Consider the following 57,671-nt stretch of genomic DNA (forward strand, 5'->3'; position numbering starts at 1 on the left):
CCTGAGATTGCTACCGTTCCTTCGGTTGCTGCCGCCCCCGTAGTTACCACACCCGTGGTTGTTGCCCCTGCAGTTGTTGCTACTCCTGCAATTGTTACTGCCCCTGAGGTTGTTACCGCCGCCGCGATTGCCGCCCCTTCGGTTGCTGCCGCCCCTGTAGTTACCACACCCGTGGTTGTTGCTACTCCTGAGGTTGCTACTCCTGAGGTTGCTACTCCTGAGGTTGCTACTCCTGAGGTTGCTACTCCTGAGGTTGCTACTCCTGAGGTTGCTACTCCTGAGGTTGCTGCCCCTGTGGTTGCTGCCCCTGTGGTTGCCGCCCCTGTGGTTGCCGCCCCTGCGGTTGCTGCCCCTGCGGTTGCTGCTCCTGCGGTTGCTGCTCCTGTGACACCTGCGACCGCTGAGTTTGTTGCAGTGTCAGAGCGCATGGCTATACCAGGGCTTGAGCGTATCTATTTCAAATTCGATTCCCACTCCCTTGATGACGAAGCCAAACGCGTCATTCGACAGAATGTTGTGTGGCTGCAGGCAAATCCCGACATTAAAATTTTCGTCGAAGGGCACTGTGACATGCGCGGTTCCGATACCTATAATTTGATTTTGGGGGAGAAGCGCGCCAAGGCTGCCACTGCCTACCTGCTGACCCTCGGTATTGCCGCCGATCGTATCTCCGTTATCAGTTATGGCGAAGAGAAACCTCTCGATTCGACTTCGGGTAAGGCGGCCGCGGCTAAAAACCGCCGTGCCGAGTTTGTGCAACAGTAGAGGTTGCGAAATCTATTCAGGAGGAAGAAGTCAGAATCAGAATACTGATAAGATTTTAAATCCGCGGGAAGAGTCGGGGCAGACAACAAGGAGCCTTCTTCAGAAATTCCCAAAGGAAGCGTGCGAGGCTGGATAAATATAACTGTTTTTGATGTGGGGGACGCTCAGGCTTGTGACAGCTAGGCGTCCCCCTTTAAATTTTTGTGGGCCCCATGTCCCCCTTTATGGTAATAATTATTCATCGAAAATATTTTAATCCCTTGATTCTACGGTGATTTGCCGTAGATCCCATAAAAATTTTTTTCTCGGATGCTCTGCATTTTGGAAGATAACTTGCATAGAGTTGCTAGTTCGGATCAGTCCCTGTCTCCGGGAAGTAAGTTTCTCCTGGAGATAATAGCGGCCTCGAAAGGATGACAGCTCGATGAAACTCCCCCTCCTTCTTATTCCGGTGCTTGGCCTTTTATTCTTGGCTCCGTTCGAAGTCCAGGCCGATTCCTGTGTGACGGCCCAATGCCATCAGTCCCTTCGCTCCCTCGCTTACCAGCATCAACCCGCCGTCGATGGAGAATGTCTCTCCTGCCACGCCCGGATCGCTGCGGAGCATCCGGGCACGGGTAGTAAAAGTTTTAAACTGGTTGAAAAGGGGGCGGCCCTCTGTTACCAGTGTCATGATGTGCAGAACAAAAAAAAGGTGGTCCACGCTCCGGTTGCGGAGGGTGATTGCACCACTTGTCATAATCCACACGGGGCAGCAAATCGCTTTCTTCTCGATGTCGGCGAAGATCAGTCCGGGCTCTGTTTCGATTGCCATGACAATGAATCCTTCAATCGTCAGTCTACGCACGGTCCGGCCGCCGTCGGGGCCTGCACGGCCTGCCATTCCCCGCACCAAACCGATCATAAATCGCTGCTTAAGCAGCCCCTGCGCGAGCTTTGTCTGGATTGTCATCAGGATTTCTCCCAACAGATGAAAGCCGCGCCGGTTGTCCATCCGCCGGTGCAGAAAGGGCCCTGCACCGACTGCCACGACCCCCACTCCGCCACTGCTCCATTTGTTCTGAAAAAAAAGATGCCGGATCTCTGCTTTGAATGCCACGCCAATGTCGGGGAGCGACTGAGCAAAGCCAAATACAAACATAAGCCCATCGACCAGCAGGGAAGTTGCGGCAGTTGTCACTCCACCCATTTCTCCAAGGCCAAGGGACTTCTTCCGTCCGGGGAAAAGAGCCTGTGCCTCAGTTGTCACGGTGGAGACAATCGCGGAACTCCGCCGCTGAAAAATATCAAGACACAGCTGCAGGACAAGAAGTACCTCCATGGTCCCCTTGCCGACGGCACCTGCACTCCCTGCCATGACCCTCACGGTTCCGATAACTTCCGGATGCTGACCGGCCCTTATCCCCAGGGAGTGTATTTCCCTTATCAAGAAGGCGCCTACGATTTCTGCTTGCAATGCCACGACCCGAAGTTGTTGAAATTTGCGGAGACCTCCATTTACACCAATTTTCGGGACGGCAACCGAAACCTCCATTTCGTTCATGTAGCCGATAACCGCAAAGGGCGGACCTGCCGTCTCTGCCATGACCATCATGCCAGTAATGGGGAGAAGCTGATCAGTCAGGGGGGATTTCCTTTCGGCGGCTGGAATATTCCAACCCGTTTCCAAAAGACCGAGAGCGGCGGCAGTTGCGCTTCCGGTTGCCATCGCCCCCTGCAGTACGACCGGAATGCCCGGTAAAAGCAGCCTGTTGTCAATAAACGGCTGGACATCTTAGTCAGGACACAAACAACAAGGAGTAGATTCCAATGCAAAAAAGAAATGGTTTAACCTCCCTGAAAATTCCCGCCGGCAAATTGTTTTGTTGCGCATTCTTCCTGTTACTGGCGCTCAGTGGTTGTGCCGCCAAAGCTGAAAAGAAAGTCGAGACAGTCTTTTATCCTCCGGCACCCAACGCGCCCAGAGTTCAATTTCTGAAATCGATTAATAACTCCGCCGATGTCGAGGAAAACAAGAAAGATTTTTCTTTGTTTGTTGTGGGCAAGAACAACAACGCCAAGCAAGTTCAGGAGATTCTCAAGCCTTATGGGGTCGCTTATGCAAAGGGCAAGATCTACATTTGCGATATGCAGACACCGACCATTGTCATCATGGATCTTGAGGCGAAAACGTTTGAGACGCTCCAGGGCAATAAGGGCGTCGGGAAATTAAAGAAGCCGATCAACTTGGCGGTTGATGAATCCGGGAATATCTACGTAGTGGATAACATCAGGAAAGAAATTCTGAAGTATGATGCAGCGGGGCAGTTCCTGCAGGTTTTTGGTGCGGGGATCGTCAATAAACCCGCAGATATAGCTCTGGATGCCAACAACATTTACATACTAGATCTGGGCGATAGCGACATCAAAGTGCTGGACCGCAAGAGTGGGCAATTAATTCGTAAGATCGGCAAGACGGAAGGAACGATTCAGGGCCTTTCCATCCCGACCAATATTGCATCGGACGGGAAAGGGGTTTTTTATACGACGAACGTCGGCACCGGTAACATCCTCAAATTGGACAGAGACGGCCACATTCTCGGGAGCTTTGGCAAAGTTGGCGATGCCTTTGGTGAATTTGTCCGCCCCAAAGGGGTGGCGGTCGATTCCAGTGGCCGCATTTTCGTCGTTGACGCCGGCCACCAGAATGTGCAGATTTTCAACGAGGAATTCCGCTTGCTGATGTTCTTCGGCAGCAATCAAGGCAAGCCCGGCGTGATGAATCTGCCCGCGGGAATTACCGTTACATCTGATAATCTCGAGTATTTTCAGACATTGGCGGCCCCGGGATTTGTCCTTGATACAGTGATTATGGTTACGAACCAGATGGGTCCGGACCGGTTGTCTATTTACGGCCTCGGGGCCATGGCAGATAGCGCCACTTTGCCGGCCGAAGCGGAGCAGGGGAGCGATTCCGGGCTCCCGGTCAAAGGGAAATAGTCCTGATGAAAAAACGTGATCTCGCAATCCTTGTGGGATTTTCCCTTTGTGTTTTTTTCGGTGGATGCGATTCCGTCAACCGTCACAAAGTGTTGACGACGATCTTCGATGGCGTCCCCGCTCCCCCCCCGCCTGGGCAGGTCTGCGAGGAATATGCCCAACAACGGCTCGCAGCGGCTCTTGCTGGTGGCGATGGAGAGACAGTGAACCCGGCCACTTTGCAGGCCGGGTCGGAGCATCCTCCTTACCGGGACAAACATTGCGATGATTGTCATGCCCGGACCCAATCGAGCGGCTTTGTCACTGCACAGGTCGAAGACCTCTGCTTTGTTTGTCATAAGGATTTTATCAAGGGGAAATATGTCCATGGGCCGGTGTCGGCCTCTGCCTGTCTCTTTTGTCATGATCCCCATTCCAGCCGCAATCCCGCGCTTTTAAAGGCGGAAAAGAGTGCAATTTGCCAGGAATGCCACAATGAAGCGCGTGTGGCTGCCGGTATGCACAATATGGTTTCGAGCCGAAATATCGAATGTGTTAACTGCCACAATCCCCATTACGGCAATGCTCCCAATTTTCTCAAGTAGTGTCCATCCGGAAACACCGGATGAGACACTACTTGAGCCTGAGAATTCTGAGAATTCATGACGATCCGCTTTCTCTTTTTTATAATGATTCTGATGATTTTCTCTGCCCCGAATGCGTCGGCGGCAAATGAGGGCTTTTTTCTGTTGGCGAACTTTCGCCAGTCAGCTCACTTGAGTTACAAGTTTGATCGCTATCAGCTCGAAACGAGTACTTCAAGCCGACACACAGCTTATGAAGATTATAGTTTTAAAGGAGATTATGCGATTCTGGATCCGGGTCTTCTTAACGGGAACTTCACCCTCGGTTTTCGTTTGAAACAAAATTATTACCCGGACAGTTTATACAATCGCTCCTTCAGCGTCGACCGCGGCATCTTTTATGATATCAGAGGGGTCTTTGCGGAAAAGAGTGCATATCCCCTCGGGTTTTTCCTGAATTCGAAACTGGAGGAGATAGCGGATGGTTTCGGCCGGAATTATCAGCTGGACACCCGGAATTGGGGATTGAATCAGACCCTGAAAAGCAACTTTCTCCCCAGCACTGTCACTTTTATCCGGACGGAAAATGAAACGGAGGGGTTGGCGGTCGACCGACAATCCACCCAGGACAACCTGACCTTCAGCGTCAAGCATAACCTCCGTATCAGTGAGACCAATTTTGAAGTCCTTTTCTCCCGGGAAGACTTCGCCGCCCCCGGCATCAACGAAAAAGGATTCCGCAAGTCCTCCGAATTCAATCTACACAACAAGCTGGACTGGCAGGACGGCGACAAGACCCGTAACCTCAGTTCCATCCTCAAGTATTGGCAGTCGATCGGCCTTAATGACCGCACAAGTTTCACCTGGAGTGAAAACCTGTACTGGGATCTTGGTAAAGCCCTGCGTTCGGGATTGTCCTACGGTTTCAGTGATTCTGAATCCGGTCCGAACCAGAGACAGTCCAATACCGGGCGGGCCTGGCTCCGGCACGAGCTCTACAAAAGCCTGACCACCAACCTGGAAGGATCCGCCCGGGAGGTCCGTTTCTTCCCGGGATCCGAACAGCAGCTGGGCGCTCAGGCCTCGCTCGGGTATCGCAAGATCCTGCCGGCCCAGAGCCTGCTCAGCGCCAATATTCATAGTCAGTATCAGATCTCCGAACGTGACTTTGCCGCCGCCAGGCTGACCTTTTTTGATGAACTTCACACCGTAAGTTTCACGGAGCCGCTCTTTTTGGAGAACCCTGACGTCATTCCGGGGAGCGTGGTCATTTGGAATCAGAATCCCGCAATTCAGGTGACTCCTTATATTGAAGAGGTCGATTTCCGATTGATCCAGAGCGGCGATCAGACCGAGATCGTGGTGTCCGGCTTCGATCTCAGCAATATCATCCCCGAGGGGACAATTCTGAGTATCAGCTATGACGTGGTGGTCGATCCTGATGTCAAATTTGAATCAAAAAGTTGGGGGACCGATGCCCAGTTGCGCTTGTGGGAAAATCGCTTCCGCTTTTATGGCAGCTACGACCAGAGTAAAAATACCATGCTTTCCGGGGAGCGCAGCAAGGTCGGGCTTGAGAACCTCAGGACGATCTTTCGCCTGGGTGCTGAAGCAAAGACGAGAGGTTACACCCTGTCCGGCGAATACGTGAATACCGACTCCGTCACGACCCGCTCCCAGTCCCTGATCGGCCGCCTTCATTACGCCGGTGAGTGGCAGAACGGAAAAACGACCTTTTATCTTGAAAACCGTTTTTGGTGGTATGATGTCGCTGCCGGCCAGCGCGCAATCGAGGACCGCAACACCCTGAAAATTGGGGGGAATTACCGTAAAACCATTTTCGGCAATGTTGTTTTTTCTACCTGGGGCAGCTACCTGACGTCGATGGGATCGGTAGACAGCCAGCTGGTCAACCTTGGCGGCGATGTGCGTTGGCAATACCGCAACCTGGTCTTCGCATTACGGGCATGGTCAGGATACAGACGCTTTAGCGGCGACTGGGCCAGTGAAGAGCATCTCCGATTTGATCTCACCCGTTATTTCTAGAAATGTTCAGCAGTATCCACCCTGCCGGCGCGCTTAAGCGATTGCATCAGGCCCGGCGACGAAAGAGAATGAACCTTCCCATGACCTGGAAATCATGCTGAAAATCACCTGGCCGCGACTGTGGCGCTCTCGCTTTACCCTCCTGCTGGTTGGAGCTGTCTGCACTGTCCTTGCGGCATGTGCCGCACCGGCGGGGCTGCGTTCAAGTGTCGACAGTCCAGTTCTGCAGTGGCCGGCGCCCCCCGCCCCCGCCAGCATCGAATGGGTCCAATCCGTCGAAAACTACATTGATGCCGGCATCAGCAAAGGATTTTGGGGGAAATTAAGGGACGTACTGGCCGGCAGCGCCGATTCCAGCCTGGGCCGGCCTTACGGTGTGCACCTCGACCGCCAGTCCCGCCTGCTTATTGTCGATTCCGGTTCCGCCGTTCTTCATCTTATGGATATGAAACGCAATGAGTACACGATTATCGGCCGCGGACCGGGGCGCACCTTTCAGCAACCCATTGCAGTGGCCGAAGATGCACAGGGAGATCTCTACATCACCGATTCCGCCGCGGGTCTGGTCTATCGTTACAATGCGCCGGAGCAAGGCCTGGTCCCCTTTGTCCGGTTGCAGCGGCCGACCGGCATTGCCTTTAATCCCTTGAATCAGTTACTCTATGTCACCGATACTCTGGCACACCAGATTGTTGCCTTCGATAGCAACGGCAACGAACGCATCCGTCTCGGCGGGCGTGGCGAGAGGGCAGGGGATTTCAACTTCCCGACCGACCTCTTTATCGATCGCCACGGAAAAATCTATGTGACCGACCCGCTGAATTTCCGCATTCAGATATTCTCCCCGACAGGGATATTCCTCACCAGCCTGGGCGGTTCCGACCTCTTTTCCAAACCGAAGGGGGTGGCGACCGATAGTGAAGGGAACATCTATGTTTGTGACGCCATGCTCGATCTCGTCCGGGTTTTCGATGCCGCCGGCAACCCCCTCTTCGATTTCGGCGGACGGGGGATTCACCCCGGAGAATTCTGGATGCCTTCCGGCATTCACATCAATGCTGACGATATGATTCTGGTCACCGATACCTATAACCGCCGGGTCCAGGTTTTTCGCCATTTGCGCAAAGACCAGTCGCCCCCCGGGAAATGAGGTTTTTGAAAAAAGTGCGAACCGGCCGGCTTTATTACCGAATCCGCCGAATCAATAAAAGGTGTTTCATGCGATCTGCGAACATCATAGCGGTAACTTTTCTTCTCCTTCTGGCGATCTTCCCGATGCCTTCCGGTCATTCGGCCAGCGTCCTGGACTCTCCCCATAATCTCTCTGTTGCCAGCACCGCCAGCATAAAATCGACCACCGAAGAGCGCATCTGCATCTTCTGCCATACCCCGCATCACGCCACCCTCATATCTGATCCCAACTATCCGGGTCCGCTATGGAGCCGTGAAGAGAATTTTAACGTCTATACCATTTATGACTCCTCCACTGTCATCAGCCGCTCCGGGCAACCGCAAGGCCCCAGCCGGCTTTGTCTGAGTTGTCATGACGGCACGATTGCCCTCAGTTCCCCGGGAACCGCTACCGCCATGGGCGATCTCGGCAGCTACTCCACCTCTGCGGTCCTCGGTCAGGATCTCAGCGATGATCATCCCATTTCCATGGAATATGCCGCTGATCCCCGGGAATTTCATGACCCGGCCCTGCTGCGACAAAACCGGATCAATCTTTATTACCGCAATGGTGTCATGAATGTTGAGTGCACTTCTTGCCATGACCCGCATGATAACCAGTATGGAAACTTTTCGGTCATGGATACCTCCCTGCAAACAGATGCCCTCTGCACCGCCTGTCACAACAAAGACAACTGGGGCGGCAGCGATCACCAAAGTGGCGGCAGTCGTTACTCTGGCGCAATCCCCGCCGCCGTGGAGAAAAACGGCTGCGTCAACTGCCATGTTTCGCATGGCGCCGAGCAGGGGGAGTCGCTGTTGCAATTGAGTGCTGTCGGCGCCAGCCTTGACAGCAATTGCGTCACGACCTGCCATAACGGCGTCTCCCCCTACAGTGATATTCCCGGCCAGTTTAATCGTACCTACAGTCATCCTCTTGACTACGATGGCGGCGCCACTGCCCATATCGCCAATGAACAGCTGCCCCTGGCCACCGCCAGAAAGCACGTCCATTGCGTCGACTGCCACAATCCCCACCAGGCGCGCTGGCAGGATGCTCCGCTTGATCCGATCAATGCTCCCGCTGTGAACGGTCTCCTCCAGGGGGCTCGCGGGGTCGCCATCAACGGAGAAATGACAACTCCGGCACTTTACGAGTATCAAGTCTGTTTCGGCTGCCATTCGGGAAATGACGCCAAAAACGGCGACTTTAACGATTCCATTCTGCGGGTGCAGCGGGTCTACAACTCTCAGGATCAGTCCGAGCGCTTCGATCCGGCCACCGCCGGCTCTTATCATCCCGTCGCGACCGCCACGACCGGTACCGGCGCCAGCCTGCGTGCAACCGCGAAGACCGATTATATCTATTGCAATAGTTGTCACCAGCCCCACGGCTCAAGCGAGCCGCACCTGCTGCGGGCCGCCAATCCCGACCTTTTTCCCAACCTCCAGGGCACCGACTTCCCCCTTTGTTACGGTTGCCATAATGATGTCTATCTGTTGAACAGTTCTCCTTCGGCGACCTTGCATAACAACCATGTGTCGGGCAGCCACCCTTCAGGGAACAGCGACCAGGTCCCCTGTTCGGCCTGCCACGATCCGCACGGGGTTCCCTTTATTAGCGGTCAAAGCAACGGCGACAGGTCCCAGCTGATTAATTTTGACCGGCGTTACGTTCCGGAGACGGCGGTATATAACGCCTCTCCATCCCCGAGTTGTTCCATCACCGGTCCCGGTACTGATGGCTTGGTCTGTCACCCCGCCTCGGTCACAAACCCGGCGACTTATTAACGTGGGGGTCTATGTATCGTAAAATATCTGCACGGGTTGCCGGATTACTGCTCCTGAGCCTCCTTTTACCTGGAGGGACGACCTTCTCTGCAGAAAAACCGGTGGTCTATTTCGGGGTCAACCTCCGCTTTCAGCCGATCACCATGTATGACCACTACCAGCCGATGTTAGATTATCTGACCCGGAATACTTCCTATAAATTTGAATTAAAGATCAGTCAGGATTACGAAGAGACGACGAAATTTTTGATGGAGGGCAAAATTGACGTTGCTTCCATTGGTGATGGCGGCCAGCTGCGGGCCATGCTGCTCCCCGGAGTTGTTCCGATTGTTTCCCCCCTCAACGAAGAGGGAAAACCATCTTACCGCTCCTGCTTCATCGTCCCCGCCAAAACGACCATTCGCTCTCTACAAGACCTCAAGGGTAAAAATATCGCCTTAGGCTATCACCATTCGACCAGCGGTAATCTTGTTCCACGCAGCATGCTCCTGAAGCAGGGGATACGGATCAGCGACCTCGGCTCCATGACCAATATGAGACATCACAGAGATGTGGCGACGTCTGTACTGAAGGGGAAGTACGATGCCGGTTTTGTCAAGGAGAGTGTGGCTAATAGTATGAAAAAAGATGGTTTGCAGATTCTTTCCTGTTCGGACGAACTCCTCTCGATTCCCCTGCTTGCCCGCCCCGGTCTGTCAGCGCAAGTGATCAAGGAGCTGACCTCCGCTTTGGTGAAACTCGATCACCGCAATCCTCAAGACCGGAAGATGATGGAAAATTGGGACATAGAATACCAGTATGGTTTCGTCCCGGCCGCGACGATTGACTACGCGCCGCTGACCACGATGTACAAACGCATCCCCTACGGGTGCGGGTCAGGTTGTCATAAATGAAGAAGCCCCGGATAGTGAGCATCAAGACGAAATATTTTTTTATATCGGCGTTGATTGTCGCGTTGTTTTCTGTCTTTTGGGGCGGGATGGTCATCAGTAACGAGAAAGCCCGACTGGAGACAGATCTGAAGAGTCGGGGCCTGATCCTGTTAACGTCGCTGCGCAGCCCGATTGTCAATACCCTGATCTTGCAGGAGGTCGGCCTGAAGACCGATCTGCTCGAGAATTATGTTGCGGAACTTATCAAGAATCCGACCCTGCCGGTCGTACACGCTTTTATCACCGATGTGGACGGGAATGCGGTTGCCCATAGTAATCCCGATGCTTACGGCGTGCAGTTTGTCGATCCCCTGACGCGCGGCGTTCTGACCAGTAATACCTTTCTCAGCGCGAAGCTGTCCGATGAACGTGGCAATGTTCTGGATATGGCCTTACCGTTAGCGGTCGAAGGCAAGAGCTGGGGGGCGCTGCGGGTCGGTCTCTCCATGGCGCCGGCGGAGAGAGAGTATCAGTTCTTTAAAATGCGGATTGTCTTCTTCGCCGTCCTTATTTTTCTGGCGTGCGTGGCTATTTTCTTTACGGTTGGTCGTGCCATGGCGCGGCCGTTGGAGCAGTTGACACGGGACATGACCAATATCGATTTTGGAGCATTCGAAATCACCTCATTACCGCCAAGAAACGACGAAATCGGCTTATTGCAGGAAAGTTTTTCGAATATGATGAGCCGCCTCAAGCGGAGTGAAACAGAGCGGGAGAATACCCTCAATTACGTAATCCAGAATGAAAAGATGGTGAGCATCGGCAAGATTGTTGCCGGCGTGGCCCATGAAATCAATAACCCCCTGGCGGCCATCTCCGCCTGTGTTTACAAGATGGAGGACAGGATCCCGCCAGAAGCAAAGAATTGTTTGGAAATTTTCAAGATCGCTGTGCAGCGGATCGAAACAATTGTTTATCAACTTGCGGATTTCAGCCGGGCAGGGAGTCTCGAACTCCAACTGGTCCCGAGTGACCAGTTCTTCCGTGAAGCGGAATTCTTTGCGACCATGGCGCTGAAGAAACAGCCCTCCCACTTTGTCGCCATCGACGAGTGCCGGCCACCGGTGGTTTTGCATATCGACAAGGGGAAGATGCACCAGGTGGTCCTCAACCTGCTGTCCAACGCAGCGGCGGCGTCACCCGTCACCGAACCGGTCGAAATCCGCAGCCGGGTCAGTGATGGCACTTACATCCTGACGGTCAGGGATAAAGGTGCGGGGATCAGCGCCGCAGACCGGGACAGAATCTTCGATATCTTTTTTACGACCAAGCCGACCGGGGAAGGGAGTGGCATCGGCCTCGCTATCTGTAAAAGTATTGTCGACCTGCATCACGGGACGATCGAGGTTGCCAGTCGGCCCGGCGAAACGATTTTTACGGTAGCGATTCCATTGATGAATGAGGTCGGCAATGCATAATGTCAGGCTGTTGCTGGTCGAGGATGACCCGCTTTTCGGAAAAGCGCTCCAGGAGGTCATCACCGGCGCCGGCTATAACTTGCGCCTGGCCGTGAATGGCGCCGAAGCGCTGGCGGTTGCCGCCGAAGAGAGTTTCGATCTGGTCATTCAGGACATCAAACTTCCTGACGCCAATGGTCTCGATATTCTGCGTGAAATCCTTTTCCGCCAGCCGCATTGTGGTGCCCTGGTCATGACCGGCTACGGCACGATCGATGATGCCGTCAAGGCGATGAAGCTCGGAGCCTTCGATTTTCTGACGAAACCTTTTCCGATGGAGGTGCTTTTTCTCAAAATCGAGAGTTTTCTTGAAATGAAGGGTATCGACGACAAGAACGGACCGCAGAAAAAATCCTCAGCCTTTAACAACATCATCACCCGCAGTCCCGCCATGCTGGCGGCGCTGGAGATCGCGGCCAAGGTTGCGAAAATGTCTACCTCGATTCTGTTGCAAGGAGAGAGCGGCACCGGCAAAGAGCTCGTGGCTGCAGCGATCCATCAACTGAGTCCGCGGCAAAAGGGACCCTTTGTTGCGGTGAACTGTGCCGCCATCCCGGCGACCCTCATTGAAAGTGAGCTCTTCGGTGTCGAGAAGGGGGCTTTTACCGGGGCGGACAAGGGGCGAGCGGGTTATATTGAAAAGGCCGTCGACGGCACCCTCTTTCTTGATGAAATCGGTGAGTTGCCCTTGAGCCTGCAGGGGAAGCTGCTGCGGGTGCTGGAGGAAAAGGGGGTCGCCCGGGTCGGGGGCACACAGGTCCGCAGTCTCGATTTTCGTCTGATCTGCGCCACCAACCGCAATCTCCACGGCATGGCGAAACGCCGGGAATTCAGGGAAGACCTTTTATACCGGATCAACGTCGTCCCGGTCCGGCTCCCGCCCTTAAGAGAGCGCAGCGAAGACATTCCCCTGCTTATTGCCCGTTTTCTCGACCAGTTCAGCGCAGACCCGTCCGCCAGGCCGGAGCTGATGCCGGATGCCCTCGAAATATTGAGCTGTTACAGCTACCCCGGCAATATCCGCGAGTTGAAAAATATCATGGAAATGATCTCTCTCCTTTATCCCGGAGAAAAGATCAATGCTTACCGTTTGCCAGGGGAGCTCCAGTCGCCCGGCGTCATCGGCAGCACCTTTGAACAGTTTTCCGTTGGCCGCCCTTTGAAAGAGGCGGTGACCGAGTATGAAAAACGCTATATCGAAAAGGTGGTCGATTATACCGGTGGACACAAAACCCTGGCGGCCAAGATGCTTGGCCTTTCCCGAAAGGTCCTTTGGGAGAAATTGAAAAGCAAGGACAAGTAAGTCTCTTCATCCAGTTATGATGATCACATTGGGCAGACCGCAAGGCCTGCTCTTTTTTTCATTGAACCTCTGGTGATCCCGGTAGGTGAAGAGGTGAAGTCATTGGGTGTAATCGGGCCCAATGGTTTTTCAGTCAAAAGCAGGAGTTGTTACGAAAGTGTAACAATTTTGATAGGGAATAGTTATAAAAAATAAATCAATTTAATAAAGAATTTTTTATAATCCAACTAATTCACTCAAGAATAAGGAGGCCGGCGTTGATCTTCACCCTAAAAGTGAAGATCAACGCCGGCCTCCTTATTTATTTACTAATTTACTTTTGTATTAAGTATCTAAAATCAAATGACTAATTTCCATTTTTAATAAAAAGCAAAAAAATAAAACTAAGTCCTTGGTATGGGGTTTGCTCTCTCCTCTAGTCAGGAGACTTAGGTGCCGGTTTCAAATCACTACATGGTGGTACCGACATCATCTTTTGGATAGGTCAGCACAACGCCTGAGATAAGGGCAGAAAGGAGGCCGAAGTTACGGTTTAAAGTGGAAAGGATGCAAAGGAGGCGTTTTTTTGTATCCGCGAGTGATGCCTTGGAACATCAACAAAAACAAAATGGAGGAACACAAAATGAAGAAATTTGTAGCTGCATTTGCCTTGGTCGCTCTTAGTGCCAGCCTGGTTATGGCGGCAGGGGAGCCGGGAACCGGTGTTCTCGGTTCGGTTCATGACATGAGAGCGTCCGCCGGCGCCGTCGATTTCGGCGGTAACGACCGGGTTTGCGCTTTCTGCCACACCCCTCACCACGCGTATCAGGATGCCGATCCCAACGCTTACTACCCGCTGTGGTCCCGGCAGTTGGACACGGAAAGTTTTGACCCCTACACCAGCCCGACCATCAACGCTTCTGATTACTACTATGCCGACATCGCCGTCGGCCCGACCCGTCTGTGCATGAGCTGCCACGACGGTTCGATCGCTCCGGATCAGCACTACAACTTTGACGGTGTGGTCGCTCCTTTGTCTGGCGACAGCTGGGGCCAGGCCGGCGTCGGCGCCGGCAACAAACTGACCGACGATCATCCCCTCGGTTTCAATTATAATGAAGTGGCTGTTGGTCCCGTTACCGGTTCTCCGGCGAGTATTGTTGTGCAAGCTTACGAGGATACCTGGATTCGTGAAGCCGCCAGCGGTGCGCTTGCGTATGCGGGGAATACCTTTGGCATGAAGGTTGTCGACCGTCTTTATCAGGGGCAGTACATGACCTGCGCCACCTGCCATGACGTCCACAACCGGATGAACATGGACGAAGCGACTGCTACTGCCAACTATCTGGTGCTGTCGCCGCAGGCCGATTCCGCGCTCTGCTTGACCTGCCACATCAAGTAAGGGAAGGAAGAGGAGGCCGCCCTGCGGTCTGACTCGACCGGGTCCGCACCGGGTGCGGGCTCTCCTCTGCGGAGCCACTGAATCATTTAAAAAGGAGCTAAAAATGCGCAAGCACGGACGTTTATTTATAGTCGCGCTTCTGCTGTTGCTGGCACCATCTCTCGCCAGTGCCTGGATTTTGCAGTACCAGGGGCAAGGGAGTAGCAGCGACGGAAGTGCAACAATCTACTTTCAGGATGCCACGACCAATGTCGTCCTTGACACCGCAAACGCGGCCACTTATGTCAAGGCATTGAAAGGGGGACAGTCGGTTGTTTCGCTGTCCGGCCCGGCAAAGGCCACGGTTGTACTGGCCACCAATATCTCCGCCACTGTTACCATTGACGGCACTCCGAGCGTGCAAACTGTCAGCTCGGCGGAGTATCCTCTCCCGGAAACTACGGTCAAGATGATCGCTGCCTGGGGTCAGGCCGCTTCGGCCAAGGGCAATGTCTCTATCGTCAAGACCACTGGTGGCAGCACCCTGGTGCAGTATGGCACTGTCAGCACCATGACCGGCTATAACGGTCTCGCTTTCGGCTCCACCGTTAATGTCAAGGCCTCCCCGCGCAGTGACTATCAAGTCACCGGGATTACCGTCTCCAAACTGGCGGCTGGTGAAACCGTCCCCGTCGTTACTAACCCGGCGTTTTCGACGGTTGGCGCCGGCGTACCGGTAACGGTCACCGGCGTTGTGGTTGACACTGCTTCTGTCAGCGTCTCCGCATCGTATGCTTTGGTCGCCAATGCTAAAGCTTTTCTCTCGGCACCGCTCAAGGCCGTTGTCGGCCAGACGGTGACTCTGAGCGCTGTTGGCAGCACCAGCAATGATCCTTCGGTCACCTATCAATTTAAGGTGGGCGGAGTAGAGGCGCAGAATACAACAGTTAAAACTTACACCTTCACCCCGACAGCGCCCAGCACCGGGCTTGCTATTGAGCTGAATATTTTAGACGGCACGACTCCTCTGGCGACCAAAACCGCCACTGTCCAGGTTGTCACCGCCGGTGAACTTTCCCAGAACCTCTGTCTCGGCTGCCATAGCGGCAGCACCCCGACAGTTGTTGCGCAAGTCAATGCGTCCAGCCATGCTGCAGTTAGCTGCGCTGACTGTCACAGCACGGCACCACACAACACCTTGACCGATCAGCCGCGGATGGTCGATGCCGCTGCCGTCATGACCGGTGGCTGTGCAGAATGTCACACAACGAAGTCTGACGCACAATTGAAGGTGAACCCCTTCAACAGCGAGATCTCCGAGCGCTTTGTTACCAGCCGTCACGCGGTTCAGTCGGCCCGTAACGCCTATTGCTCGGCCTGTCACAGCCATGAAGGTTTTGTGGCTCGCATCGGCAACGATAAAATCACCACCAATGCCGAACTGGCAACCAGTTACACGGCCGCAAATATTGACGTGTATGCTCTCCCCGTTGGCTCCAGCACCATCGCTGGCGTTAACCGCAAGCAGTGCTCCACCTGCCACAGCGAACACGACTTTGGCCTGCGTGGCGCAGGCGACGAAGTAGCCACTGGTCTGCTCCCGTCCAATGGTGCGACGTTTGCCGTCGACACGACCCGGACCGTTTACTCGGCCGAGTTTAACCTCTGTACCGCTTGCCATATGGTCGATCTGACCGCAACCTTCGTGCCTGAGGAAGGTTATGGCGGACGCGGAATGTTCACCTATGAACTCTCCGAAAAGTATTCCAGCGCTAATCTGATGCCTGCAGGTGCTACGACCTTTGACCTGACCAAGGCGCCGTTCTACCATGACGGTGTCAGCGGTTCCGGCCGTACCTTCGTCGATACGCACTTCAGCGGGACCATCATGCAGCATCTGACCAAATTCGACGGGTCCACCACGGACATTGAGCTTGTCGGTTACAACATCAATGCCGGTAGCGCCAATGCCTGTACCATCTGTCACGATCCGCACACCGCCGGCAAGATGCTCGACGTTGGCGCCGGCACCACCGTGGCTGTCGATGACAACAACAACAAAGCTATCTCCTTTGCACAGGGTCTCGGCGACTTCCACACCGACTACCTCGCCGATCCGTTCTCCCGCGTTCAGACTGGTTGCACTCCGTGTCACACCGGTTCGGCCTTCCCGCGCCTAGCCAATGGTGCGACGGTTGCTGAACTCGGAAGCGCGCCCTGGAGTGTTATCGGCTGCCGCAGCTGTCATGATGTGGCCCAGCCGAACGCTGCCCCCGGGGCCAACAACGCCGCTGCTTTTGAGGCGGTCCGTGAGTTCCCCGCAGGGTACGAGTACAAGTTCAACAACACCAACGCCGCCGTTGTCACCGCTGCAGAGCTTGGCAACAGCGCTATCTGCTTCGAGTGCCACAAAGGTCGCACCGCTGGTGTTCTGCCTGCTACCGATCCGGCTGCCGGCACCACCAACTACGCCATCTCTTACTTGCACTATGCGCCGTCCATGGCCATCCTCTTTGGTAACGACTCCAAAATGGCTCTGACCTACCCCAACAAGACCTATGCCGGGCGGATGACGCACTTTGATGGCACCACCAAGTTCAACTGCACCGATTGCCACAATGTCCACACCGGCAAGGACGTCATGTATGACAGCACCTCTTGCAACACTTGCCATAATGCCGGCTCCGCGAATCTGAGCAAAGATGCTCTGGCTCACCGGACCGAGCTCTTCAGTATTCAACTGCTTGACACCATCATGGCGGCAATGGTTGCAGCCGATGGCCAGGTTGGTCTTAATGCTACCTGCCAGACCAAGATCACGGCATTGAAGGGCACTTACCCAAATGTCAACTTCGCCACCGCGAATGAAGAGCTGATGTCTTACATTGCGGAGCGTCAGGCCTACTTCCCGAGTCGCGCCATTGCACACGCTGTCGCTACCTGGAAGATCTTCACCTACGAAGATGGTCCCGAGCATGGCCTGACTCATGGCCATGGCGGCTCCTGGGCGCACAACAGCAAATTCGCCCGTCAGCTCATGTATGACGCTATTGAATCTCTTAATCCTGCCGCTGTGGCCGGGTTAACCCGTCCCTAACAGTGACGGCAGTGTAATGCCCTCGACCGGGCCCTTCGGGGCCCGGTTTTTTTTCAGGCAGGTCCCGGACGACACCTGTTTCGCTGCCGCGTGGCATCACAACAAACGAACCCACCGTGTGATCCTGCCCGACAAATACTTCAACTATAAAAAACACGAGAAGTGTGCTATATTTCAGACTATTTTTGCAGTAAGATCAGGGTGGGTCATGTGCCACCGTTTTTAGGGCCGCTTGATTTTGAATGCCCGGAGAAGGCGGTAAAACGAGGTGAAAAATATGTCCGAATTACAAAAGCACCCCGACGGCCCATGGTGGCGCAGTAATCTTCTGGCGTTGGTCTGTATTCTCGTCTTCGGCGCGATCCTTTATGGTCACACGCTCAATGCCCCCTGGTATCTGGATGACGAGAGGGCCATTCTCGAAAACACGACCATTCACCATTTGGATCAGGCCCTTGTAGACCTCCTTTCCATGCGCGGTCTCGCCAACCTGACCTTCGCCCTCAACTACCGTTTCGGCGGCACCGAGGTCAGCGGCTATCACCTGGTCAACATCGCCATCCACCTGCTGAGCTCCTGTTTGGTCTTTTTTATTCTCAAGCGGGTATTTACCGGTCGTCCCCTCCTCGTCCTCGGCGGTGCCCTGCTCTTTGTCGCCCATCCCTTGCAGACCCAGGCCGTCACTTACATCGTTCAGCGCATGACCAGTCTCGCTGCTCTCTTCTTTTTTCTCGCTCTCTTCCTTTATATCCGCGCACGGGAGACGCAGGAGAGCGCGACCGGAACAGCCCCGACCCGTTCGTGGCTGTTCTATGGAGGGGCTCTCTTTTGCGGCGCGCTGGCGGTGTATACCAAGCAGAACGCTGCGGTGCTGCCGCTCGCACTTATCCTCTTCGACCGCTATTTTCTTCCGCAAGGGGATAAGAAACCGTGGGCGCGACTCCTGCTGTATGTCGTCCCTTTCTTCCTGGTTCCGTTCTGGCTCGGTGTGCAGAGTTTGCTGATGCCGATGCTCTCGCCGGAAGGTCTCGGCAATATCGGCGGCCTCCCGGACCTGATCCATCTCCGTCACAACTCGCCGCTCAACTACCTGGTGACACAGTTCACGGTCATCTGGATCTATCTTCGCCTCCTTATCTTCCCTTACGGCCTGACTCTTGACTATGACCTGCCGATCGTTGCCAATCTCTGGCACTGGCCCGGCATGGTCGGACTGCTGGGGATCGTCGGCCTGCTGACGGCAGCGACTCTGCTCCGCAAGCGGCAACCGGTTCTCTCTGCCGGGATCTTCTGGTTCTTTCTGACCTTGGCGATCGAATCGTCTATCATCCCCCTTGACCCGGTTTTTGAGCATCGCCTTTATCTGCCGATGTTCGGTTTTGTTTTGGTGGTGATGGGGTGTCTGGCACTTCTTCCGCGTCGTTTCACGATTCCTGCCGTTGTCCTGATCACCGGAGTGGTGGCAGTATTGACCTGGCAGCGCAACGCTCTGTGGAATGATCCGGTCGCCTTCCTGGAAGACAATCTTCGCAGTGCCCCGCGCAGCGAGCGGGTGCGCCTCGATTTAGGCAATCTCTACCTTAAAGCTAAACGGGTCGACGAGGCGCAGAGAGTGTACGAAGAGGCCCTGGCTATCAATCCCGGCTATGTGCTGATTCACATCAATCTCGCCCGGGCATATGTGGCGCAGAAGGAATATCAGAAGGCGGCAGCCATCCTCGAGGAAGGAATACGCCGCGATCCATCTCACTTCAAGCTCTACAACAACCTGGGAGTCGTCTACAATATGCTCGGCAACTTCCCTTCTGCCGTCGCTACGTTGCAGCGGGCAACTCACATTGAGTCCGGGAATGCCACGGTCTATTTCAACCTTGGCATCGCCTATGACCGCCTCGGTCGCCTCGACGAAGCGATCGCCAATTTCCGGCGCTCGACCGCGCTTGGAAACAGCGATCCGGCCACCCATTTCAATCTGGGACTGGCGCTCCACAAAAAAGGGGAACGGCAATCGGCTCTGCAGGAGTTTCTGGTCGCGTCCCGACTAAATCCGAGCCACGCCGGCAGCCTTTTTAATGCAGGAATGGTCTACATTGAACTCGGCAACCAGATGGCAGCGCGTGATGTGGCGGCGCAGTTGCAAACGCTCAATCCCGGGATGGCCAGGCAACTGGAAAGTCGCATCAACTAGGGCGACTTATATGGAGCAATTTGTGAAGCGTCACGACAGGAAGTGATGAAACAATTCTGGATCAGATATCTGCCCGCCGCCCTGAGAAAAAAAATTGACGGACGAGCTTATCTGCAAAATGTCGTCAGCAATACCGGCTGGCAGTTCGCAGACAACCTCTTGCGCATGGGCGTCGGTCTGATCGTCGGTATCTGGCTGGCGCGCTACCTTGGGCCGGACCAGTTCGGTCTGCTCAGTTACGCTTTGGCCTTTGTCGCTCTGTTTTCAGCTTTTGGCTCCCTTGGTCTTGACGATATCATTGTCCGCGACATTGTCCGCGACCCGGCCTGCAAGAACGAGATCCTCGGTTCTGCTTTCCTCCTGCGGGTCCTCGGCGGGGCAGTCACCTTCCTGTCGGCGACGGGGTCAATCTTTATTCTTCGTCCGGCTGACGGTTTGAGTTTCTGGCTGGTGGCGATCATTGCCGCCGGGGCAATTTTTCAGGCTTTCAACGTCATCGAGTTCTGGTTTCATTCGCAGGTCCAGGCCCGGTATGTGGTCTTTGCCAGGAATGGCGCATTTCTCTTCTGTTCCCTCGTCAAAATCGTCCTTATCCTGGCCGCTGCGCCCCTGCTCACCTTTGCCTGGGTAGCGTTGCTGGAGGTGGTTGTTGGCGCCGCGGGCTTGATAGTTGCTTACAATTCCGGGACAAGTCCCCTCCGGGACTGGCACGGCAATCTGAAAAAGGCGGGGGAGCTTCTAAAAGACAGCTGGCCGCTGATGCTCTCGGGCATGGTTGTCATGGTCTATTTGCGGATCGATCAGGTCATGCTCGGGGAAATGACGGGGAATAAAGAGGTCGGCATCTATTCCGTGGCAGTACGTTTGGCGGAGGTCTGGTATTTTATTCCGTCGGCAATCTACTGGTCGGTTTTCCCCAGCATTGTCGAAGCAAAGGCAGTCAGCGATGAGCTTTTTTACGCGCGACTGCAGAAACTTTACAATCTGATGGCACTGTCATCCTATGCGATCGCTGTACCGGTGACGTTGTTGGCGCAGTGGCTGGTGCCGACCCTGTTCGGCGAAGCCTACGGCCGGGGCGGACTGATGTTGGCGGTGCTGGTCTGGTCGAACATCTTTACCAGTTTAGAGATGGCCAGAAGCTCTTTTTTGACTGCAATGAACTGGACCAGATTGTATCTCTTGACGGTCGTTCTCGGCTGCCTGTTGAATATCCTCCTTAACTGGTACCTGATTCCCAGATACGGCGGTATGGGAGCGGTGATTGCCTCGGTCATCGCTTACTGGTTCGCAGCACACGGCTCGTGTTTCCTCTTCAAACCGCTGCGAAAAACGGGCGGCATGTTGACCAGAGCGCTGCTTTATCCAAAGATTTGGTAGATTTCGGAAAAGATTAAATTGAGCTAGATGACAAAGGAATCGGTGAGCGAAATGAGTTCAGTGCAGACGGCGTTCAGCCTTTATGCAGGCGGTCTTCTGACCGGGGATGTCGCACGGCCCAGTGAAATCGACGAACAGGATTGGCCGCTTGTCCTCCGACTGGCGAGTAAACTTTTTCTTGAGCCGACCCGGACCAGTCGCGATCTGGCCAAGGAGTTCGCATTGTCACGCCCGGAGCTGGTCCGTCTGTACCGGGTCATCAGAAATATCCGGGAGATTCAGGATGCCTGGACCTTCGACTCGCCGCTGCGCCGACGTGTCAGCTTTCTGCGCAGGGAGCTGCAGCCGGAGAATCTCCCTTCCCTCCAATCGATGTTCAACGGCGAGGTGTGCCTGCCCAATCACATTGAGTTTCATCCGGCGCTGATGTGTAATCTGCGTTGCCGGGCCTGTCCCAATATCCAGTCCGACAGCAAGGGGGACTGGCAGTTTCTGGGATATCCCAAGCTCGGTGTGCCCTTGCAGCCCAACCAACTGAATCTGATTGCTGACCTTTTTCTGGAAATGGGCATCAACGACTACAGCTTCGGCGGTGGTGGCGAGCCGTCGCTCTCTGATCTCACCTTAGAAGGCATCGCCCACTTGCACCGCAGTAGCAAGGCGGAAATATCCCTCTATACCAACGGGATTTTCCCGGCCTCCTGGGGTGAGGCGGAATTCCGGACTCTGGTGTCAGGCCTGCACAAGATGCGCTTCAGCATCGATGCGGCAAACGCCCAGGAATGGTCAAGCTACAAGGGCCGGCCAACAGAATTTTTTGAACTCCTCTGGAAAAACATTCAGGCGGTAGTGCAGGCCAAGCGAAAAGAAGCGAGTTCAACGAGAATCGGTGCCAGCTGCCTGGTGTCTGATTTGACCTGCAATGACGTCGAGGTCTTTCTGTTGCGGGCTATGAATACCGGGCTCGATTTCTGTGATATCAAGGCGGTGGAAACCTGTTTCGGCGAGAAGACCGAATATAAAGCCAAAAGCCGGAAGATCAGGGAAGTGCTCGGCGAACTTATCAGCAAGGTTCGCGCTGGCATCTACGCACCGATGGATGTCGTCGTGGATGACAGTCTGTTACGTGACGAAGGGGATCCGACGACTGCCGACGCTGCCCCCAGCCGCTGCTGGATCGCGGTTCGCGGACGCATGCTGACAGTGGGACCGTACGGTGAGCTGTATCCTTGCTCGGACGCGGCGAATCCGGGGGCGGTGGAACGCTGTAATAACAAGTTGATCGGCCAACTCACGGATTTTTCCAGCCTTGACGCTCTGCGCGCGGAATTCACTGCGATCTGGTCGGACAGCCTGTCGCGACGACAGTTGATGTCACGGAACAACTGTTCCTACTGTGTCCCTTCGCATAACAACTACAATACCGCAGTCGACAAACTCTACCAGGACTGGCAGTTCGGCATCATGCCCGAAGACCAGCCATTTGCCGGTGAACCCGACCATTACCATAGGTCTCACGGATCATGAAGACCCCGTGTCCTACCACTCCATGGTTAGGCACGTTCACTGTTATGACTTGAACCCTGTACGTAAGGCTTTGAACATACAATGAAAATTCTCTTGATTGGAATTTATGATGCCAACACTGTCAGTCTGGCGCCGCAAATCTTGGCCGGACGGGCAAAAGAGTCCCCGGTCGCGGCGGATCATGATATCCAGACGTGCGAGTTCTCCATTTTTTCCGATTCCGTCGAATCAATCACCGCCTGCATACAGGACCAGCAGCCGGACGTTGTCGGTTTCAGCTGCTATATCTGGAACTACAGCCTGATCAAAAAAATCACACCACACCTCGATTGCACGATTCTCCTTGGCGGGCCGCAAGTCACCGGCATCGAAAAACAGATCCTGCAATCCAACCCCGAAGTCGATATCATCGTGACCGGCGAGGGGGAGCAGACCTTCCTGGAGTTGCTTGAATATTTTTCCGGTAAAAAGTCCCTGCAAGAAATCCCCGGGATTACGACGAAAGATCTGCAAAATCCACAACACAAGCCGGCCGACCTAAACGCTATCCCGCCTCTGTTCGCCGGGATCTTCGAGCAATATCCCGATATCACCTGGGTCAGCTTCGAGACCTCTCGCGGCTGCCCCATGGGGTGCGGCTATTGTACCTGGGGCTATAACCGTGAAATGCGCTATTTCCCCCTCGATTACGTTTTATCCGAACTGGAAATCATCCTTCGCAATCCGCAAATACGGGAGATCTATCTGTGCGACTCATCGTTGCTCCTCAACAAGCGACGTGCCATGACAATACTGGATCATATTATTCATTCGGGGTCAGACAAAACCATCCGTTATGAGTTTTCCCCGGAACAACTGGACGACGAAATCATTGAACGGATGTTGCAGCTCCCTGCCAGCGAATTCAACTTCGGTATCCAGACCATCAACCCGCCGGCCCTTGCCAGTATCGGCAGGCCTTTCGACAGAAAGCGCTTTGAAGGGAATTTTCAAAAATTCATTCAGGCTTTCCCTGCCGCGCAGATCACGGTCGATCTCATTTACGGATTGCCGGACGATGATATCGAGGGTTATTTGAATTCGCTGGATTACGTCATGACCCTGCCCAGCGTTACCCGCATTTTGACCAATCCACTGATTGTTCTGCCCGGCTCGCGTTTTTTTCGTGACCGGGAGAAATACGGAATTATTCTCGCCGAGGACGATTCGTTTCTGCTCAGGGAAAATAGCACCTTCACTCAAGCCCGGATGCTAGATGCCCGCCGCTACTCTTTTTATGTCAACCTTCTATTTCTAAACTCCGCTCTGAAAAACGCCCTCCTCAAATTTGCCGAGGAGACGCAAACCAGGCCGGTAGAGCGGATGATCGACTTTTTTGGAACGCTCTCTTTTACGCTGGTACAAGGCGACTATCCCTACACCATTCCTTCCGTGAAGGAAGATTTTGAACATCGTAATCGCGTTTTCGGTACGGTCCTCAACCGTTTTCCCGACATTATCGATGCATTTCAGGCATATTCCCACCACCGTTACGATTTCATGCTGCGTTCTTACCCGCAGTTTTTCACGGGTCAATACCATAAATACATAAAGTACGCGGCGGCAACCGGGGAGAAGTAAACCAGGATCTGTACGCCAAAGCGTTGTCTCAATTCGAATATGAGGTCCACCCATGATTCCCGTTAACGAACCACTTCTCAACGGTAACGAAAAACAGTACCTCGCCGAGTGTATCGACACCGGCTGGATCTCTTCCGAGGGCCCCTTCGTCGGGCGGTTCGAGGAGCAAATGGCGGACGTTGCCGGGCGCCGGCACGGCGTTGCCGTCTGCAACGGCACGGCGGCGCTGGAAGTTGCTGTCGCTGCCCTCGACCTGCAGCCGGGGGACGAGGTCATCATGCCGACCTTCACCATCATCTCCTGTGCGGCGGCAGTGGTGCGCCGGGGATGTGTGCCGGTTTTGGTCGACAGCGACCCGGTCACCTGGAACATGAATGTTGCGCAGATCGAAGAACGCATCACCACCCGCACCAAGGCGATCATGGTGGTTCATATCTACGGGCTGCCGGTCGACATGGACCCGGTCCTTGCGCTTGCCAAAAAATATGAATTGAAGATCATTGAGGATGCGGCACAGATGCATGGCCAGACCTACCGGGGTCGTCCCTGCGGCAGCTTCGGCGATCTCAGCGCCTTCAGCTTTTACCCGAACAAGCACATCACCACCGGCGAGGGGGGGATGGTGCTGACGGACGACGATGCCCTGGCGGAAAGCTGCCGGTCGCTGCGCAACCTCTGCTTCCAACCTAAGAAACGCTTCGTCCATGAGGAACTTGGTTACAACTTCCGCATGACCAACCTGCAGGCCGCTCTCGGCGTCGCCCAACTGGAGCGCCTGAAGGAGATTATTGCCCGCAAGCGGCGCATGGGGCAGTTTTATACGGAAAAACTGTTGAGGGTTGATGGGTTAGAGTTGATGCTGGCCCGGACCCATTATGCCGAGAACATCTACTGGGTCTACGGTGTGGTGCTGAAGGACGAGGTGCCATTTGATGCAGAAGAGGCGATGCGCCGACTGGGGCAGAAAGGGATCGGCACGCGACCTTTCTTCTGGCCGATGCACGAGCAGCCGGTCTTCCGGAAGATGGGACTGTTCGCGGGAGAAGGTTACCCGGTGGCGGAGCGACTGGCCCGAAGAGGGTTTTATATTCCGAGCGGCATGGCCTTGACGGATGCGCAGATGAATGAAGTGGCTGGGGCGATGGCCAGACTGATGAAAGATGAGGTGTAAAGATGAATGTCTTTGGCGCTTACTCGCGTTATTACAACCTGTTCTACAAGGACAAGGACTATGCCGGTGAGGCGGCGTATGTCCATGAACTGATTCAAAAGCACCGCCCTGGCGCCAAAAGCGTGCTCGATCTGGGTTGCGGCACGGGAAAGCATGCCTTCCTGCTGGCGAAGAGGGGCCTTGAGGTGGCGGGGGTTGATCGGTCGGCGGAAATGCTCGCGGTCGCCAACTCTCAACACACAACCCTCAACCCTCAACAGGCCTCTCTCTCTTTTCATCAGGGGGATATAAGATCCATCCGCCTCGATCGCACCTTCGACACGGTGGTCTCTCTTTTCCACGTTATGAGCTATCAGACCAGCAACGACGATTTGAAGGGAGCCTTTGCAACGGCTCGCGAGCATCTCGAACCCGGTGGAGTCTTTATCTTCGACTGCTGGTATGGACCGGCGGTGCTGACCGACCGGCCCGTGGTCAGGGTCAAGCGCGTGGAAGATGAAGAAATTGCCGTAACGCGTATTGTTGAACCGGTCATGTTTGTTAATGACAATCTGGTGGAGACGAATTACCAGGTGCTCGTCAGGGATAAATCGACTGGTGCGGTGGAGGAATTGTACGAAACCCATCGCATGCGCTACTTGTTTCGACCGGAAATCGAGTTGCTCTTGCAGGAGTCAGGAATGACCATAATCGAAACCTCGGAATGGATGTCGGGCCGGCAGCCAGGTTTTGATACGTGGGGTGTCTGTTTTGCGGTGAGAAAATCATAAGTTGAGGTAACCGCCAGTGTTTAGCGCGCAACCAAAAAAACTTTTCAGGGTGATTCGATGAAAAAAATTGGTCTCTTTTTGGAAACAGAGCCTCATTTTGGCGGGACATTCCAGTACAACCAGAGCATGCTCGATGCGGTGGCCGCCTTGCCTCGCGATCAGTTCTCCGTGGTTGTCGGGTTTACGTCGGAAAAGTGGCGGGGCTATCTCACGCACTATGAAAATTTAAAGGCGGTTCAAATCCCGCGTGGATTTTGGGGGCGGATTTTCGGTCTTGCCTGGTTGCTGCTGCGGGTGCCGATGGGACCCTGGCGCAAGCTCTGCCCCTTATTTCATCCCATGGCTAAAGCTCTCTTGCGGGAGAACTGCGATCTCTGGATCTTTCCTTCCCAAGATATTCGTAGTTTTCAATTTCCAGTTCCGGCGCTTGTCAGTATCCTCGACCTGGTGCATCGTTACGACGGCAAGCAGTTTCCGGAGTCCGCGTCTACTTGGCAACTGCTGAACCGTGAACCAGGTTACGCCAACATGTGCAAGTGGGCCAAGGGGGTGCTAGTCGTTTCAGAAATCGACAAGCAGCAGGTCCTGGAATCGTATCACCCGCAAGAAGAGCGGGTTCATGTTCTTCCCATGGTGCCGCCGCGTTACATGTATACGCAGGAGGTTCCCGAGGACTTCAACACCAGGTACCCGCTTCCCCCGAAGTATCTCTTCTATCCGGCCCAGTTCTGGGAACACAAAAACCATAAGAACCTGGTCAGGGCCATTGCCGCCCTGAAAACGGAGCTTCCCGATCTCAGACTGGTGCTGGCCGGTTCAAAGAAAAATGCCTGGGATTCGGTTATGGCTCTGATTGAGGAGCTTGGCGTCACTGAGAACATCGTCATCCTTGGCTACGTTCCCGATGAGTACATGCCCGAGTTGTATCGCCGGGCGCGAGCTCTCATCTATGCTACCTATTTCGGCCCGTGCAATATCCCGCCGCTGGAGGCACTTGTCGTCGGCTGTCCGATGGCTATTTCCGAGGTGTCGTGCATGCCTGACCGGGTGGGCGACGCCACACTCACTTTCGACGCCGATTCCGTGGAGCAAATCATGGAGTGCATGCGACGCCTGTGGACCGATGACGGGTTATGCGCGGAGATGTCCGAGAAAGGGAAGGCGAAAGCGGCAATTTGGGATCAGGAGGCCTTTAATAAGGAGCTTAAACAGATCGTCGAAGAGATAGCATGAAAAAATCCGGGCATGCCTCACAAAGAAATTTTATGATCGATATCTTGTTGGCAACATATAACGGCGGAGCTTGGCTGGATGAGCAGATCGACAGCCTGCTGGCCCAGGATTTTCTTGATTGGCGATTGCTGGTCCGGGATGATGGATCAACTGATAACACGGTTGCCATTCTCAAGGCTTGGCAGTCACGCCTCGGTGACCAGCTCATAATCCTTGCCGATGACGGGAAAAATCTCGGTCCCGGCGGGAATTTCGCCAGACTGCTGGAAGCGAGTACGGCCGACTATATCATGTTCTGCGATCAGGACGATGTCTGGTTGCCGGGGAAAGTAAGTCTGACTCTGGCAAAGATGCATGAGTTGGAAGAAATCCATGGTGCAGAGACATCTTTGCTTGTGCATACCGACGTGCGGGTCGTTGATGAAAGCCTGAATGTTGTGGCGGATTCAGGTGATCGTTATCGGCGAATCGATCCGGAAAAAGGGAATGCTTTTAGCCGCCTGCTGTTACAGAATATCTCTACCGGCTGTACGGTTATGTTGAACAGGACGTTACGCGATCTGGCTCTGCCGATACCCGGTGCCGCCTTCATGCACGATCACTGGCTGAGTTTGGTTGCGTCATGTTTTGGGGACATTGCCTACCTGCCGACGCCAACGCTGTTGTATAGACAGCATGTCAAAAACAAGGTGGGTGCTCAGGTGTGGAACTTGGCTCACGTTGTGCGGTTGTTATTTCGGCTGCCAACCATTCGTCAGATGATGGTGGGCAACAGAATGCAGGCGAGCGCTTTTTACGAGTGCTACCATGCGATCCTGCAGGACAGAGACAGGGAATTGCTGGAAGCGTTCATCCACATGCCGGAGCATGGTTTGCTACAGAAGCGTCGCAACATCTTCAAATATGGCTTTTTCTATGCCGGGGCGATTAGAAATATTGGCTGGCTGGTGCTGTGCTGAACAAGATTTCCATCATCATCGTCAACTGGAATGGCCTCGTTCACCTGCCCGTCTGCCTCGACAGCCTCGCCGCTCAGACATTTCGTGACTTCGAGGTCATCCTGGTGGACAACGGCTCCGCTGACGGCTCGGTCGCCTTGGTGCAGCAAGGCTATCCCTGGGTGCGGTTGGTGCCTCTAAAGGAAAACACCGGTTTTGCCACCGGGAACAATGTTGGATTTGAACACGCTCGCGGCGAATACATCGTCGCTCTGAATAACGACACTCGCGTCGAGCCGGACTGGCTGGAAATTCTGGTCAGGGTTGCCGACTCCCATCCACAGGCCGGCATGGTCGGTTGCCGGATCTGTTCGTTCACTGATCCTGATATCATCGATTCGCTGGGCATTGGCATCTGTCGGGACGGGATGGCACGAGGGCGGTTTCGCAATCGACTATGGTCGTCGCTCCGTATGAATGCAGTCGAGGAAATTCTCCTCCCTAGTGCTTGTGCGGCCCTTTACAGACGCTCTATGATCGCTGAAACCGGCTTTTTCGACGATGATTTCTTTGCCTATGCCGAGGATACCGACCTCGGGTTGCGGGGGAGACTGGCCGGTTGGGACGCCGTGCTTGCCACTCGGGCCGTTGCCTATCACAAATATTCACAGACCGGCGGCGGGTTCTCTCCCTTCAAGGTGCACCTTGTCGAGAGGAACCACTACTGGGTGGCTCTGAAGGCCTTCCCCCTGAGGCACCTCATGACGCTTCCAATCTGCACTGCGGCTCGCTATTATGAACAACTTCGTGGTGTTGTGAGGGGGAAAGGTAGCGGAGGTGAGTTTCTGGCGAGCGGTGCGCGTGGGCAAATCATCAAAGCGCTTTTGCGAGGGATTAGTGACGCCATCTGCGGTGTTCCCCGCATGATGGGGAAACGTCGGCGGATCATGCGCACACGAAAAATTTCCATGCGCGAAATGGCAAAATTATTGCGTCAGCACCGCCTTACTTTTCGGGAGCTAATCGAAAATGACTGAGTTCACCCCTTTCGGGTCGTGGCGGCTATTTTCTCTTCTGTGCCGGGGAGGCTGGAAATAATGTCGAATTTATTCGTTTTTGACCGGATCCAGATCTTTTCTCTTATTTTCAGCTTGTTCATATTTGCCTTCATCTTCAGTTTGGTGAAGAACCGGCGGATCCGTGAGGAGTACTCCATCCTCTGGTTCGCTATGAGTTTCTTTTTCCTTTATCTTTCCCTCGACCGCTTCGGCATCGATCGCCTCGGTTCTCTGTTCGGCATCGCCTATCCCCCCAGCGTCCTTACCCTGATGACCACCGGCTTTACTTTTCTTCTCCTGATCCATCTGACCGTGGTCCTGACGAAACTCTCGGAACAGAACAAGGAGTTGATTCAGGAGATGGGGTTGTGGCGATGTTTGCCGGAAGAAAAGAGGGCCGAAATTCTGGTGATTGTGCCGGCCTATAACGAGGAGGAGAATATTTCCCGGGTGATCGACGACCTGGGAAGGCTGCAGGCTGTTGTTGATATTCTGGTTATCAACGACGGGTCAGTGGATAATACCTCTCGCGCAGCCCGTTCCGGTGGCCGGGCGAAAGTGGTCGATCTGCCGAAGAATCTCGGCATCGGCGGCGCCGTCCAGACGGGCTTCAAGTACGCTGCCCGCAACGACTACCAGATTGCCATCCAGTTCGACGGGGACGGCCAGCACCTGGCGGATGAAATTCCCAAACTGCTTCGAGTCCTTCAGGAGCAGGGCGTCAATATGGTCATCGGTTCCCGGTTTTTGGAAGAGCAGAGCGGCTACCGGTCGACCTTTATGCGGCGGATCGGGATCCGTCTCTTCCAGGCGGTCAATTCATTATTGATCGGCCAAATGGTGACGGATAATACTTCAGGATTCCGGGCTTACGATCGCCGGGCAATTGAGTTTCTCGCGCAAAACTACCCGGTCGATTATCCGGAACCGGAGGCGGTCATTCTCCTTGGTCGTAACGGCTTTTCGATGGCGGAAACCTTTACCCGGATGAATGAGCGGCAGGCCGGAACGTCCTCAATTGCCGGGTTCGGCAGCGCTTACTACATGGTCAAGGTCCTTCTGGCAATTTTGATGACGGCACTGCGCAAGCCGGTTGTCCAGAGAAGTGGAGGCAGGTAGGGATGGGCTTGAGTCGCAAAGGGAGCAAGGCAAAACGTCATAAACAGGAGTTGTTACGAAAACGTAACGATTTGCTGACAAATGATTGAGAAAACCTCCTCGTTTTTCTGGAAACTAAGGGGGGAGTCGGTTCGTTCCACGGAAAAAGTGGAGCAAACTGACTCCCCCCTTAGTTATTTTATTTTAAGCCTTCAGGGACGGGGACGGTTCACGCTTCACCGCTCCCGCGGTACTGCTTGCTGCGAGGCGAGATCGAGCAGGCCGGCATAATCAGGATTCCCCGGGTCGAGGCGCAGGGCAATTCGGAAATGGTCGGCGGCCAGGGCCGGTTTCCCTTGAGCCAGGTAGACGGTGCCGAGATTGACATGGGTCAGGGCATTCTCTGGGTTGCGGCGCAGGCTGGCCTGATACTGCTCAATGGCTTGTTCGAGGCGCCCCTGCTTCTGCAGGATCACCCCGAGGTTATTGTAGATTTGGGCATTGTCGGGATTGAGGAGCAGCGCCTGGTGGTAGGCCGCAACCGCCAACTCGAGCTTGCCGGCCGCGTCGTAGGCAACCGCGAGATTCATCCTCGCTTCGGCGTGGCCGGGATCGAGGCGGACGGCGGTTTGATATTCGCTGATCGCGTCTTCCACCAACCCCTGGCTGAAGAGAGCGGTGCCGAGATTGAAGCGGGCGGGAAAGTAGACGGGATTATCCCGTGCCGCCAGCCGGTACTGTTGTGCCGCTTCCTCGCTTTGACCTAATTTCTCCAGAGCGATGCCGAGGTTGGTGCGGGCAAGGGCGTATTTCGGCTGCAGCTGCAGGGCGATATGGAACTCGGCAATCGCCTGTTCTGTCAAGCCTTTACGATCAAAAGCCGCCCCGAGATTGTTGTGGGCCTCGACGTTGTCAGGATCGAGTTGCAGGGCGCGGTTGATGGAGCTAATGGCCGGCTCCGTCTGTCCTGCGCTCAGCAGCGCTTTGCCGAGGTTGTAATGGGGGCGGGGTTTGTTTGGTGATTTCTCCACGGTATCCTGCCAGAGCGCGACCTCATCTCTCCAGACCTGGTTGCGCTGCCAGCTGGCCGTGGCAAGAAGCAGAATCAGCACCGTCACGATTGACCAGAAGGTCTTTGGCGAAAGTTTCCGACCCAGCAGGGTCGCTGTCGTCGCCAAGGCCAGAAACGCGCCGCAGGAGGGGAGGTAAATGCGATGTTCGAAGATGATATCGCGAATCGGGATAAGACTCGATTCGACGGCCAGGGTGAGGAAGAACCAGAAGATGCCGAAGGCGACAAGTCGTGACTCGTGACGCGTGACGCGTGACTGGCTAAACCGGAAGCCATACAGATAGATGGCCAGCAGAAAAAGGGCTGCCAACAACAGAAACGAAAAAAAGACCGGCGGGGTGAAAAACGTGTGGTAGACGGTATAATCGTAATCAAGGTTCTGCTCGACGGGGAGAAAGAGCAGCCGGAGGTAGGTGGTAATGACTGTAAACTGGGTCAGGAGATAATCGAAGCGGGGGATGTGCGCGGTTTCCCGGGTGATGCGGTCGACATCGGCGAGCAGTTCTGCCAAAGGTTTATTGCTGCCGAGCAGGCTCAGGGGGACAATGGCGAGGGTCAGCAGCACCGGTATGCCGGCCAGCAATTTGGTCTTCAGGCTGGATGTGAAGAAGCTGAACTCGAAGAGAAGAATAGTCAGCGGCAGGGTGAAGGCCATCTCTTTGGTCTTCATCGCCAGAACCGCTGCCAGCAGGGAACCGGTAAAGAGCAGCAATGTCAAGAGCCGGGAAGCGGGAAGCGGGGATCGGGAATCGTCGACGCAGCGCAGGCGGCCGGCAATGTAAAGAACAAAGGACAACAGAAAAAAGAGAGTCGTCAACGATGTGAATCTTTGGACAATATAAGTGACGGCCTGAGTTTGCAGCGGATGGGCGACAAAGAGGAGCGCCGCCAGCAGGGCAATGCCGGTCGCGCGCGCGGCCAGGGTGCTTTGCCGCAGGTGGGGGGTACGAAACATCTGGCGGCAAAGGGTGTAAACCAGCAAGGCATTGACGAGGTGAATAACGAAATTGACGAGATGGTAGCCAAAGACATTGAGTCCGCCCCAGTGGTAGTTCAGGGCAAAGGAGAAGTAGCCGACGACCCGGCGCGGATTGTATCGGTAACCTTTGTTGTCGCCGAGAAAGTTGCCGAGATCCTTGATGATCGCATTGTCGACAATCGATGATTGGTCATCAAAAACAAAGGGGACATTGAAGGTGTTCCAGTAAGCATAAAGACCGACGACCAGGATGAGCAGCGCCGGCAGCAAAGGATGCTGCCAGGGGAGGCCGTGGAGAAAACCTTTGTTTGCCTCCTGCAAGGGAAAGGATGGTGACCCCCCGACGGGATTTCGGCTTTTTTTCCTGGCGTCGGCAGACGGTTTCATCGGCGTTCTCTCTCTGCTCTTGATTTTTCGGTTTGAAGGTTGCATGTGAAGAAACGGACACGTCGCGACCCCGGCCCTTGTTCGCGGCCGGATGATAGCACGAGTCGGTCGCTCCTTGAACAGGATGGTTTATTCTTCCTGGATTTTGTAAATTCAGTGTTGCCCTAAAGTTGACTTTTCTGGTTATTTTCCGTTATATTTATACTTGAGTTTTTTGCTAATTTCAAACGCTAAGAAGGCTATTCCGGCCATCATTCAACACTTTTCAAAGGATGAAAAAATCATGATTGCTTACAAGACATGGTTGTATCCGATTGTGCTTCTGACGGCACTTACTCTCAGCGCCTGCGGTGGTGGTGGCGGCAGCAGTGCCCCTGGCGGCGACGAAACGCCCCCGGTTTTCTCCTCCATTAATCCTGGTTACGAGGAGGAAGGGGTCAGTATCAATGCCAGCGTCACTGTGACTTTCAGTGAAAATCTCGACTGTACGGCACCTTATACGGTTGTTCTCACGCAAAATGGAAATTCGGTCGATGGGGAGCGGTCCTGTGACGGTTCGAGTATCACCTTTAAGCCGACTTCAGTGCTGGATCCGGGCACCCTCTATTCCATCACCGTTGCGGATGTTGCCGATGCCGCCGGTAATACTCTGGTGACACCTGTGGTCAGCAGTTTTACCTGTGCCGCCATCGATTCTGACCCTCCAACAGTAAAATCCACTGTTCCTGCCAATGATGCCAGCTTTGTGAATCCTCAGTTGGCAATCAGCGCCGTCTTCAATGAATCTCTTTCGTCTTCGACCATCAATGCTACCACCTTTAAAATCACCGGCCCTTCCGGGGGGAATGTCGCCGGGACGACCAGTTACGTAGATGCCACAAAAAAGGCCACTTTCACGCCGTCCAATGCCCTAATGGCGGGTAGCTATACGGCTACCCTGTCCACAGGCATCACCGATTTAGACGGGAATGCACTTCCGGCTTACTCCTGGAGCTTTACAGTTTCAACCGCGCCAATCTTGACCGCGCCGCCGTCTTTTTCCGCAAATTTTGTGGAAACAGCTTCTCCGCTTGGCCTGAAATTATATGTAACCCCTAATGCCTCTAAGATAAAAGTTTGTATGCTCCCAGTGCCCGCAGGGGCTACCCCACTAGTTATTAAAAAAGCGGCTGTGACGGTGGAACTGAATGCCTGTAGCGAGGTCACAACAAATAGCACTGGTGCTACAACTATTGATGTGAACGTCAATACGGCCGGTTTCCAAGGTGTTTTTTATCCGACCGTCGAGATGTGGAATTCTGGTTCTGTATCGGAATCTCCGGACACTTTCTATTCCTATCTTCCCCAGACTTCGCCGGTTTTTTATACTATAGGTGTAGGTTCTGGTGCAGTGGCTTCTACAGTACCTGTGCCTGTTGTGGTGGTGGGATCAGCACCTGATCTACAGATCAAGGTTACCAGTGTCACCCTTAATGGTACTGATCTGAGGATCGATTATGAGGTCAAAAATATCGGTACTGCTGTGTCAGGGGCTGCGAATATCGATTTCTTCCGCGATAGTGCTGCCGCACCGGTCGTGGGGCAGAACGGCGTCCGAACCACTGTGCCGGCCTTGGCCGTCAACTTGACTGAAAGTCAGTTTGTTGTCGTCCCGTTCGTGTCAGCCGTGCCCTCTGTTGTCTACGCGCTGGTTGACAGTTCAGGTGTTGTTATTGAGAGTGATGAAAGCAATAACGTCGCGACCTGGGTGAATCCGGAGGATCCGCAGAAAATTCCTTTCGTCAGCAGTAACGTGCCCCTGGCCATCCCCACTTTCGGCCCGGTCTCTTCCTCCCTGCAGGTCACGAGCGCTATCAACTCGCTACGCTATGTTGCCGTCAAGCTCGACATCACTCATCCCGTTGATCAAGAACTGACCCTCACCCTGATTTCGCCGGTCGGTACCGCCGTCATCCTCAGTAACAAGCGGGGTGGCACCGGTGATAATTACAGCGGCACACTATTCCATGACGGGGCTGCTATTGCCATTGCCGCTGGAACTCCCCCCTTCAATGGGGCGTTCTCTCCCGATATTCCTCTGGCTGCTCTGAACGGAGAGAACCCGAACGGTCTTTGGACACTGAAGGTTAATGATGACACAGAAGGTGATGGCGGAGTCCTGAACAGCTGGAGTCTGCGACTCTGGTAAATTCGTCAGGCGGGGCTTGATCAAGCTCCTTGCTTGCACTGCGCAACGGGGCAGGTGGCAACAACTGCCGCCTGCCCCGCTTTTTACTTGTAAAATGACCTTGTTTAACCTAAAAAGCATATCTGCGGCTAACTGCCGTTTCCAGGTTTAAAGGGATAGGAGGCACATGAGGCGTCTATTGCTGCTGGTTCTGATCGCTCTGCTGGCGACCCTGTTTGCCGGGTCGGCCTTTGCCGCCCCCGGAGTTTATGTTGCCGGCCGGGCTGGCGCCGCCACGCTGAAGTCACTGCAGATGGAGACCACCACGGTCGATTTTGATCCGGGATTTTTTACGGCCGGGGTGCTTGGTTTTGGTCTGGAGGAAGGTCGGCTGGAAGTGGAAGTCGCTTACCGGCAAAACACCATCGAGCAGATCGTTCTGGAAAAGGGCAATACCTTCGATCCGGGGGGTGATTTTTCCACCTTGAGCTTTATGCTGAATTCAATTGCCGACTATAACAGCGGCACGATCTTTAAGCCGTATATATTGGTCGGGGCTGGTGCGGCCAGTATTGCCTTTAATGAGGATCTCAGTCTGGGGCTCGGTTTAAAAGATTCCGAAGATCTCTTTTTTGTTTACCAGGCTGGTGCCGGAGTCGGCTATCCCGTGACCAAGAGGCTGACCCTCGATCTTGAATACCGTTACTTTGCGGCGCTGGATCCGAAGTTTGAGACCACGGCCGGGAGCGAGCTCAAGTTTGATTATGCCGTGCATAACGCTTCATTCGGGGTAAGATACGAATTTTGAATGCGAGGGGAGGGGAAAGGCGAGATTGCACAAGTCGGCCCTGATTTTTCTCTCTACCGCAGATAACGATCCCGCTCCGAATAGATACAGCCGCAGTACTGTTGCCGATAAAGCCCCATCGCTTTCGAGACGACAATCCCTTCCTGCCAGCCGCTGCGAAAATCTTCGTAAAGAAAATCGATTCCGTAATGCCGGCCGAGAGCTTCGCCGCTGGCGCGGATAGTCTCGTGTTGTTGATAGCGGGAATAAAGGAGCGAAGTCGAGTAGGCGTCAAAGCCGTGTTCGGCAGCATAGCGGGCGGTCTCATCGAGCCGGGAGTGATAACAGTAAGTGCAGCGCTTTGCCGGATCGGCGGCAACATTGGCGAGAAATTCGTCGAGGGCATAATCGTCGTTGCAGATGAGGGGCAACGCCACCTGTTCGGCGTATTGCCGGGCCGTGTCCAGGCGGCGGCGAAATTCCTGGTAGGGATGAATATTATGGTTATAGAAATAACCGCTGAGTTCCACCCCGCGCTCGCGCAAAGCTTTCACCGGAATAATGGCGCAATTGGCACAGCAGATATGCAGCAGAGTCTTCATTTTTTTCTCCCGGGAAAAAATACCACCCCCGCCCTGTCGGGCACCTCCTCCTGGAATCAGGAGGGGGAATTCAATGCACCCCCTCCTGATTCCAGGAGGGGGCCGGGGGGTGGTGCTTTCAAGTTAAAATGAAAAACCTCTGCCCGTCAAGTAACGTCTCACTAATCGGTGGCGTTACGTCTGGACAACCACCGCCCTTTTCCGTTATCTTGTCCGCTTAAAATACCCTACCGAAACGGAGGCACGCTTTGGGCCAACCGACAGATTACCGATATCTCCCTATTCCTGAAGAACTCCCTCTTCTCCCCTTGCGGGATGTTGTTGTCTTCCCCCACATGATCCTGCCGCTCTTTGTCGGCCGCGAGCGTTCGGTGGCAGCGGTCGAAGCTGCCCTGGCCGGTGATCGTCTCATCTTCCTGTCGTCACAGAAGGACGTCAACCAGGAAGATCCCGCGGTGGAGGATATCTACGACATCGGCGCGGTGGCGATGATCATGCGCATGCTCAAACTCCCCGACGGCCGCATCAAGGTGCTGGTGCAGGGGATCGGCAAGGCGCGCATGGGTGGAGTCGTGCAGCGCGAACCCTGTACAGTGGTACGCATTGAACGCCTCGCCGAAGCGCCCCTTGACGAAACCTCGGAGTTGGAGATTGCGGCGTTGATGCGCACGGTCCATGGTCTCCTCACCCAGCAACTCGACCTCGGCAAGGCCCTGTCGCCGGAGATCCTGGCGGTGGTGGAGAATATGGAGGATCCGAGCACCCTCGCCGATCTGGTGGCGAGCAGTATCGGCCTGAAGATTGCCGAAGCGCAGGAGTTGCTGGAGATCGTTTCGCCGGTCAAGCGCTTGCAGCGGGTCAAGGATCTTCTCGCCAAGGAACTGGAACTCCTCACCGTACAGAACCGTATCCAGAGCCAGGCCAAGGAGGAGATGGGGAAATCGCAGCGTGAATACTTTTTGCGTGAACAGCTGCGCGCCATCCAGACTGAACTCGGCGAGACCGACGTGCGCGCCGAAGATGTTGCCGAACTGCGCAAGAAGCTTGCCGCCGCCAGCCCACCGGAGGAGGCACGGACCGAAGCCGAGAAGCAGATTCGTCGACTCGAGACGATGCACCACGAAGCCGCCGAATATTCGATGCTCCGCACCTATCTCGACTGGCTGGTCGACCTCCCCTGGAGCAAGGGGACCAAGGATAATCTCGATCTCAAGAAGGCGCGCAAGGTCCTCGACGAGGATCACTTCAACCTCGAAAAGATCAAGGAGCGCATCCTCGAATTCCTCGCCGTCCGCAAACTCAAGAAGGATCACAAAGGGCCGGTCCTTTGTTTTGTCGGCCCGCCGGGGGTGGGGAAGACCTCCCTCGGCAAGTCGATCGCCCGGGCTTTGGGGCGCAAATTTGTCCGCATCTCTCTGGGCGGCGTGCGCGATGAAGCGGAAATTCGCGGTCACCGCCGTACCTATATCGGCGCTCTGCCGGGGAGGATTCTCCAGGGGATGAAGCAGGCCGGGACCAATAATCCGGTCTTCATGCTCGACGAGCTCGACAAAATCGGTGCGGATTTCCGCGGTGACCCCTCGGCGGCGCTCCTCGAACTTCTTGATCCCGAGCAGAATCACGCTTTCTCCGATCACTATATCAACCTCCCCTTTGATCTCTCCGGGGTCCTCTTTATCGCCACCGCCAATGTTCTTGACACCATCCCCTCGGCGCTGCGCGATCGTTTGGAAGTCATCCGCCTTTCCGGTTACTCCGCCGAAGAGAAGGTGGCGATTGCCGAACGTTTCCTCGTCCCCCGGCAACGCGAGGCCTGCGGCTTGAAGAAGAAGGATATGAACTTCTCGAAACGGGCGTTGCTGCGGATTATCACCGAATATACGGCGGAAGCCGGGCTGCGTAATCTCGAACGGGAGATCGGCGGCGTCGGTCGCAAGATTGCCCGCCGTTTCGCCGAAGGGAAGAAGGAACCCCTCCTGATCAGTGAAACGATGGTGCCGAAATTTCTCGGCGCCCCGCGTTACCTCCCCGAAGATGAGCGGAGTGTCAGTGAAGTCGGCCTCGCCACCGGTCTCGCCTGGACGGAAGTCGGCGGCGAAATCCTCCTCATCGAGGTCGGAACGATGAAAGGGAAGGGGGAGCTGATCCTCACCGGCCATCTCGGCGACGTGATGAAGGAGAGCGCTCAGGCGGCCCTCACCTACGCGCGGGCGCATGCTGTCGAGCTCGGCATCGCCCCGGAGATCTTCGAAACCCTTGCCCTGCACATTCACGTGCCGGCCGGCGCCATCCCCAAGGATGGCCCCTCGGCCGGAGTAACGATGGCCACCGCCTTGATCTCCTCCCTGTCCGGCCGCAAGGTGCGGGCGGATGTGGCAATGACCGGCGAGATTACTCTGCGTGGCAAGGTGCTGCCGATCGGCGGTCTCAAAGAGAAGATTCTGGCGGCGATTCGCGCTCAGGTGACGACGATCATCATTCCGCGGCAAAACAGCAAGGATCTCGAAGAGGTGCCGGCTCATGTGCGGCGTAAGGTCAAATTTGTCCTGGCAGCGACCATGGCCGATGTCCTGGCCGCTGCCCTGGAAGAGGCGCCGTGAGTCTGGGCGCTTGCGGTGAGTTCGGCCTGATCGAACGGATCCGCGCGCAGGTGGCGGGGCGGGACGATATCCTCATCGGCATCGGCGATGACTGTTGTGCAACGGTGCTGCCACCGGGTGAAGTCCTCCTCACCACCACCGATCTCCTTATCGAAGAGATCCATTTCCGCCGCGCCTGGACTGATCTCTTTGCTCTCGGCTGTAAGGCAGTGGCAGTCAATATCAGCGATATTGCTGCCATGGGGGGGACGCCACGAACTTTGAGTCTGGGGCTGGGCCTCCCTGCCGACCTGAGTCCGGAGGAATTCGATCAGCTCATTGCCGGTATTCTCAGTGCGGCCCGGGAGTACGGGGCGGTCCTCAGCGGTGGCGATACCTGCCGTTCTCCCGGCGGACTACTCCTTTCGGTTACCGTCCAGGGGAGCAGCAAGCCGGAGCAGATCCTGCGGCGTAGCGGTGCACGGGCCGGAGATCTCCTTTATGTCTCCGGTACGCTCGGCGACAGCGCCCTGGTGCTGCGTGAGCTTGTCGCCGGACGCACCCCCCCCGACGATCTCGCCGGCCGCCACCATCAGCCGCCCGCCCGCCTCCGCCTCGGTCAGGAACTGGCGCAGCGGCGGCTGGCGACCGCGTTGATCGATCTCTCCGACGGCCTGCGCGCCGATCTCGGGCATCTCCTGAAAGCTTCGATGGTCGGTGCCCGCGTTCACGCTGCATCACTTCCATTGTCGCCAACTTTTCGCACGGCGCTGGCGATCGAACCGGGCCTGCTTGATCTCGCCCTCGCCGGCGGCGAAGATTATGAACTCCTCTGGAGCGCCCCGCCCGCCGCCGCTCCAGCCCTCGCTGCTCTCGGCACTGAACTGGAGCTGCCCCTGACCTGTATCGGTGAAATTGTCGCCGGCGCGGGGTTGCATGTTGTCGCGGCTGACGGTGAGGAGATTATTTCCGCGAAAGTGGGCTATAATCATTTTTCAGGAGTTCTCGGTTGATGTCGGGAGCGCAATTCATTGCGCCCTGACATCACGCCCCAACATGAAAAATCAGACAGAGAATTTTCATAGATATGACCGCAATGGAAACAGACCACCCCTTTGTCGGCAGTGATTTCACGGACGAAGATTTTACGGCGATCGGCACCATCCTTGAAACCGCCGGCGGAGTGGCTATCGAACATTACAATGCGTCGTGTATCAAGCGTCGCATTGCCGCGCGTATTCGTGACCTGAAACTGTCGGGGGCGCAGCCTTATCTGGTGCTGCTGCGGGCTGACGCAGTTGAAGTGCATCGCCTGAGCGCACTCCTCTCCCTGCATGTCTCCGCCTTTTACCGTGATCCGCCGACCTTCGCGGCCCTGCGGCAGATTCTTTGCGAAGGGGCGCCGGCGCTGCCGCAACGCTGGTGGAGTGCCGGTTGTGCCGGCGGGGAAGAACCCTACACGCTGGCCCTCCTCGCTGCACAAATTCCGCAGCTTTGTGGCAAGGTGGAGATCGTTGCCAGCGATGTCAGCTCCGATATTCTCGAAAAGGCGCGGAGCGGAGCGGTGAAGGCCCCTCGCCTCAGTAATGTTTCGGCCGCGGAGCAGGCGTGCTGTTTTAATGCTGCCGGGCCCGGGTTCCAACTCCGGGAGGAGTTACGGAGGAGCGTGCAATTTTTTCAGCACGATCTCCTCAGCGCGGCGCCCTATCCGGCGGCCGATTTGATCCTGTGCCGTTATGTTCTCATGTACTTTAACGCCATGGATCAGGAGCAGGTTTTGGGTCGGTTTGCCGCGGCACTTCCCGTCGGCGGCCTGTTGGTGTTGGGGCGGACCGAGACTCTGCGGAATAGCGCCGGGTTCTTCGCTCCAATCAATGCACAAGAGCGGATTTATCAGCGGATCTAAACAAGGTAGGGGCACACCTATGTGTGTGCCCGCAGTCATAACCGGGTGGACAGCAGGTCCGCCCCTACCATAAATGAGACTTGTCATGAAGAAACATTTTTTGCTTGTGGTGTTGATCTTGAGTCTGCTCCTTCCGGCCCTTGCCGTTGCGGCCGATGTCGGACTGAAGGATGTCATCAAAGCCCTTGAAGTCCCCTTCCAGAGCGCCGGCAGCGGACAGGTACGTGACGTTCGTGCCGACTTTTTTCAAAAATCTCGGATCGCCGCCCTCGATCGCAGCCAGCGCGGGCGCGGGACGGTCTCTTTCCGTTTTGAGCCGGGCGATGACCGGCGCGCGCCGGTCGCCATGTTCAACTGGCAGTATCAGGAGCCGAGCGCGCAGGAGATCGTCAGTGATGGACGGACCATGTGGGTTTACCTTCCGGAGAGCCGGCAGGTGATCGAATCGGATCTCACTCTTGCCGGCAGTGGCGGGGCGGTCAATCCCGTCAACTTCCTTTCCGGTCTCGGCAACCTCTCCCGCGATTTCTCCATCACCTTTGCAAACCCCGATACCGACAGCGCCGGCCACTATATTCTCGACCTCCGTCCTCAACAGCCGTCACCGCTGATGCGTAATCTCCGGATTGTCGTCAATCGCGATGCCGTGCAGGCGCGGGCGAAGCGTTCGGATCGCTCCTATTTTCCGATCCTGTCGACCACGGTGACTGATCCGGGCGACAATCAAACAACCATCGAATTCAGCAATATCCGGGTGAATAGCGGCCTTTCCCGTGCCGATTTCCGTTTCACGCCGCCGCCGGGGGTCGAAGTGGTGAAGCCAACCCCGGGGATGAATATGGGTTTTTAGTCTCAAACCGTTTCACACGGATAACTTCGGATAGAATCTGATAAAAATCTGATTGAACAGAACAAAGGATTATCCGCTTTTATCCGAAGTTATCTGATTTGATCCGTGTGAAATTGTCTTTCCTGTTTGGTTCCGGCTTTGTCCGGCTTAGAGGTAAAATGATCTGCTAGTTGAAGGAGTGAAAGATGCCGAGTTTTGACGTGGTTTCGAAAGTTGATATGCAGGAGATCGACAACGCGGTGAATCAGGCGCGCAAAGAGATCGAGCAGCGTTATGATTTCAAGGGGACGAAGAATGAGATTGAGTTGGCCAAGGATGCCTTAAATATCCTGGCGGCCGGCGATCAGAAGCTCGACGCTGTCCTCGAAATTCTCCGTGGTAAGCTTGCCCGCCGCAACCTTTCACCCAAATGTCTCGATTACGGCAAGCGCGAGACCGCTTCCCATGATCAGGTACGGATGAAGATCGGCATTGTCCAGGGGATCTCCAAGGAGAAGGGAAAGGAGGTCGTCCAGGCGATCAAGGATTCCAAGCTCAAGGTGCAGGCGCAGATCATGGAGGATCAGGTACGGGTGACCGGGAAGAAGATCGACGACCTGCAAGAGGTGATTCAGCTGCTTAAAGGGAAAGATTTCGATATTGAACTGCAGTTTGTCAATATGCGGGATTGAATAGAGGCCGTGAAGCGTCACGGATCACAAGGAGAAGGATGGAACCGTTGAAATACCGAGTCAGCCTGGTGAGCCTCGGCTGTGCCAAGAACCTGGTCGATGCCGAAGTCATGCTCGGCCATCTGCCGGCGGAGCGTTTTGAGGTGATCACCGACGAAAGTTCGGCCGAGATCATCATCGTCAATACCTGCTCCTTTATCAAGGAGGCAAAGGAAGAGTCGATCGAAACGATCCTCGATCTCGCCGAACATAAAAAGAGCGGCAACTGTCAGCTCCTTGTCGTCTGCGGCTGCATGCCGCAACGCTATCGTGAGGATCTGGCGACCTCGATGCCGGAGGTCGATCTCTGGCTCGGTACCGGCGATGTCCCCCGCGTTGTCGAATTGATCGAAGCTAAACTGGCCGGCTCCCTGGCGGAGGGCGAGACCTTTGCCCCGCCGAACTGGCTCTACGATCACACAACGCAACGGGTGCGCTCTTCGCCGCACTATACGAGCTATGTCAAGATTGCCGAAGGGTGTGACAACCTCTGTTCTTATTGCGTCATCCCCTTTGTGCGGGGGCCCTTGCGCTCGCGGTCGATTCCTTCCGTCGTCGCCGAAGTGCAGGCGATGGTCAGCGACGAGGTGAAAGAGATCAATTTGATTGCCCAGGATATTACCGCTTTTGGCCGTGATCGCCATGACGGCCCGCGCATCGAGGATCTCCTCACTGAACTGGTGAAGATTGACGGTTTGCGCTGGCTGCGTCTCCTTTATGCTTATCCCGACGGCATCAGCGATGAGCTCCTCGACACCATCGCCCGGGAAGAGAAGATCTGCAACTATCTCGATATCCCCCTGCAGCATATCGATGACAACATCCTCGGCCTGATGAATCGCCGTATCGATGAAGCGGGGATTCGCAACCTGCTGGTACGGGTGCGCAGCCGCATCCCGGAGATGACGCTGCGGACGTCGTTTATCGTCGGCTTCCCCGGCGAGAGTGAAGAGCAGTTTGCCAAGCTTCTCGATTTTGTCAACGAAGGGCACTTTGAGCGGGTCGGGGTCTTCTGCTATTCCAGGGAGGAGGGGACGCCGGCGTACCAGCTTCCCGGACAGATTCCCGAGCGCACCAAGAAGTCGCGACGCCAGAAGCTGATGAAGGCGCAGGCGCGGGTCTCTTTCCGCAAGAATCGCGAGCTGATCGGCCGGATTGAACCGGTGCTGGTCGAAGGCTACAGTGAAGAGAGTGAGCTGCTGCTGCGCGGCCGCTCGGTCCGCCAGGCGCCGGATGTCGACGGCCAGGTCTATATTACCGCCGGCGATGCGACCGTCGGCGATATTGTCGAACTGAAGATCACCGATTCTTCGGAATACGACCTGATCGGCGAAATTGTCGAACCCGTCCTTTGCTGAAGCGATAGCACCGTTGACCCCGGTCGGGCGATTTGCTCCGAGTCCGAGCGGCCCCCTCCACTTCGGGTCGCTGCTGGCGGCCCTCGGCAGTTACCTGTCGATCCGTCGTCAGGGGGGGATCTGGCGGCTGCGCATCGAGGATCTCGATCCGTTGCGCACCGTCCCCGGTTCCGAAGATGAACTGCTGCGGACGCTGGAAGGTTTGGGTCTGGAGTGGGATGGGCCGCTGCTACGGCAAAGCGAGCGTTTTGCCGCTTACGAAGCGGCTCTGGAACAACTCGCGGCGCAAGGTCTTCTCTTCACTTGCAGCTGTTCGCGCAAGGAGATCCTTTCCACAGCGCCCCATACCGGTGAAGAGGGGCCGATCTATCCCGGCACCTGTCGTCACGGTCTGCGTGCCGGGCAGGCAGCGCGGGCGCTGCGACTGCGGGTAGACGACAGGGTTATCGCCTTTGTCGATGGGCTTTATGGCCCGTATCAGCAGAATCTCGCTCAAGATGTCGGCGATTTTGTTCTTAAACGGGCGGATGGACTCTTCGGCTATCAGTTGGCAGTGGTGGTCGATGACGGGGCCAGCGGCGTCACCGAGGTGGTACGTGGTGCTGATCTTCTCGCTTCAACGCCGCGGCAGATTTATTTGCAGCGCCTTCTCGGCCTGCCAACCCCGGCGTATCTCCATCTCCCCCTGGCCCTCGACGATGAAGGAGAAAAACTCAGTAAGCGGCATCTGCGCTATGCGCTCCCTGCCGATCCAACCCGTGCCTTGTATAGTGCCTTGATTTTTCTTGGCCAGGTACCACCGCCGGAGTTACAAAAAGCCCCGCCGGCAGAGCTGCTCGCCTGGGCGGTGGGGAATTTTACCGTGGCGGCGATTCCCCGGGAGAACCGCCGGGCTTTGGAAGATAGCGCCGATTAGCCCTACAAAACCACCACTAAAAGGAGAGAAGATGAAAACAACACTACAGATCCTGACGGTTTTATTGTTCCTCTTGATCCTCGGCGGCTGCGCCAGTAAACATTACCAGGTGGCGCCGGAGATTTATCGCGAGCGGGTCAAGGTTCTCGGCGTCCTGCCGCTGATGGTCGATGCCGAATCGACCATCCTCCATCCGCAGCGCCAGGAGATCATCGCTATCCTGCAGCAGTCGGCCAGCGAAAAGTATCTACGGCTTAGCGCCCAGCTCAGCGCCCGTGCCGGCTACAGTGAGGTGCGGCCGGTGATCATCGATACCCCGAGTCAGCTGCAACTCTTTGCCGGCAAGGCTCTGAAGACCGATAACCATGGCACTTATAACAGCTATCAGCCGGTACCGGCGGCGGTCAGTGAACTGGCACGCGCTGCCGGCGTCGATGCTCTCCTCGTTGTCGTCCTCAATGGCGTCGAAAACAAGGGGAAGCGCTGGGAGCGCCTTGGCCCCCGTTACCTCGAAAGCACTTTTAATGAAATTCAGGCTTCGGCCATGGTGCTGGCGGCGAGCGGCGAGATCCTCTGGGAGAAGCCGGGAGCCAGCGGTGTCCCCTTTGTCGATTTGCAGTATGCTGACTTTGATGAGGCGTATCACAATCGCACGGATCAGGTAACCCTGCGTTTTGTTGCCCCGGAAGGGCTTCGCCGGGCGCTGCAGGCCAGCGATAGGGGGCTTTTGGAAAAGGAAGGTTTCTCGACATTGTACCGTACCCTCTTTGATTCCCTCAGCGAGGAATTGGCGATCAGTAAATTCTGGCGGAAATAATAACAGGAGCGAGCCATGACTATTACGGAACAGATTGCAAAATTCCTTTCCTCCCCGGCTTTTGCTGTGGCCGGGGCATCAACAAAGCGGGAAAAGTACGGTAACATGGTTGTCCGTTGCTATCAGCAGCAAGGGAAAGAGGTGATCCCTCTCCATCCTCTCGAGAAGGAGATTGAAGGGCTCGCCTGCGTCACTTCGGTCAAGGATCTCCCCCCCACGGTCAAGAGCCTTTCGATGATTACACCGCCGCAAGTGACGGAGAAGATCGTCGCGGCAGCGATTGCCCATGGCATCGAGAATATCTGGATGCAGCCCGGGGCAGAGAGCGCTGCAGCGGTGGAACTCTGCCGGGAGCAGGGAGTGAACGTTATTGCCGACGGCAGTTGTATTCTGGTGGTTCTCGGTTTCCGCGGCCATTGATGATAAAAACAGCTTTTTCGCAGGAAAAAAGAGAAAAAATGAGCAACTGGAGTTGACAACCGGCAAAAAAGGGTGTTACTTAATCACGGTCAATTCCAGTTGCTTTCTTTGCTTTACTTCCAGGGACTTCCTTTCACTCTAGATCAAACCCCACTTCGTATCAGGATAGTGCAAGTTGACAGAGTTTAACTGCCCCCATGCCGCTACCCTTCGATAAATTCCGTTACCGTTTTATTGCTCTTAGCCAATTCGATTCGACCAGACCTGAACGCTTGCCGCGTGCTTTATCGCGTTGTCGTGCTGTTTTGGACGTCATGCTCAAGGAGAATTCATGAACCTGAAAGAACTGAAAGAAAAGAAGATCATTGACCTCGTCGCCATTGGCCGTGAACTCAAGGTCGAGGGTGCCCCGGGGATGCGCAAGCAGGATCTGATCTTCGGCATCCTCAATGCCACCGCCGAAAAGAATGGTGCAATCTTCGGCGAAGGGGTTCTTGAAATCCTCCCGGACGGCTTTGGCTTTCTCCGTGCTCCCGATGCGAATTACCTCCCCGGCCCTGACGATATTTATGTCTCGCCGTCGCAAATTCGTCGTTTTAACCTGCGCACCGGTGACACCGTCTCCGGACAGATTCGTCCGCCGAAGGAGGGGGAGCGTTACTTTGCTCTCCTCAAGGTCTCCGAGGTCAACTTCGAAGATCCGGCCGTGGCCCGCGAAAAGACCCTTTTTGACAACCTTACCCCCCTTTATCCCGAGGAGCGCCTCAATCTTGAGTGTGCGCCGGACAATCTGCCGATGCGGGTGATGGATATTACCACACCAATCGGTAAGGGACAGCGCGGTCTTATTGTCGCGCCGCCGCGAACCGGCAAGACCATGCTCCTGCAGAATATCGCCAACTCGATCACCACCAACCATCCCGAGGTCTATCTCATCGTCCTGCTCATCGATGAGCGCCCGGAAGAAGTGACCGATATGCAGCGTTCGGTCCACGGCGAAGTGATCTCCTCCACCTTTGACGAGCCGGCGACCCGGCACGTGCAGGTGGCGGAGATGGTCATCGAAAAAGCCAAGCGCCTCGTCGAGCACAAGCGCGACGTCGTCATTCTCCTCGATTCCATCACCCGACTGGCGCGGGCCTACAATACCGTTGTCCCCCCTTCGGGCAAGATTCTTTCCGGCGGTCTCGATTCTAATGCCCTGCACAAACCGAAACGCTTCTTTGGTGCGGCCCGCAATATTGAAGAAGGGGGCTCCTTGACGATCATCGCCACCGCCCTGGTCGATACCGGCAGCAAGATGGACGAAGTCATCTTTGAAGAGTTCAAGGGGACCGGTAACATGGAGGTCCATCTTGATCGGCGTCTCATCGAACGGCGGGTTTTTCCGGCGATCGATGTCAACAAGTCGGGCACCCGCCGTGAGGAGCTCCTCCTCGACAAGGTAAGCCTGCAGCGGATGTGGTTGCTGCGTAAGGTTTTGTCGAGCATGAATGTTGTCGATACCATGGAGTTTCTATTGGAAAAACTGGCTGCAACAAAGAGCAATCAGGAGTTTTTCGATTCGATGAACCAATAGGTTGAAATCGATTGCAAGTGAAAATGAAAGGTGCTATAAACACTTTTCTTAAAAAGCCCAATCCCCTGCACTTACCAGGGATCAAAGGAGTCACAGAGATGAAAGAAGGAATTCACCCTAATTACGACGATGTTCTGGTGAAATGCCATTGCGGCAGCACCGTTGCAACCCGTTCCACCCGCACCAAGGGGGGAGAGATCCACACGGAAATCTGTTCCCAGTGCCACCCTTTCTACACCGGTAAGCAGAAGCTGATGGATACCGAAGGGCGTATCGACCGCTTCCGTAAGAAGTACGGCCAGGTCTAGGCAAGTCCGAATCGGCCCGCAAGGGCCGATTCTTTTTTCTTCGAGGTCCCCCTACCTGTTAGCCTCGTGCACGGGGCGAAGAAAGAGCCATGCGCGTCCAATTATTGAGCTACACTCCCGATCCCGAGCAGGTGGCGGCTGCCGCCGCCCGTCTCTGCTACTCCTCGGCCGACATTTCCCGGCTGATGGAGCGGAGTCGGGACGACCATGCTGTCTTGCTGGCCAAGATCCTTGATCTCGGCCATTTTTCCGTTTTGGAGCATGCCTCCTTTACCTTCGGGATTGAAGGGATCAGTCGCGCCTGTTCGCACCAACTGGTGCGACATCGCATCGCTTCCTATTCGCAGCAGAGCCAGCGCTATGTCGCCGTACAGGAACGATTTCCGGCAATCATGCCGCCGACGATTGCCGAAAATCCGCAGCTCTCCGCTCGCTTTGAAGCCTTTCTCAATGACTGTCATGCCCTGTATGGCGAGTTGATGGCAGCCGGGATTCCAGCGGAAGATGCGCGTTTCGTGCTGCCGAATGCCGCCGAAACCAAGCTGGTGATGACGATGAATGCCCGCGAATTGCGGCACTTTTTTGCGTTGCGCTGCTGCCGGCGCGCGCAATGGGAGATCCGGGAAATGGCGACGGCAATGTTGCGCGTCTGCAAACCGGTAGCCCCTCTCCTCTTTGCCGATGCCGGTCCGGGTTGTCTGGTTGGCGCCTGTCCTGAGGGGAAGATGACCTGCGGCCAGGCCGCAATGGTGCGTCAGGAATTTAAGAATGTTTAAAAAACTTGAAGAAGTCGTCGATCGTTTCCGTGAGGTCGAAGGCCTTCTCTATGATCCGACAACAATTGCTGATCAGGGGCGTTTTCGCGCCCTGAACCGCGAGCACGCCGATCTGGCTGAAATAGTCGAGACTTTTGCCCGCTACAAGGCGATCGGCGAAGAGATCGCCGGTCTGCGCGAGCTGCTGCGCGAAAGCGATGCCGAGATGCGCGAACTCGCCAAGCAGGAGTTGCCGGAACTGGAGAATCAGCACCGCGAGTTGATTGAGGAGTTGCGTCTCCTCCTCTTGCCAAAGGATCCGAACGATGCCCGCAATGTCATCCTTGAGATCCGTGCCGGCACCGGCGGCGAAGAAGCCGCACTTTTTGCCGGCTCCCTCTTCCGCATGTACTGTCGCTATGCGGAAAACAAGGGCTGGAAAGTCGAACTTCTCAGCCTTTCGGAAGCGGACGCCGGCGGGGTCAAAGAAGCGATTGCCCTGATCAGCGGACAGCGCGTCTATTCGCGCCTCAAGTATGAAAGTGGTACACACCGGGTGCAGCGGGTTCCCGAAACCGAATCGCAGGGGCGCATTCATACCTCGGCCTGCACCGTAGCAGTCCTCCCGGAAGCCGATGATGTTGAACTTGATATCGATCCCGGTGATCTGCGCATAGACGTTTATCGGGCGCAAGGGGCCGGGGGTCAGCATGTCAACAAGACCGAGTCGGCGGTGCGGATCACCCACCTTCCGACCGGCGTCGTCGTGGCCTGCCAGGAAGGGAAGTCGCAACATAAGAATAAAGCTGCCGCGATGAAATTGCTCACAAGCCGCATCCTTGATGCGATGGTGGCGGAGCAGCATGCGCAGATCTCAGCCGACCGTAAGAGTCAGATCGGCAGCGGCGACCGCAGCGAACGGATTCGTACCTACAACTTCCCGCAAGGGCGCTGCACCGATCACCGCATCGGTCTGACCCTGTACAAGCTGGATGCGATCATGCAGGGGGATATCGACGAGATTCTCGACGCGCTGGCGACGCATTATCAAAGTCAGCTTCTCAGCGGTCAGGAGTCGCTGGCTTGAGGGAAGCCTGGACGGTCCTCGATCTCCTCAAGTGGACGGCCAGTTACTTTGCCGGCAAAGGAATTGAAAACGGCCGTCTCGACGCAGAGTTGCTCCTTGCCGAGATTCTCAAGCTCAACCGGATCGGCCTGTATCTCAATTTTGACCGACCGGTCAACAGCGACGAATTGGCGGTTTTTCGTGCCTTGATCGAACGCCGGGCGCGGCGCGAACCGATCGCTTATATCCTCGGGCGCTGTGAATTCTGGTCGCTGACCTTCAAAGTCGGCCCAGAAGTCCTCATCCCGCGCGGAGATACCGAGACACTGGTCGAAGCCGCCCTCAAGGTACTACCGCCGGGGGGGACGCTCCTCGATGTTGGTGTCGGCAGCGGTGCCATTGCTTTGGCGATTGCCCATGATCGCCCGGATGTGCAGGTCGAAGGAATCGATTTAAGTCCGGCGGCTCTGGCGCTTGCGACAGAAAATGCTCAAAATCTCGGGTTGACAGCGCGGGTGACATTGCGGCAGGGCGATCTCTTTACTCTGGATGATAGCCGCCAATACGACGTTATCGTCTCCAACCCGCCCTATATTGCCATTGGGGAGAAGGCGACACTGATGCCGGAGGTGCGCGATTTTGAACCGGCGCTCGCCCTCTTTGCCGGCGAAGATGGTCTCGACTGCTACCGCGCCCTGATCCCGGCGGCCAGGGGTGCGTTGAAGAGTTCCGGAATCCTCTTTGTTGAGGTTGGCGCCGGTCAGGCCGAAGCAGTCGCAGAGCTCTTTGCTATTGCCGGTTACGTAGAAATCTTCACCAACCGCGATCTCGCCGGGATCGATCGGGTCGTCGCCGGACGCAAGGCGTCGGGATGCATTTCGCCCAATATGTAAACGAGGAATCTCTTGGATAAATTGATCATACACGGCGGTCGTCGTCTCAGTGGTGAGGTTGCGGTCAGCGGTTCGAAGAACGCGGCATTGCCGATCTTCTTTGCCACCCTTTTGGCTGCGGGGCGGCATGAAATTGATAACGTCCCTTTTCTGCGCGATATCAATACCACCATCAAAGTTCTGACCTCCCTCGGGGCTTGCGTCGAAGGGGATGGGCATAAGGTCATTGTCGATACCACCGGGGTCGATCAGGTCGAAGCGACCTATGAACTGGTCAAGACCATGCGCGCTTCGGTTCTGGTCCTCGGGCCGCTGTTGGCGCGTTTCGGCCGCGCCCGCGTCTCCCTCCCCGGCGGCTGCGCCATCGGCGCGCGGCCGATCAATCTCCATCTCAAGGGGCTTGAGGCGATGGGGGCGGAGATCCACCTTTCGCATGGTTATGTCGAAGCGACCTGTCCGCGACTGCGCGGCGCCCGGATCTACTTTGATCTGCCGACCGTCGGCGGCACAGAGCATCTGATGATGACCGCGACCCTGGCTGAGGGGGTGACGGTTATCGAAAATGCTGCCCGCGAACCGGAGATCGCTGAACTCGCCGATGTCCTCATCAAGATGGGGGCACTCATCGAAGGGGCGGGGACCGACACCATCCGCATCACCGGTGTCAAGGAGCTGCAACCCTTTACTCATAGCGTCATGCCCGACCGCATCGAAGCCGGCACCTTCATGATCGCGGCGGCGATGACGCAGGGCGATATCCGTCTGCGCGATATGCGCCTTGACCATCTCGATGCCCTGGTCTTCAAACTTCAGGATGCCGGGGTCGAGGTCTTCACCCGTGATGGACTGGTGCATGTGCGCGGCCCGGAGGCGATTCGGCCGGTGAATATCAAGACCCGTCCTTATCCCGGCTTCCCCACCGATATGCAGGCCCAGTTCATGGCGTTGATGACGATTGCCGAGGGGACGAGTGTCATCGGCGAGAATATCTTCGAAAACCGCTTCATGCATGTCTCCGAGCTGTTGCGTTTTGGTGCGGATATCGAAATTTCCGGCAGTACCGCTACCGTGCGCGGCGTCAAGCAGCTCTCCGGGGCGCCGACCATGGCGACCGATCTGCGCGCCAGTGCCTCGCTGATCCTCGCTGCTTTGGCGGCCGACAACACCAGCGAGGTTTCGCGCATTTATCATCTCGATCGCGGTTACGAACGCATCGAAGAGAAGCTGCGCCTCCTCGGTGCGGATATCGTCCGCGTCCACGAACCGATGTAAAATGACTATGTAGGGGCGAGGCGGTGCCTCGCCCAGGGCGACCCATCGGGTCGCCCCTACGGGGAAATTATGAGCGACTGGATTACCTTTGCCCTGCCCAAGGGGCGGATCATGCAGGATTCGATGGCCCTTCTTGGCCGCATCGGCATTACCTGCCCGGAGATGGAAGACGGCGGCAGCCGCAAGCTCGTCTTCGAAAATAAAAAGGATCGCTACCGCTTTATGGCGGTGCGCGCCACCGACGTGCCGACTTATGTTGAGTACGGCTGCGCCGATCTCGGCGTTGTCGGCAAGGATACCCTCCTTGAACAGGAAAAGGACCTTTACGAGCCGGTTGACCTCAAGTTCGGCTATTGTCGGCTGGTGGTGGCCGAGCCCCGCGAGTTGCTCGAATCCGACGACCCGAGCGGTTGGTCGAATATTCGCGTCGCCACCAAGTATCCCCACATCACCGCCCGCTACTTCGCGGCGAAGGGGATCCAGGTCGAACTGGTCAAACTTTACGGTTCGATCGAGCTGGCGCCGCTGGTCGGTCTTGCCGAGCGCATTGTCGATCTCGTTTCCACCGGCGCCACCCTGCGCGAAAACGGCCTGGTCGAAGTCGAGACGATCGCCGAGATCACCAGCCATCTCATCGTCAATCGCGCCAGCCTCAAGACCAAACATCAGCGTATTCGCAAGATTATCGATGGGCTGGAAAAGGTTGTTGCGGAAGGGTAGGGGCGGTCCCCCGTGGCCGCCCGCTTTGGGCTGAATCGGGCAGGCACAGGGGCCTGCCCCTACAAGAGGTTGTTATGATGCAGATTCTTCATTTTGACGATCCGGGTTTTGCTGCAGCCTTCCAGCGCATCGAAGAGCGCGGCGAGACCCCGCCGGCCGGCGTCGAAGCAACTGTTGCCGCGATCATAGCCGATGTGCGCGAGCGGGGCGATGCGGCTCTCTTTGAATATACCTCCCGCTTTGACCGCCTTGAACTTAATGCCGACAACATCGAGATTTCGCAGGATGAGTTGAGCGCGGCTCTTGAATCGATTAGCGTCGAATCACGGCAAGCTTTGGAACTGGCGGCAGAGCGGATTACCCGCTTTCATGCCAAGCAAAAGCAGGAGACCTGGCTCTCCACCGACGAGGCCGATGTCCTCCTCGGCCAGATGGTTCGTCCTCTTGACCGCGTCGGCATTTACGTTCCCGGCGGCAAAGCTTCCTATCCTTCTTCAGTCCTGATGAACGCTCTCCCCGCCAAAGTAGCCGGGGTGACTGAAATCATCATGGTGGTGCCGACTCCGGGCGGCGAGATCAATCCCCATGTTTTGGCGGCGGCGAAGATCGCCGGCGTCGATCGCGTCTTTCGGGTTGGCGGCGCCCAGGCCGTGGCGGCTCTGGCCTATGGCACCGCCTCGATTCCGCGCGTCGACAAGATCACCGGTCCCGGTAATATCTATGTCGCCACCGCCAAGAAGCAGGTCTTTGGCCGCGTCGATATCGATATGATCGCCGGCCCGAGCGAGATTCTCATTATCAACGACGGCAGCGGCAACCCGGCGCATTTGGCCGCGGATCTCCTTTCCCAGGCCGAGCACGACGAGCTTGCCTCTTCGGTACTGGTGACCACCGATGGGGATATGGCGACGGCGGTGCAGGAACAGGTCGAGATCCAGTTGCGTCAGCTCAGTCGCGAAGTCATTGCCCGCAGTGCGATCGAGGCTTATGGTGCCATCATCGTTGCCCGAGATCTCGACGAAGTGATTGCTTTTTCCAACCGCCTCGCTCCTGAACACCTCGAACTCGCGGTCAACGACCCCTTTGCCATTCTGCCGCAGATCCGTCATGCCGGCGCCATCTTTATGGGGCATCACACCCCGGAGGCGGCCGGCGATTATCTGGCCGGCCCGAACCACACCCTGCCGACCGGCGGCACGGCGCGCTTTTTCTCGCCTCTTTCGGTCGATGATTATGTGAAGAAGTCGAGCATCGTCTCTTTTTCCGCTGCGGGTCTCAAGCGTCTCGGCAGTGAGATTGTCCGGATTGCGGAACTCGAAGGACTCGAAGCGCACGCCCGCTCCGTCTCTATCCGGCTGGAATCAGATTGATTTTTGTAGGGGCACCCCCCCGTGGGTGCCATGGTCAGGGCAGGCACAGGGGCCTGCCCCTACCGCAATGCATGAATTGTTTGATATAGGAGGTCCGTATGTCCCGTACTGCCATTGTTGACCGCAATACCGCCGAGACCAACTTTCACCTTCGCCTCGTTCTCGACGGCAGCGGCAAGAGCGAGATCAAGACCGCTGTCCCCTTCATCGATCACATGCTCACGCAGGTGGCCAAACACGGCTTCTTCGACCTGACGATTAGCGGCGAGGGCGACACCCACATCGATGATCATCATACGGTCGAAGATCTCGGTATCTGTCTCGGCCAGGCCTTTCGTATGGCCCTGGCCGACAAAGCGGGGATCCGCCGCTACGGTAGCGGCACCATGCCGATGCACGAAGCGCTGGTTTCGGTCAATATCGACTTCTCCGGCCGGCCCTTTCTCGTCTTCAACGCCGAGCTCCCGAAAGCCAAGGTCGGCACCTTTGATGTCGAGCTCGTCGAGGAGTTCTGTGTCGCGTTCTGCAATCACGCTGGCGCGAACCTGCATGTGAATCTCCATTACGGCGAGAACCTCCATCACATCGTCGAAGCGATCTTCAAGGCGCTGGGGCGGGCTCTTGACGACGCCACCCAGCTCGATCCGCGCATCTCAGGGGTACGTTCGAGTAAAGGATGTCTGGACTAGATGATTACCATCATCGATTACGGTATGGGCAATCTGCGCAGTGTGCAGAAGGGCTTTGAACGCGTCGGTTTACATGCGCAGGTGACAAGCGATCCGGATGTGGTCGCCAGGGCCGAACGCCTCGTTCTCCCCGGTGTCGGCGCCTTTCGCGACTGTATTCATAACCTGCGCGCTGGTGGTTTTGTCGAGCCGATTATGGCGCATGTCGCCAGTGGTCGGCCCTTCCTTGGGATCTGTCTCGGCCTGCAACTCCTCTTTACCGAGAGTGAAGAGTTCGGCAACCACCAGGGGTTGGGAATTATCCCCGGAAAAGTGGTGCGCTTTCCGGCCGGAATGATCGTGGATGGTGAGGAACTCAAGGTGCCGCACATGGGGTGGAACCGCATCACCATGCATCGGCCTTCGTCCCTGTACCACGGCATTGCCGATAACAGCTTTGTTTACTTTGTCCACTCCTATTATGTCGTCCCGGATGATCTGAGTGTCGTGGCGACCGAGACCGATTACGGGATCAACTACTGTTCCTCGATCTGTCGCGACAATGTCGTGGCGACCCAGTTTCACCCCGAGAAGAGCCAGGCAATCGGGCTGAAGATGCTGGAAAATTTCGGAAAGATGTAAGGATATTTCAATGATTGTTATCCCCGCCATTGATTTGAAAGAAGGTAAATGTGTTCGCCTCGAGCAGGGGCTGATGGAGAAAGATACGGTCTTCTCCGACAACCCCGGCGCTCAGGCGCGCGCCTGGCAGGATCAGGGGGCGGAGCTTCTCCATATTGTCGATCTCGACGGCGCCTTTGCCGGTGAGCCGAAGAATCGCAGCGCCATCGAAGCGATTCTGGGGGCGATCACCATCCCCGCCCAGCTGGGCGGCGGTATCCGTGACATGGCGACGATTGAAGCCTATCTGAGCCTCGGCCTTTCGCGCGTCATCATCGGCACGGCGGCGCAGCGTAATCCGGCTCTGGTCGAAGAGGCGTGCCGTAAATTCCCCGGCCGGATCGTCGTCGGCATCGATGCCAAGAACGGCATGGTCGCGGTGCAGGGGTGGGCGGAAGTCACCGATATCACCGCCATTGAACTGGCGAAAAAGTTTGAAGGCTTCGGCGTCAGCGCGATCATCTATACCGATATCAGCCGCGACGGCATGATGCAGGGGGTGAATATCGATGCCACCCGCCAGCTCGCCGAAGCGATCTCCATCCCGGTCATCGCTTCCGGCGGCCTCTCCACCCTCGCTGATATCGAGAAGCTCATGGCGATCGAATCATCCGGGGTGATCGGTGCCATCACCGGCAAGGCGGTCTACACCGGCGCCATCGATCTCGCCGAGGCAGTGGCTCTGACCAAACGGGGTTGTGCATGCTGACCAAACGTATTATCCCCTGTCTCGACGTTAAGGACGGTCGGGTCGTCAAAGGGGTTCAATTCCTTGAGCTGCGTGATGCCGGCGATCCGGTGGAGGCGGCGGAGGCTTACGACGCCCAGGGGGCAGACGAGCTGACCTTTCTCGATATCACGGCCAGTCACGAAAATCGCGAAACGATCGTCGATGTGGTGCGTCGTACCGCTGAGCGGGTCTTCATGCCGTTGACCGTCGGCGGTGGGATCCGTGAGATCGCCGATATTCGGCGCATGCTCAATGCCGGGGCGGACAAGGTCTCGATCAATACCGCTGCGGTGCAGCGTCCTGACTTTGTCCGTGAAGCCGCGGAACGCTTTGGTTCGCAGTGTACCGTTGTCGCTATCGATGCCCGCCGCGTCCCCGGCTCTGAACCGGCACGCTGGGAGGTCTACACCCACGGCGGCCGCAATGCCACCGGGATCGATGCCATCGAATGGGCGACCCGCATGGAGCTGTACGGCGCCGGCGAGATTCTCCTCACCTCCATGGACAAGGACGGCACCAAGGATGGCTACGATCTCGGTCTGACCCGCGCGGTGAGCGATGCGGTCTCGATCCCGGTCATCGCCTCCGGCGGCGTCGGCAATCTCGAACATATTCATCAGGGTCTCACCACCGGCGGAGCCAGTGCCGCGTTGGCGGCGAGTATCTTCCATTTTCGCGAGTACACCATCGCCGAGTGTAAGGAATATCTGCGCGAGCGCGGTGTCGCGGTACGTTTGTAGGGGCGAAAAATTTTTCGCCCGTTTTTGAGGTCTACCATGACAGAAAAAACCGACATCATTGACGCCGTCTACCGCGTCATCATGGACCGCAAGGCGCAGCCGGACGAAAAGTCCTACACTGCCTCCCTTTACGCGAAGGGGCTCGACAAGATCCTCGGCAAGATCGGCGAAGAAGCGACGGAGCTGGCTGTCGCCGGCAAAGGCGGAGTACGTAAGGAGATTGTCAGTGAAGCGGCGGATGTCATCTTCCACATGCTTGTCCTCCTCGGTCACTACGGTATCGAGCCGCAGGAGATCCGCGACGAACTGAGCCGGCGTTTCGGCACTTCGGGGATTGCGGAGAAGGAAAGCCGGGGGCAATAATTCGGTCATTCGTAGATACCCTTAGCACAGCGAACGCGACGTTCTCCCCAAGAATCAATAACCGTTCAACAACATACGGAGAAGGCAATGACGATCAAAGAACGCTTGAACGAAGAGATGAAAGATGCGATGCGCGCCAAAGATGCCCTGCGCCTCAGCACCATCCGCATGATCCGCTCGGCGATCAAGAATAAAGAGATCGAACTGATCAGCGAGCTTGACGATCAAGGGGTGATCGGCGTCATGTCGACCATGGCCAAGCAGCGCAAGGAGTCGGCCATCGCTTTTCGCGAAGGGAACCGTTTAGAACTGGCGGAAAAAGAAGAGAAAGAGCTGGAGATCATCCTGACTTTTCTGCCGCAACAGCTCGACGAAGCTGCCATCAAGGCGATCATCGAGGAGGTTGTTAGCGAAGTCGGTGCCACGACCGCCAAGGATATGGGGAAGGTGATGAAAGTTCTCACCCCGAAGACTTCCGGTCGTGCCGATGGTCGACTCGTCAGCGAACTGGTCAAGGCGCGTCTTGCCGG

Annotated in this window: 48 protein-coding genes and 1 pseudogene (2 of these 49 only partly in view); 47 read left to right on the plus strand and 2 right to left on the minus strand. The window is 55.9% G+C overall.

The window, feature by feature from the left end; all coding sequences use genetic code 11:
* The 22 genes and pseudogenes from CVU69_05625 to CVU69_05730 form a co-directional block, all read left to right on the plus strand.
* Nucleotides 1-765, plus strand: a pseudogene (locus tag CVU69_05625) (hypothetical protein); it begins 1,560 nt to the left of the window's first position.
* A gap of 424 nt (nucleotides 766-1,189) precedes the next feature.
* The gene (locus tag CVU69_05630; protein ID PKN12843.1) at nucleotides 1,190-2,506 is read left to right on the plus strand and encodes a cytochrome C; all 1,317 of its coding nucleotides are present in this window, start codon (nucleotides 1,190-1,192) and stop codon (nucleotides 2,504-2,506) included.
* A gap of 68 nt (nucleotides 2,507-2,574) precedes the next feature.
* The gene (locus CVU69_05635; protein ID PKN12844.1) at nucleotides 2,575-3,744 is read left to right on the plus strand and encodes a hypothetical protein; all 1,170 of its coding nucleotides are present in this window, start codon (nucleotides 2,575-2,577) and stop codon (nucleotides 3,742-3,744) included.
* Between the two features lie 5 nt (nucleotides 3,745-3,749).
* A complete protein-coding gene (locus CVU69_05640) occupies nucleotides 3,750-4,328 on the plus strand; it encodes a cytochrome C (protein ID PKN12845.1) in 579 nt (192 codons plus the stop codon).
* A 57-nt stretch (nucleotides 4,329-4,385) separates the two neighbouring features.
* Entirely contained in the window at nucleotides 4,386-6,353 is a 1,968-nt protein-coding gene (locus tag CVU69_05645) for a hypothetical protein (GenBank protein ID PKN12846.1), read from the plus strand.
* Nucleotides 6,354-6,447: 94 nt separating this feature from the next.
* Nucleotides 6,448-7,503 carry a 6-bladed beta-propeller gene (locus CVU69_05650; GenBank protein PKN12847.1) on the plus strand — a complete coding sequence of 352 codons (1,056 nt, stop codon included), beginning with the start codon at nucleotides 6,448-6,450 and terminating at the stop codon, nucleotides 7,501-7,503.
* Nucleotides 7,500-9,314, plus strand: coding sequence for a hypothetical protein (locus CVU69_05655; protein ID PKN12848.1), 1,815 nt, complete (start codon nucleotides 7,500-7,502; stop codon nucleotides 9,312-9,314). Before CVU69_05650 ends, CVU69_05655 begins: the two co-directional genes overlap by 4 nt.
* Nucleotides 9,315-9,325: 11 nt before the next feature.
* The gene (locus tag CVU69_05660; protein PKN12849.1) at nucleotides 9,326-10,207 is read left to right on the plus strand and encodes a phosphonate ABC transporter substrate-binding protein; all 882 of its coding nucleotides are present in this window, start codon (nucleotides 9,326-9,328) and stop codon (nucleotides 10,205-10,207) included.
* Nucleotides 10,204-11,664 carry a sensor histidine kinase gene (locus CVU69_05665; protein ID PKN12850.1) on the plus strand — a complete coding sequence of 487 codons (1,461 nt, stop codon included), beginning with the start codon at nucleotides 10,204-10,206 and terminating at the stop codon, nucleotides 11,662-11,664. Before CVU69_05660 ends, CVU69_05665 begins: the two co-directional genes overlap by 4 nt.
* The gene (locus CVU69_05670; protein PKN12851.1) at nucleotides 11,657-13,006 is read left to right on the plus strand and encodes a sigma-54-dependent Fis family transcriptional regulator; all 1,350 of its coding nucleotides are present in this window, start codon (nucleotides 11,657-11,659) and stop codon (nucleotides 13,004-13,006) included. The genes CVU69_05665 and CVU69_05670 overlap by 8 nt, the downstream gene beginning before the upstream one ends.
* Before the next feature lie 580 nt (nucleotides 13,007-13,586).
* Nucleotides 13,587-14,387 carry a hypothetical protein gene (locus CVU69_05675; protein ID PKN12852.1) on the plus strand — a complete coding sequence of 267 codons (801 nt, stop codon included), beginning with the start codon at nucleotides 13,587-13,589 and terminating at the stop codon, nucleotides 14,385-14,387.
* Nucleotides 14,388-14,490: 103 nt separating this feature from the next.
* Complete coding sequence (locus tag CVU69_05680) at nucleotides 14,491-17,463, plus strand: hypothetical protein (protein ID PKN12853.1); 2,973 nt, start codon at nucleotides 14,491-14,493, stop codon at nucleotides 17,461-17,463.
* Between the two features lie 277 nt (nucleotides 17,464-17,740).
* Nucleotides 17,741-19,651 carry a hypothetical protein gene (locus CVU69_05685; protein ID PKN12854.1) on the plus strand — a complete coding sequence of 637 codons (1,911 nt, stop codon included), beginning with the start codon at nucleotides 17,741-17,743 and terminating at the stop codon, nucleotides 19,649-19,651.
* Nucleotides 19,652-19,696: 45 nt separating this feature from the next.
* Entirely contained in the window at nucleotides 19,697-21,031 is a 1,335-nt protein-coding gene (locus CVU69_05690; GenBank protein PKN12855.1) for a flippase, read from the plus strand.
* Nucleotides 21,032-21,082: 51 nt separating this feature from the next.
* A complete protein-coding gene (locus tag CVU69_05695) occupies nucleotides 21,083-22,558 on the plus strand; it encodes a hypothetical protein (GenBank protein PKN12856.1) in 1,476 nt (491 codons plus the stop codon).
* 81 nt (nucleotides 22,559-22,639) lie between these two features.
* A complete protein-coding gene (locus CVU69_05700) occupies nucleotides 22,640-24,178 on the plus strand; it encodes a hypothetical protein (protein PKN12857.1) in 1,539 nt (512 codons plus the stop codon).
* 52 nt (nucleotides 24,179-24,230) lie between these two features.
* Nucleotides 24,231-25,349, plus strand: a complete 1,119-nt coding sequence (locus CVU69_05705; GenBank protein PKN12858.1) for an aminotransferase DegT — start codon at nucleotides 24,231-24,233, stop codon at nucleotides 25,347-25,349.
* 2 nt (nucleotides 25,350-25,351) lie between these two features.
* Nucleotides 25,352-26,119, plus strand: coding sequence for an SAM-dependent methyltransferase (locus CVU69_05710; GenBank protein PKN12859.1), 768 nt, complete (start codon nucleotides 25,352-25,354; stop codon nucleotides 26,117-26,119).
* 57 nt (nucleotides 26,120-26,176) lie between these two features.
* A complete protein-coding gene (locus tag CVU69_05715; protein PKN12860.1) occupies nucleotides 26,177-27,352 on the plus strand; it encodes a glycosyltransferase family 1 protein in 1,176 nt (391 codons plus the stop codon).
* Nucleotides 27,349-28,311: a glycosyltransferase family 2 protein gene (locus CVU69_05720; protein ID PKN12861.1), complete on the plus strand. Its 963-nt coding sequence runs from the start codon at nucleotides 27,349-27,351 to the stop codon at nucleotides 28,309-28,311. Before CVU69_05715 ends, CVU69_05720 begins: the two co-directional genes overlap by 4 nt.
* Nucleotides 28,293-29,327, plus strand: a complete 1,035-nt coding sequence (locus CVU69_05725) for a glycosyltransferase family 2 protein (GenBank protein ID PKN12862.1) — start codon at nucleotides 28,293-28,295, stop codon at nucleotides 29,325-29,327. The genes CVU69_05720 and CVU69_05725 overlap by 19 nt, the downstream gene beginning before the upstream one ends.
* Nucleotides 29,328-29,387: 60 nt before the next feature.
* Complete coding sequence (locus CVU69_05730; protein PKN12863.1) at nucleotides 29,388-30,467, plus strand: DUF2304 domain-containing protein; 1,080 nt, start codon at nucleotides 29,388-29,390, stop codon at nucleotides 30,465-30,467.
* 215 nt (nucleotides 30,468-30,682) lie between these two features.
* Here CVU69_05730 and CVU69_05735 read toward each other — a convergent pair whose 3' ends face one another.
* Nucleotides 30,683-32,929: a tetratricopeptide repeat-containing protein gene (locus CVU69_05735; protein ID PKN12864.1), complete on the minus strand. Its 2,247-nt coding sequence runs from the start codon at nucleotides 32,927-32,929 to the stop codon at nucleotides 30,683-30,685.
* 238 nt (nucleotides 32,930-33,167) lie between these two features.
* Here CVU69_05735 and CVU69_05740 point away from each other — a divergent pair, with 238 nt between their 5' ends.
* Both CVU69_05740 and CVU69_05745 read left to right on the plus strand, forming a co-directional pair.
* Complete coding sequence (locus tag CVU69_05740) at nucleotides 33,168-35,072, plus strand: hypothetical protein (GenBank protein PKN12865.1); 1,905 nt, start codon at nucleotides 33,168-33,170, stop codon at nucleotides 35,070-35,072.
* A gap of 166 nt (nucleotides 35,073-35,238) precedes the next feature.
* The gene (locus CVU69_05745) at nucleotides 35,239-35,859 is read left to right on the plus strand and encodes a hypothetical protein (protein ID PKN12866.1); all 621 of its coding nucleotides are present in this window, start codon (nucleotides 35,239-35,241) and stop codon (nucleotides 35,857-35,859) included.
* A 53-nt stretch (nucleotides 35,860-35,912) separates the two neighbouring features.
* Here CVU69_05745 and CVU69_05750 read toward each other — a convergent pair whose 3' ends face one another.
* On the minus strand, nucleotides 35,913-36,440 hold the full coding sequence (locus CVU69_05750) for a hypothetical protein (GenBank protein PKN12867.1): 528 nt from the start codon (nucleotides 36,438-36,440) through the stop codon (nucleotides 35,913-35,915).
* Between the two features lie 335 nt (nucleotides 36,441-36,775).
* On the opposite strand from CVU69_05750, the gene lon reads away from it, so the two are divergent.
* The 23 genes from lon to CVU69_05865 all read left to right on the plus strand — a co-directional run.
* Nucleotides 36,776-39,040 (plus strand): endopeptidase La, encoded by a 2,265-nt coding sequence (lon, locus tag CVU69_05755; protein ID PKN12904.1) that lies wholly within the window; start codon nucleotides 36,776-36,778, stop codon nucleotides 39,038-39,040.
* Nucleotides 39,037-40,032: a thiamine-phosphate kinase gene (gene thiL, locus CVU69_05760; protein PKN12868.1), complete on the plus strand. Its 996-nt coding sequence runs from the start codon at nucleotides 39,037-39,039 to the stop codon at nucleotides 40,030-40,032. Before lon ends, thiL begins: the two co-directional genes overlap by 4 nt.
* A 74-nt stretch (nucleotides 40,033-40,106) precedes the next feature.
* The gene (locus CVU69_05765; protein PKN12869.1) at nucleotides 40,107-40,925 is read left to right on the plus strand and encodes a chemotaxis protein CheR; all 819 of its coding nucleotides are present in this window, start codon (nucleotides 40,107-40,109) and stop codon (nucleotides 40,923-40,925) included.
* A 73-nt stretch (nucleotides 40,926-40,998) separates the two neighbouring features.
* The gene (locus CVU69_05770; GenBank protein ID PKN12870.1) at nucleotides 40,999-41,775 is read left to right on the plus strand and encodes an outer membrane lipoprotein carrier protein LolA; all 777 of its coding nucleotides are present in this window, start codon (nucleotides 40,999-41,001) and stop codon (nucleotides 41,773-41,775) included.
* Between the two features lie 185 nt (nucleotides 41,776-41,960).
* A complete protein-coding gene (locus CVU69_05775; GenBank protein PKN12871.1) occupies nucleotides 41,961-42,446 on the plus strand; it encodes a YajQ family cyclic di-GMP-binding protein in 486 nt (161 codons plus the stop codon).
* A gap of 38 nt (nucleotides 42,447-42,484) precedes the next feature.
* The gene (gene rimO, locus CVU69_05780; protein ID PKN12872.1) at nucleotides 42,485-43,843 is read left to right on the plus strand and encodes a 30S ribosomal protein S12 methylthiotransferase RimO; all 1,359 of its coding nucleotides are present in this window, start codon (nucleotides 42,485-42,487) and stop codon (nucleotides 43,841-43,843) included.
* A 13-nt stretch (nucleotides 43,844-43,856) separates the two neighbouring features.
* Nucleotides 43,857-44,759 carry a tRNA glutamyl-Q(34) synthetase GluQRS gene (locus tag CVU69_05785; protein PKN12873.1) on the plus strand — a complete coding sequence of 301 codons (903 nt, stop codon included), beginning with the start codon at nucleotides 43,857-43,859 and terminating at the stop codon, nucleotides 44,757-44,759.
* Between the two features lie 31 nt (nucleotides 44,760-44,790).
* Nucleotides 44,791-45,576 carry a hypothetical protein gene (locus CVU69_05790; GenBank protein PKN12874.1) on the plus strand — a complete coding sequence of 262 codons (786 nt, stop codon included), beginning with the start codon at nucleotides 44,791-44,793 and terminating at the stop codon, nucleotides 45,574-45,576.
* Between the two features lie 15 nt (nucleotides 45,577-45,591).
* The gene (locus CVU69_05795; protein PKN12875.1) at nucleotides 45,592-45,996 is read left to right on the plus strand and encodes a CoA-binding protein; all 405 of its coding nucleotides are present in this window, start codon (nucleotides 45,592-45,594) and stop codon (nucleotides 45,994-45,996) included.
* A gap of 331 nt (nucleotides 45,997-46,327) precedes the next feature.
* On the plus strand, nucleotides 46,328-47,575 hold the full coding sequence (locus CVU69_05800; GenBank protein ID PKN12876.1) for a transcription termination factor Rho: 1,248 nt from the start codon (nucleotides 46,328-46,330) through the stop codon (nucleotides 47,573-47,575).
* A gap of 98 nt (nucleotides 47,576-47,673) precedes the next feature.
* Nucleotides 47,674-47,883 (plus strand): 50S ribosomal protein L31, encoded by a 210-nt coding sequence (locus tag CVU69_05805; GenBank protein ID PKN12877.1) that lies wholly within the window; start codon nucleotides 47,674-47,676, stop codon nucleotides 47,881-47,883.
* Between the two features lie 89 nt (nucleotides 47,884-47,972).
* The gene (locus CVU69_05810) at nucleotides 47,973-48,659 is read left to right on the plus strand and encodes a thymidylate synthase (FAD) (protein ID PKN12878.1); all 687 of its coding nucleotides are present in this window, start codon (nucleotides 47,973-47,975) and stop codon (nucleotides 48,657-48,659) included.
* On the plus strand, nucleotides 48,652-49,725 hold the full coding sequence (locus tag CVU69_05815; protein PKN12879.1) for a peptide chain release factor 1: 1,074 nt from the start codon (nucleotides 48,652-48,654) through the stop codon (nucleotides 49,723-49,725). Before CVU69_05810 ends, CVU69_05815 begins: the two co-directional genes overlap by 8 nt.
* A complete protein-coding gene (gene prmC / locus CVU69_05820; GenBank protein ID PKN12880.1) occupies nucleotides 49,722-50,597 on the plus strand; it encodes a peptide chain release factor N(5)-glutamine methyltransferase in 876 nt (291 codons plus the stop codon). Before CVU69_05815 ends, prmC begins: the two co-directional genes overlap by 4 nt.
* Nucleotides 50,598-50,609: 12 nt before the next feature.
* Nucleotides 50,610-51,869 carry a UDP-N-acetylglucosamine 1-carboxyvinyltransferase gene (gene murA, locus CVU69_05825; protein PKN12881.1) on the plus strand — a complete coding sequence of 420 codons (1,260 nt, stop codon included), beginning with the start codon at nucleotides 50,610-50,612 and terminating at the stop codon, nucleotides 51,867-51,869.
* Between the two features lie 69 nt (nucleotides 51,870-51,938).
* A complete protein-coding gene (locus CVU69_05830; protein PKN12882.1) occupies nucleotides 51,939-52,589 on the plus strand; it encodes an ATP phosphoribosyltransferase in 651 nt (216 codons plus the stop codon).
* Between the two features lie 74 nt (nucleotides 52,590-52,663).
* Nucleotides 52,664-53,959, plus strand: coding sequence for a histidinol dehydrogenase (hisD, locus tag CVU69_05835; GenBank protein PKN12883.1), 1,296 nt, complete (start codon nucleotides 52,664-52,666; stop codon nucleotides 53,957-53,959).
* A gap of 98 nt (nucleotides 53,960-54,057) precedes the next feature.
* Nucleotides 54,058-54,648 carry an imidazoleglycerol-phosphate dehydratase HisB gene (locus CVU69_05840; GenBank protein PKN12884.1) on the plus strand — a complete coding sequence of 197 codons (591 nt, stop codon included), beginning with the start codon at nucleotides 54,058-54,060 and terminating at the stop codon, nucleotides 54,646-54,648.
* Nucleotides 54,649-55,269 carry an imidazole glycerol phosphate synthase subunit HisH gene (locus tag CVU69_05845; GenBank protein ID PKN12885.1) on the plus strand — a complete coding sequence of 207 codons (621 nt, stop codon included), beginning with the start codon at nucleotides 54,649-54,651 and terminating at the stop codon, nucleotides 55,267-55,269.
* 10 nt (nucleotides 55,270-55,279) lie between these two features.
* A complete protein-coding gene (hisA, locus tag CVU69_05850; GenBank protein ID PKN12886.1) occupies nucleotides 55,280-56,017 on the plus strand; it encodes a 1-(5-phosphoribosyl)-5-[(5-phosphoribosylamino)methylideneamino]imidazole-4-carboxamide isomerase in 738 nt (245 codons plus the stop codon).
* The gene (locus CVU69_05855; GenBank protein PKN12887.1) at nucleotides 56,011-56,778 is read left to right on the plus strand and encodes an imidazole glycerol phosphate synthase subunit HisF; all 768 of its coding nucleotides are present in this window, start codon (nucleotides 56,011-56,013) and stop codon (nucleotides 56,776-56,778) included. The genes hisA and CVU69_05855 overlap by 7 nt, the downstream gene beginning before the upstream one ends.
* A gap of 36 nt (nucleotides 56,779-56,814) precedes the next feature.
* Nucleotides 56,815-57,141 carry a phosphoribosyl-ATP diphosphatase gene (locus tag CVU69_05860; GenBank protein PKN12888.1) on the plus strand — a complete coding sequence of 109 codons (327 nt, stop codon included), beginning with the start codon at nucleotides 56,815-56,817 and terminating at the stop codon, nucleotides 57,139-57,141.
* Between the two features lie 87 nt (nucleotides 57,142-57,228).
* Nucleotides 57,229-57,671 carry the 5' portion of a glutamyl-tRNA amidotransferase gene (locus CVU69_05865; GenBank protein PKN12889.1) on the plus strand. The gene runs 4 nt beyond the window's last position, so 443 of the gene's 447 nt are visible here — the first part of the coding sequence; its start codon is at nucleotides 57,229-57,231; the stop codon falls past the right edge of the window.

The sequence above is a fragment of the Deltaproteobacteria bacterium HGW-Deltaproteobacteria-4 genome (assembly GCA_002841765.1).
Taxonomy (GTDB): domain Bacteria; phylum Desulfobacterota; class Desulfuromonadia; order Desulfuromonadales; family UBA2197; genus UBA2197.

Coding starts and splice junctions, on each gene's coding strand:
- CVU69_05630 (PKN12843.1), top strand. CDS start 1,190: ATGAAACTCCCCCTCCTTCTTATTCCGGTGCTTGGCCTTTTATTCTTG.
- CVU69_05635 (PKN12844.1), top strand. CDS start 2,575: ATGCAAAAAAGAAATGGTTTAACCTCCCTGAAAATTCCCGCCGGCAAA.
- CVU69_05640 (PKN12845.1), top strand. CDS start 3,750: ATGAAAAAACGTGATCTCGCAATCCTTGTGGGATTTTCCCTTTGTGTT.
- CVU69_05645 (PKN12846.1), top strand. CDS start 4,386: ATGACGATCCGCTTTCTCTTTTTTATAATGATTCTGATGATTTTCTCT.
- CVU69_05650 (PKN12847.1), top strand. CDS start 6,448: ATGCTGAAAATCACCTGGCCGCGACTGTGGCGCTCTCGCTTTACCCTC.
- CVU69_05655 (PKN12848.1), top strand. CDS start 7,500: ATGAGGTTTTTGAAAAAAGTGCGAACCGGCCGGCTTTATTACCGAATC.
- CVU69_05660 (PKN12849.1), top strand. CDS start 9,326: ATGTATCGTAAAATATCTGCACGGGTTGCCGGATTACTGCTCCTGAGC.
- CVU69_05665 (PKN12850.1), top strand. CDS start 10,204: ATGAAGAAGCCCCGGATAGTGAGCATCAAGACGAAATATTTTTTTATA.
- CVU69_05670 (PKN12851.1), top strand. CDS start 11,657: ATGCATAATGTCAGGCTGTTGCTGGTCGAGGATGACCCGCTTTTCGGA.
- CVU69_05675 (PKN12852.1), top strand. CDS start 13,587: ATGCCTTGGAACATCAACAAAAACAAAATGGAGGAACACAAAATGAAG.
- CVU69_05680 (PKN12853.1), top strand. CDS start 14,491: ATGCGCAAGCACGGACGTTTATTTATAGTCGCGCTTCTGCTGTTGCTG.
- CVU69_05685 (PKN12854.1), top strand. CDS start 17,741: ATGTCCGAATTACAAAAGCACCCCGACGGCCCATGGTGGCGCAGTAAT.
- CVU69_05690 (PKN12855.1), top strand. CDS start 19,697: ATGAAACAATTCTGGATCAGATATCTGCCCGCCGCCCTGAGAAAAAAA.
- CVU69_05695 (PKN12856.1), top strand. CDS start 21,083: ATGAGTTCAGTGCAGACGGCGTTCAGCCTTTATGCAGGCGGTCTTCTG.
- CVU69_05700 (PKN12857.1), top strand. CDS start 22,640: ATGAAAATTCTCTTGATTGGAATTTATGATGCCAACACTGTCAGTCTG.
- CVU69_05705 (PKN12858.1), top strand. CDS start 24,231: ATGATTCCCGTTAACGAACCACTTCTCAACGGTAACGAAAAACAGTAC.
- CVU69_05710 (PKN12859.1), top strand. CDS start 25,352: ATGAATGTCTTTGGCGCTTACTCGCGTTATTACAACCTGTTCTACAAG.
- CVU69_05715 (PKN12860.1), top strand. CDS start 26,177: ATGAAAAAAATTGGTCTCTTTTTGGAAACAGAGCCTCATTTTGGCGGG.
- CVU69_05720 (PKN12861.1), top strand. CDS start 27,349: ATGAAAAAATCCGGGCATGCCTCACAAAGAAATTTTATGATCGATATC.
- CVU69_05730 (PKN12863.1), top strand. CDS start 29,388: ATGTCGAATTTATTCGTTTTTGACCGGATCCAGATCTTTTCTCTTATT.
- CVU69_05735 (PKN12864.1), bottom strand. CDS start 32,929: ATGCAACCTTCAAACCGAAAAATCAAGAGCAGAGAGAGAACGCCGATG.
- CVU69_05740 (PKN12865.1), top strand. CDS start 33,168: ATGATTGCTTACAAGACATGGTTGTATCCGATTGTGCTTCTGACGGCA.
- CVU69_05745 (PKN12866.1), top strand. CDS start 35,239: ATGAGGCGTCTATTGCTGCTGGTTCTGATCGCTCTGCTGGCGACCCTG.
- CVU69_05750 (PKN12867.1), bottom strand. CDS start 36,440: ATGAAGACTCTGCTGCATATCTGCTGTGCCAATTGCGCCATTATTCCG.
- lon (PKN12904.1), top strand. CDS start 36,776: ATGATCCTGCCGCTCTTTGTCGGCCGCGAGCGTTCGGTGGCAGCGGTC.
- CVU69_05765 (PKN12869.1), top strand. CDS start 40,107: ATGACCGCAATGGAAACAGACCACCCCTTTGTCGGCAGTGATTTCACG.
- CVU69_05770 (PKN12870.1), top strand. CDS start 40,999: ATGAGACTTGTCATGAAGAAACATTTTTTGCTTGTGGTGTTGATCTTG.
- CVU69_05775 (PKN12871.1), top strand. CDS start 41,961: ATGCCGAGTTTTGACGTGGTTTCGAAAGTTGATATGCAGGAGATCGAC.
- rimO (PKN12872.1), top strand. CDS start 42,485: ATGGAACCGTTGAAATACCGAGTCAGCCTGGTGAGCCTCGGCTGTGCC.
- CVU69_05790 (PKN12874.1), top strand. CDS start 44,791: ATGAAAACAACACTACAGATCCTGACGGTTTTATTGTTCCTCTTGATC.
- CVU69_05795 (PKN12875.1), top strand. CDS start 45,592: ATGACTATTACGGAACAGATTGCAAAATTCCTTTCCTCCCCGGCTTTT.
- CVU69_05800 (PKN12876.1), top strand. CDS start 46,328: ATGAACCTGAAAGAACTGAAAGAAAAGAAGATCATTGACCTCGTCGCC.
- CVU69_05805 (PKN12877.1), top strand. CDS start 47,674: ATGAAAGAAGGAATTCACCCTAATTACGACGATGTTCTGGTGAAATGC.
- CVU69_05810 (PKN12878.1), top strand. CDS start 47,973: ATGCGCGTCCAATTATTGAGCTACACTCCCGATCCCGAGCAGGTGGCG.
- CVU69_05815 (PKN12879.1), top strand. CDS start 48,652: ATGTTTAAAAAACTTGAAGAAGTCGTCGATCGTTTCCGTGAGGTCGAA.
- CVU69_05830 (PKN12882.1), top strand. CDS start 51,939: ATGAGCGACTGGATTACCTTTGCCCTGCCCAAGGGGCGGATCATGCAG.
- hisD (PKN12883.1), top strand. CDS start 52,664: ATGATGCAGATTCTTCATTTTGACGATCCGGGTTTTGCTGCAGCCTTC.
- CVU69_05840 (PKN12884.1), top strand. CDS start 54,058: ATGTCCCGTACTGCCATTGTTGACCGCAATACCGCCGAGACCAACTTT.
- CVU69_05845 (PKN12885.1), top strand. CDS start 54,649: ATGATTACCATCATCGATTACGGTATGGGCAATCTGCGCAGTGTGCAG.
- hisA (PKN12886.1), top strand. CDS start 55,280: ATGATTGTTATCCCCGCCATTGATTTGAAAGAAGGTAAATGTGTTCGC.
- CVU69_05855 (PKN12887.1), top strand. CDS start 56,011: ATGCTGACCAAACGTATTATCCCCTGTCTCGACGTTAAGGACGGTCGG.
- CVU69_05860 (PKN12888.1), top strand. CDS start 56,815: ATGACAGAAAAAACCGACATCATTGACGCCGTCTACCGCGTCATCATG.